The sequence below is a fragment of the Eubacterium album genome, assembly GCF_025336545.1.
GTDB lineage: Bacteria > Bacillota > Clostridia > Lachnospirales > Lachnospiraceae > Eubacterium_U > Eubacterium_U album.
This window is the reverse complement of record NZ_JAODBU010000004.1, coordinates 115,343-173,013: the sequence shown is the minus strand read 5'-3', so window position 1 is coordinate 173,013 and position 57,671 is coordinate 115,343. Positions and strand designations below refer to the sequence as shown.

Sequence of the window (57,671 nt, the reverse complement as noted above, 5' to 3'; positions counted from 1 at the left end):
ATAATGTTTAACAAACTCTGATAACTATCAACATCGTGGTAAACCACTTTGCTATTCGACATTTCATTAAACAACTTTTTAGCACAAGATATCTTCGCTTGCTCTATTGGTCTAAGATTAAGTGTTTCCATTGTTCCTTTAGTTTCAGCGACAAAGAAAATGTGCTTAACAGTTCCCTCATAAAAAGCGATTGCCCAGTCAGGGGAGTAATTGCCTACCGGAGTAGGAATTTGGAAGGTTCTTGGAAGTTTTGCATATACACATACTTCTTCTGCTGCATCCAAATCTTCAGCAAATCTTCTCTCAATACTCTGTTCTGCCGAACCATCCATAAATACATAATCCTGAATGGCTTTCTTTGCAAGGAATGCCTTATCAAAACTTTGCGTGTTCTTTTCGGCTGTGAAGATTGTGCTATCGTATTCTCCCTCAATCGTATCATAAGAAATATGTTCCACAATCATTGTAGCTTTCTGCTCGTTGATAAGCCTGATAACCTTTGTAATAAATTCTTCCGGATTGTTCTTGAACATATATAGCTTATCAGCTCTGATTCCTTGCAGGATTGCTGACACGGTTTTTCGGGTAAGCGTCGTTCCCTCTGCTATTTTGCCGATAAGGTCATACTTAATCTGACTTGTTTCTGCGTGTTTAAGAGTTTGTGTCCTTGTCTTTTCTCCAGTAAAGGAAGCTCCACGCTCGACCTCATACTCATTCATTTCTGCTTTTTGGCGACCAATGGTTGTTGTATACTGAAGTTCGGAAACAAAAAGTTTTTCGTCAATATTAGCGATTGCTTTCTTAATCAGCTCGTCGCTATCGAACTCAACTGTATAAGCATACTTGTGGTTAATTTCTCGCCATAACGCCTGAAATTCTTTCTTGGCAAAATTATCATTAAGCGGATTATCCTTAACTTTTGTTTCATGACCATCTGTAAACATATCCTGAAGAATACTATCATCATATACAGATTGAATAAGCATATGGATACCCTCTGCCATTGGTTTAAGCTCATCCGGCAGTTCTGCGACAGTTCCACTCTTAATTTCCTGACGGTATTTATCCGTTACTTTACGCTTCATATCTACATAGCCATTCTGAATAAGATAAAATTCAATAGCATTTGCAGTTTCGTCATCTATAAGTGTAGGAACATCATCCACTTTAATATACTTGCCCTTAAAGAATTCACTTGTTGCAACAGTCGGTCTGTCATAAAGTACAGTCTTAATATCAGACTGTAAATCTGTAACAAATGTCTTGTAACTTTCACTTGCAACAACTGTCAACACGTTAATATCGTGTACTGTTTCTCCACAGCTTTCAACATCCATTCGATTACCATTCTGGTTCACACACAAACGGAGTCCACGACCTACCTCTTGACGTTTTGCAGTATTACTGTCGGAATGTTTAAGCGTACAAATCTGAAATACATTCGGATTATCCCAGCCTTCACGCAATGCCGAGTGAGAGAATATAAATCTTGTAGGCTCATCAAAAGAAAGCAATCTTTCCTTGTTCTTTAATATCAGGTCATACGCCGAAATATCATCGGAAAACTCACTGCCACGCTTTACTTTACTGTCGATAGCGTGTCCTTTTTTATCAATACTGAAATAGCCTTTATGTACTTCTTCTACAGCACTGCAAGTTGATTTCAAATATCTCTGGTACGGAGTATCAAGCAATGTTACATATTCATTAAGCACGTTAATGTACTCCTGCTCAAACATCTTGCCGTATTCGCCAAGAACTTCATCCCCGTTTTCATCGTACTGGCGATACTTTGCAACTTCATCAATGAAGAACAATGACAGACATTTAATTCCTTTATCAAAGAGTTTTTCTTCCTTCTCAAAATGAGAAAGAATTGTTTTCCTTATCTGAATGCGACGCATATCTTTTTCGGATATGTCGCCAACAATATCTCCCGTACTTATAACTTCTCCGTTTGTAAAAGTTACTGTTCCACGAAGTGGGTCAATTTCAGAGATGGTATATCCTTTGTACTGTTCCATCTCTTGTGAAACATAATATAAATCATCGCCCACACCAAGGATACGGGATTCACGGTTAATGGATTTATTATATCCAATTTCAAGTTCAATTTTTGCCATAGGCGGTTTCTTACTTGAAAGCACAATCTGTTCAAGGTACAAATAACTGTCTGTACCTCTGAAATTCTTAACCTCAAATCCTTTAACTTCAATCTTCTTGACCAATTTCTTATTAAATGCGTCTAAAGCATCAAGAACATAAATAAGATTATGGTGCTTTGCATGTGTAGCAGAATAATTAAGGCTAAAAAGCGGATTAAAGTTTTTCAATGCTTTTTGTGTTACTTCTCCACCCATCTTCTGCGGTTCATCAAGAATAATAATCGGTCTATTTGCTTTAATTACATCAATCGGACGACGAGAACCAAACTCATCACGCTTTGAATAAATAATACGAGCTTCCTTACTGCGTCCATCCTCTTTAAGAGAAGAAGCGAAAGCCTGCGTATTGATAATCATTACATTGATGCCGGAACTACTTGAAAAGTTATCAAGCTGATTCAGGTTTGAACTGTTATAACTGAAGAAACGAGCCTTTTTGCCATAATGTTCCATAAAATGGTCGGCTGTAATCTCAAAGGACTTTTTTACACCCTCACGGATAGCAATACTCGGAACAACCACGATAAACTTGCTCCATCCGTACTTTTTATTCAGTTCAAACATCGTCTTGATATATACATATGTCTTACCGGTACCCGTTTCCATTTCAATATCAAGGCTGCATCTTCCCAAATCTTTTACAAGAGAATTTGAAAGCTTAATATTGTTCTGTCTCTGTAAGCTCTGAATATTATTCAGAAGCCGTTCATCTGAAAGCTCCACCAGTTCATTCTTGTATCCTGTATCAGATAATTCATCTATATCATCATACTCAAGCTGCGTACCGACAGTCTGAAAAGATATCTGATTACCTAGAGAGATAACTTCTCCGTCAATGCCATATTCTTTTTTTACTTTTCCTTTATCACGAATATAGCTGATTTTATCGTGAAAGCCTTGTCCATTAAAAACTTTAACAACAGCGTCAACGGCGTCCGTTTGGTATTGTTGTATCTTAAAATTAAATTTCATCTAACTTTTCCTCCTGTGCAATTTTATTCACAGCCTGGTCATGAAGTTTGTCAAATTTCTTTGGAAACAGTTTGACCAATAAATCATCCAATACAAAGAAATCAAAAAATACAATTGCAAGAGAGAATATATTTACCCATACAAAATTTGAATTTATGTCAAATAATCCTACGAGTGAAAGTAAACACCACGCAAAACTTAACATTGCGAATGTATTAAAAATCTTTGTAAAAAGGTCAATAGTAAAAAAGTATTTGCACAAGAATTTAAATTCTTCCGCTGAAATTAAAGATTCTTTATATAACTCGTTAATTTCCTCATTACTATCTATTTTCTTTATCCGTTCGCTTTTTGGGCTTATTTTCTGTGATTGTTCATTCATTATTTTTTCTTGACTCTGTATTCTTTTCAATACCGTCTCACGTGCATATTTATTTGTCTTAACAAATATTATACTCAAAGAAAATGAAAAAATAGGAATAGATAAGCTGTTAATCGCATTTACATAATTTTCATCTTGGTAAAATACGGATACAACTCCTGCCACAACAAGGAAAAGCAAAAAACCATACTTTAATATGTTGATTTGCTCTCTCATTACAGCACCTTCCTTACTGTGTCAGGGCTGTATGCAGCAAAAATCTGTTCAAAGTTAGTTGCGACACTATCATTTGCCATAGAGCTGTCACGCATGACAAAATAATATGGTTTCTGCTTTGCAATCTCTGTAATCACTTCTTCAGTTACATTGTCATCAAAGCAAGCTATCAAATAATTATCCTCAACATTGAATACTTTCTTTCCGGCTATAGTAGTTTCCTTGATTTTGCTTGAAAGAAGTACACCTAAGTCAAGCATAACTTGGAACAGTAAATCTTCTGATGTTCTATCCTCTTTGATATTATCCTCAAGGCTTGTAAACAATGATGGCTCATACTCTGCTGGATTATAATATACATTTTTCATATTAGAGGTATCGCATTTCAGCACTCGAAAACCACCGTCGAATTTTGCTTCTGGATTTTCCTCTGCAATTTTCTTTGCAGCTCTGCGGATACGTTCTTTACCGATTTCACAAATATTCTTATATCCTGCTTTATACGCTTCACTCTTTTCGTCTGTTTCTTCTGGTAACTGAACCAGAATGAACTTACGCTGTCCGCTGTCCTCAGCATTAAGTTCCATAACTGCATGAGCAACTGTAGCTGAACCTGAGAAGAAATCAAGAATAATATCACTGGTATCTACATTCGCAATTCTAAATAAGTATTTCAAAAGACGAACCGGCTTTGGACCATCAAAAATACCCAGACCATTGAAAAGTGCCTTTGTTTCTTGTTTTGCCTCCTGATTATTTCCAACCTCATCCTGAAATAAAATTGTATTAGGGCGTAATCCTTGTTGTACCTCTGACAAAAAAGTTTTCTTTCGAGGTGCCCCATCGCCATTTGTACCAAACCAAATTCTATTATCAGCCTTCCATTTTTCAAACGTGTCTTTACTACAACTCCAAAATCGTCCACTTGGTGGAACAACTTTTCGTCCACTTGGTGTTTCAATCTCATACAGAAGACTTTCTGAACCAGATTTAGCGGAAAGAATAACTGATGTCCACACTCCTCGTGGGTCGTTATCCGGATTAGAATATCCTTTCGGGATTTCATCTCCTCGCGGAATAAGACCAATTTTCCAACCATTATTATCCAATACAATATTTGACTTGCAATAGCATAATATGTGGTCATGCATTGTTGAAAAATAGGTTGCATCATTCGCTCTTGAAAATTTTTTCTGCCATATCAAATCCGCCACAAAATTAACTTCTCCCATTATATCATTGCAAAGTTTCATCAAATTTGCCGCCTCTCCATCATCTATACTAATGAAAAGGACTCCGTTATCTGCCAAGAGATCTTTCGCTAATTTAATTCTTGAGTAAATCATATTCAACCAATCCGTATGAAAACGTCCATTACTATCAAGGTTTTTTACAAGTCGATTTCCCGCATCATCAAACTGCCCACTATTTTCAAGATATTCATCTGTACTTTGTACAAAGTCATCCTCGTACACAAAATCATTTCCCGTATTATACGGTGGGTCAATATAAATCATCTTGATTTTTCCAAGATAAGTTTCTTGCAACAGCTTCAACACTTCAAGGTTGTCGCCCTCGATATAAAGATTTTCAGTATTATCAAAATCTACACTTCCACTACTGCAATATGGTTTTCCCTCGCTGTCTGCTCCAGTCGGAATCGTTTCATCATCTCGAACAGGGCGCAATGTCTTATTTATAGGGGCATTGGCAAGAAGAATAGACTTCTTCTTGTCAGGCCAAGTAAACTGATAGCGTTCCTCCTTACCGTCAACAACTTTACAAGAAATCTCCTGCATAAGTATATCTTTATCAATAGCACGAACTACTTCGCCAGTTTTATCAATTGTTTCAGTAACAGCATTAGGAAACATTGCCGCTAACTTTTTAAAATTTTCATCAGCTTTATTAACTGTCTGCATTTTGAGTTTATCCATTTTCTTTTTCCTCCAGTTTATGGTTTATGATATAGTTTTTTCTGTAACTTCAGGCGTAAGCAATTCCTTCAATTGAGCTGCTATTTCTTCTGCTGTCATTGAAGCAGTCGTCATTGCCTTACGGTCTGCAATAATCGGGCTGTATTCGACAACCTGCTTCTTAGTCAAATTGTGCCATATCGGAAGAATTACTTTCCCATTGATACTCTCGACCTGAAATAAACCATTCAATTCAGCCTTCGTCCAGTATTTGTGTTCTGCAATATAATTAGGAGATAAAACAACAACACCATATCTAGATTTAGCCAATCCTTTGTCAATTTTTTCTCTCATGGAGTCGCCCCATTTAAGCTTATTTGTATCATACCAGACTTTAAGTCCCTGCTTTTTCAACTCATCGACAAATTCATCGACAAAATCTTCTTTATCTTCCCATGCATGAGAAACAAATACATCATATTCTTCTTCACTTTCACTATTATTCTGTTGAGGAAGTACAACAGATTTTGCTAATTGCTGTTGAAGTTCATCTATACGATTTTCATAAGATGCCTGCAAACGCTGACTTGCCCTGTCCTGTTTCTTCTGTTCATTCTGCTGTTCTTTTTGAAGTTTCAAGTATGCATCTGAGCGTTTCTTTCTTTTCTCAGCTATCTTCTTGCCAAGATCTGCACTATCCTTACTCTTTTTTGCTATATCTGATTCACAAGAAGCAATCTGTCTTCTCTTACTATTAAGAGAGCCTTGTGAAGTATTCTTATTAATAGATTTTTGTGTCGAAACAATTTTACTCTGTAAAGATGCTATGTCTTTATCTTTTTCAGCTTTCTTTTTTTCAAGGTCTGCAATTTCTTTATCTAACCCATTTACAGTCCTCTGGTACTGGTCAACTGACATCCTTATCCCTCCAATAATTTAAGCTTCTCTTTAAGTCTCTTTTCTGCTTGCACTAATTCAAACTTCTTTTTAGGCTGCTTCTCTGCCCTTGCCTGCTTTTCTAGTTTTGCAATCTCTTTTTCAAGCTTCTGCTTTTTTTCATTTATCTCTATTTGTTCATCAAGCGAATTTCCTTTTTCTATATTCACTCCGCCGACAGCAATAACGATATTCTCCCAGACAGTATTAAGATTTAACCCTTTAAGTTCAACCTTTTGTTCTTCTGTCGGCATCCACGCAGTCTGCATTACCTTTGTATGGTAAATAGCAAGTCTGCTTTCATTCTCATATTCAAGAACAAATAAAATATTTTGCGGTATCAACTTAGAAAGTGTTGCTATCGTTTTTTCGTCATATTCTTTCTTTTTTAGAGAAACAAGCAAAACAAAAAAGCTTTTTACGTCCTCTCCGGAAGGAATATTGACCTTATTGGGAGCAATCTCATTTACTATCGTGATTCTTGAAATATCAGCATCAATTTTTTCTTTTGCTGCTGTATTCATTTGAAATTTCGTATAAATTGCTTTTTTCGGAAGCTGCTTACTCATTTCCGTTGTTTTTGGCAATCCGAGCATTTCGTCCTCCTCTTATTTCACAACTAAAAAACATATTAGTTCAAAATCATTCAATCCTTTTATCTCACTACTCAGGAAACTAATCTGACCGCCACCTAAGAAGCTGTCTATATCACTCTCATCTTTCACTTCGATAATGGAAGCAATAGCATCTCCAAGCAAATTAGAATACTGCGACATATTTCTTCCATCACGAGTTTCTTTATTGAATTGTTTACAAAGTTCTGTGTCCGCTTCTGTTTTTCCTTTACAAAGATAACGCATTTTATCAAGCATTTCCTTTGGAGACAAATGGTCACAAATAACTTCTCCATCATTACTGATATACACCATATAGAATGGGTGAAGTCTGTTCTGATTATCAATATTCACGCTATTAGAGCGATTTTTCAATACATAGATTACCCCTGCCGGTGTATCATCAGTTGACTTAACTACTGCATGAAGTCCAAACGGAGATTTATCTATATCCGGATGATGCTTAATGTAGTCAAGCAAATCAAGTCGGAACTCATTAAGTCCTAAATCCATTATTGATATTCCAGTTGTCATATCCTCAATATCTACAACCTCATCCTGCAATCGTCTAAGCTGTGCTTTTCTATATTCAAGGTCTGTCTTTTCTTCATCACTCAAAAGATTGTCGTCGCCCGTTGCCGTCATATCTACAATCTTCATACGTGTTTCAACTTTTGCTTTTAGATTGATGTACTCATCAAGAGTTACATCAGGCCAAAAGTTCACAAGCTGAATAACCTTATTTTTACTTCCGATACGGTCAATACGTCCGAAACGCTGGATAATACGAACCGGATTCCAATGTATATCATAATTTATCAGATAGTCGCAATCCTGCAAGTTCTGACCTTCTGAAATACAGTCGGTAGCAATAAGGAAATCAATTTCTGTATTATCATCTGGCATTAACAGTTTTTTGTCCTTTGAGATTGGCGAAAAGCAAGTCAATACCGTATTCAGGTCATTTTTTAATTTTGGACAAGTTGTGCGTCCCTCAACTGAACCGGATACCATAGCTGTATTCAATCCATATTTTTCTTTCACATAAGTACTTACATTGTCGTAAAGGTATCTTGCTGTATCAGCAAAAGCTGTAAATACAATGACCTTTTTGTTTCCCTCGTTTATTGGATGACTTAACTTATTGTCAATTATCTTCATCAATTCTTGCAGTTTCAAATCATGTTCCGGCGTTATATCCCCAACCATAAGAGTAAGAAGCTCTAGTGTATCTTGATCTTTTTTCAGGCTATCTCGCCATGATACATAATCCATATCCGCAAGACTGATTTTTACCTTTTTCCCAAAAGAGAATAAGTCATCTGTATTCTGGTCTTCATCGTCAAACTCATTTATATCTGAAATATCAGTAAGCTCAAGACTTGTATCAGAATATTTATCAAATTCCTCGATTGTCTTAATGGTGCTTTCAATCAACTCCTTAATTCGAGTAAGCGTTAAATTAAAAGAATAAACAGAGCTTTCCATACGCTTCATTAAATTGATTGCAGTAAGTCTACGAATACCCTGTTCACGATTTGCCTGCGTAAATCCGACATTTACTTTATTGTCCTCATATATTTGAGCATACTTTTCCATCTTACTCGGAAGAATAAAATGTGTCGGTGTATATATAGTTAACGTCAGCAGCATAAGTTGTTCAAATATCTGATTATATGTAATTGCTGATTTAAGGTCGGTCAAATGCGGTCTTAGTGATATAGGTTTTAACCTTGTCGGAAATGTACCTATATCAGACGTATCATAATACTTCTGAATATGCTTTCTTGAACGGGCAATCGTAACGCTGTCCAACACTTCAAAGAAATCAAAATCAAGCATTTTAAGCAAATTTTCTGTCGTTCTATCGCAAGGCTCCCATTTACTCCAAGTATTAAATGCTCTTTGTGCATTTTTAAATATATCGTCAATGGAACGTGTTGTATTTAATTTATCATCTATGTACTCCGTATGACCTTCATATGCAAGTGCCAGCTGATTTTTCAAATCATTAAAACGGTTATTTACTGGTGTAGCCGAAAGCATAAGCACTTTTGTCTTTACGCCTGCACGAATAACTTTTTTTAGAAGTTTTACATATCTATTTTCCTTATCATTTTCATCTGGATTTTCGACTATTTTTCCTCCGTTACGGAAGTTATGTGATTCATCAATAACGACAAGGTCGTAGTTACCCCAATTTAATCTGTCGAGGTCAAGACCATTGGATTTTCCGTGTGTTCTGTTAAGGTCGGTATGATAAAGCACATCGTATCTCAAACGGTCAGAAGCAATCGGATTATTGACATAATTATCTTTATATGTATTCCAGTTATTCGTCAGCTTTTTAGGGCAAAGTACAAGCACAGATTTATTTCTGTTTTCATAATACTTAATAACAGCAAGTGCCGTAAATGTTTTACCAAGACCTACACTGTCTGCAAGAATACATCCGTTGTATTTTTCAAGTTTATTGATGATAGCAAGAGCTGCGTCCTTTTGGAAGTTGTACAACATACTCCAAATTTTGCTATCTTTAAATCCCGTTGCTTCATTAGGCAACACATCTTCTGAAACATCTTCCAGAAATTCATTAAAAATATTGTACAATGTCACAAAATAGATAAAGTCCGGAGAATTCTCATTATATGCTGCTGTAATGCTGTCAATTACCTCATCGGTAACTTCTTGCAATACCTTATTATCGTTCCAAATCTCATTAAAATCTGCAAGTAAGGTCTTTGCCAAGGAATTGTCCTTAACAATGGTTGTACTGATTACATTACCCTTTTCGCAGCCAAGTTCAATTGTTGTAAAATTGTTAATCGGGGTATAGCCAACATCATCTACGACAATGTCACCCTGAATTGTCTTATCACTTATATTAGATTTGAAGCTAACCTTCTTTTTGATCCACTCTGCACATTCCTTTGCTATTGCTTTCTGAGTAAGTTCGTTTCTAAGTTTTATTTCAAATTCTGTACCATACAAACTACGCTCTCGATTCAGTCGTGGAATATAAAATTCTCGCTTTTCCTTTTTTGCTTTTTCTGTTATAAAAGTCGGAGATGTAAATATAAATCGTAATTCATCTATGTCTGATAGTTGTTTTTTTAATTCCTGAAAAGCATAAATAGAGAAGCATGCCGCCGCAATTGACAGCTTGCTTCCCTCCTTGATTTCAACTGATAAATCATCTCTTAATGTTTTTGTTGTATTATTTATCAATTCCATTGTAAGTTCTCCCGCATCTTGTACTTATGACCCTATCGTGCTTCTACTCATCTAAAATAACTTCGCATATATCTCCGATGTCACAGTGAAATACCTGGCATATCCTCATCAGTACTTCAAGAGATACTGGCTCATTCTTATTTATCTTCGTTGCAGCGTATGATGTAATTTCGGCTGCACGCATTAAATCCTGTCTTTTCATTTGATTGTCAATCATAAGTTTTTGAAGTTTGTTATAGCATATCTTCATCAGTAACACCTCTTCATCTTATAATTCTTCTTCGTTACAGTTAACCAATTAACATTATATATTAAATTTTCAGGCATTTCAAGATTTCGGACAGAAATGTAACCTTTCAGGCACTAAGGTGTCACTTTTTACAAACACCTAATACGACTCTTTTAAAGAATAATAAAAAAGAGAGGCCAAAGCACCTCAATTATACATTCTATTATTAACATTCAATGCAATCATTGCTATGACCTTTTCTATCGGCGGCTCTTTTCCGTCTGGTGCAACTGCTTTCCAAAAAGCTATTGCTTCTGGTTCAGCACTTTTCATTGCTTCCCGAATGGCAAACTGCATTTCCTCTTTTACTGCTTTTTCGGTTGTTCCATTTTCTTTTGCTATTTGTCTGAAAATGTCGTTTACTTCTACTTCATCCTATGTCTATTAGTATGTGTCTATCACTGAAAAAAAGAAAGCTCGTCGATTAGGACGAACTTCTGTGTTTTATGGGAGTATTTGCTTTGACTGCTTCACAAGTGTATCTATGACTTCATAAATTCTGTTTCTATCTTCAGGAGCAAGTTTTTCAAGCTTCTCATTCAGCATTGAGTTCTTGACTGTATATCCCGTTTCCAGAACATCTGTAAGAACCATATCCGATGATACACCTAAAGCATTTACTATCTTTATGAAAGTTTCGAGTGACGGAATTTTCTCTCCACGCTCAACCATACCAATATAATTTGTTGTCAAATCTGTTTTCTCAGCCAAATCTTCTTGGCGTAATTTCCTCGCAAGTCGGAACTTCCTTATATTCTTGCCGATTGTATCGAGCTTCATCACATCACCTCCTCAGAATGTGCCAATTCTTACGAATCAAAGAATTATCCTGACAAGTCCTAAGACCAGCTTCAAAGCTATTTGCTTTTTTTCTTAATAATTCTACAGAAGGGTTCTTGTTTCTTTCAAAAGCCATAAATGGGAATCACATGTCATATATTACTTTTTTAGAATATTACAAAGAATACTTAGCTTCTATCGGTATATATAATCACACTCCACATGATGGACGTCATACATGTTCAACCCTTCTTGCAGAAGCCAAAATTTCCTTACTTGAAAGACAAAAAATTCTTGGCCATGCAAGCAATAATATAACAAATGATGTCCATGTACATCTGGATATTAAACTGTTAATTGAGGATATTAATATGATTTGATTTTGTATATTACGCGTATGATTTTAGGTTTTTTTATAGCCTTTAAAAAATATAGCCCCTATAAATAAAGCATTTAAGGGGTTTCTATTTTTTCTAAAATCATCCTGCGGACACCTCTGCGAAGCAGAAGCAACGACCGAGCCGGCAGGCGAGACATCGAACCCGCGCGGGTTCGATACACGTCGTGGGAACAAAACAACAAAAGAGGTATCCATTGGATACCTCTAAAAAATAAAAGCGCGAGACGGGGATCGAACCCGCGACCCCCTCCTTGGCAAGGAGGTGCTCCACCACTGAGCCACTCGCGCGCATTAAATGCAAGAATTACTATACTATAAGACTCAGCTGTTGTCAACTATTTTTTAATTTTCTCAACTTTTTCGACTTTTTTATTCTTATCTCGTCATTTCACTTATCTGTGCAAACAAATCCAAATCTTCCTGTTTTATCTTTACATTTGTAGTTAAATCCTGTCCGTCAGGGTAAGTAATTTTAACTTCAATTATAGTGTCAGGTGTTATTCCTTTTGCATTTGCTGCATTCAAAAACGGTACTAATCTTGGGTGATTATTTGAAAACTTCTGCCAAGCTCCTTTTATTTTAAACAATGCTGCCGGATTCATATTCTACCTCCTATTTTACTATTCCTATTTTTACTATTGCTATTGTTCTTAATCATTATTTTAACTATTTAAATTAGTTTCATATTCTATTTTACAAAAAATTTATAAAACTATCTATGTAATAATCACATTCTTTTAATATTTCTTTTTCATCTTCCTTTGAGCGTTCCTCATATACTGCTGCTGTCTTAAAGCCGCCTTTTTTTGCTCCAAGAATTCCTGCAAGTATATCTTCATACACAACCGTATCGCATGGATTTGTGCCAAGCCTTCTGGCCGCCTCCAAATACACATCAGGATGGGATTTGCCTTTGTTCACTTCCTTTACCATTACAACTGCATCTATGAATTTATTTAAGCCTGTACGTTCTAATGTCTTTTCAAATAAAACTTTATCTGATGAAGTGGCAATGGCTATCTTTACGCCCTGATTGTGCAATTTTTCAACGTATTCATACGCTCCCTGTTTGCAAATTACATCATAAGCATATTTATCTTTTGCCATTTCAAACCATTCATTTACAATGTCGTCTATATCTTCACTTAACCCAAATCGGTCTATTGTGTATCTTGCCGTGCGATGTGCATCCATATGTGCTATTGCTTTTGTATAATCGTCAGGCACTTCAAATCCCCTTTTACCTAAGAAATCTAAATCTACCTGATTCCATACCCACATTGAGTCAAATAAAGTTCCATCCAGGTCAAATATAGCGCCCTGCATGTCTAATCTGAATTTTTCTTTGTTCATAAATCTCCTAATCTGTCATTTTCTGAAGTTCATCTAATAAATTACCAAACAACTCTAGAGCAGTTTCAATTGGTTTAGCACTTGTCATATCAACGCCCGCTATCTTTAACAACTCAATTGGGTCCTGTGAGCTTCCACCTTTAAGGAATTTCATATAATCCTCAACAGCCGGCTTGCCTTCCTCTATTATACGCTTTGATAGAGCAATTGCTGCAGATAATCCTGTTGCATACTGATATACGTAAAATGGATTGTAAAAATGCGGAATTCTGGCCCATTCAAGTTCTATTTCTTTGTCTATTACAATGTCATCTCCAAAATATTTTTTATTAAGATTGTAATATATTTCACAAAGTCTGTCTGCTGTTACACCCTCACCATTTTGTACCATGCTATGGGCAATTTTTTCAAATTCAGCAAACATTGTCTGTCTATATAATGTTCCCTTAAACTGTTCAAGAAAATGGTTTATCAAATAAGCTTTTTCTTCTTCATCTTCAGTAATTTTAAGCAAATGCTGTATAAGAAGTGATTCGTTACATGTTGATGCAACTTCTGCCACGAAAATCTTATAGCCGGCATTTACATACGGCTGATTTGCGTCTGAATAATAAGAATGTATAGCATGTCCCATTTCATGTGCCAAAGTAAATACATGATCTAATGTTCCATGATAATTCATAAGAACATATGGATGTATTCCGTAAGCACCCCATGAATAAGCTCCACTTCTTTTGCCTTCATTTTCATACACGTCAATCCATCTGTTGTCAAATCCTTCTTCTAATACTTTAATATATTCCTCTCCCATAGGAGCCAGGCCTTCTAACACGATATCCTTTGCTGCCTCAAATGAATATTTAGTATCCGGTGCCTTAGCAATCGGAGTATACAAATCATACATATGAAGTTCAGAAACATCCAAAATCTTTTTTCTAAGAGATACATACTTATGCATCTTATCCATATTTTTGTGAACTGTTTCTATTAAATTATCATACACACTTTCAGGAATATTGCTTCCATACAGATACATTTCTCTTGCTGATGAAAAGTTTCTAACCTGTGCATAAAAATTTGCCTGATCCAAATTTGCTGCAAATGTAGCAGCCAATGTATTTCTCATCTTACCATAAGTTTCATATACACCTTCAAATGCTGCTTTTCTCACTTCTCTGTCCGTGCTTTCCAACAATGGCACAAAATTTCCGTGGGTAATTTCTATCTCTTCCCCTTCCTCCGTTGTAATTGAAGGGAATTTAATATCAGCTCCATTGTACATTGAAAAAATATTTTCCGCTGCATTTGCCATCTGTCTGCTTTTTGCAAGGATTGTCTCTGTCTTTTTATCAAGAGTATGATTTTTACCTCTTAAAATTTCACTAATGTATCTCTTATAAGTTTCAAGTTCAGGATTTTCATTAAAAAATATATTTATTTTTTCTGTTGTTATTTCTAATATTTCAGGTTCAGCAAATGCACTTGCACCACTTATCTCCACCATTAATTTCTGTGCTCTGGCAGCAAATTCCTGATACATGCTGTTTGCCATATCCTGATGATATCTCATATTTGCATAAACATATAAACGCTCCATTAGCAAATTTGTTTCATCATTGAATTTAAGATATTCAAGAAGACTGTCTGCACTTTCTCCTAGTGTGCCTTCAAAATCTTCATACTGAAAAATCATTCTCTGGAGTCTTCCAAATTCCTCCTCCCAGAAATCATCACTTTCAAACATATCTTCAAGACACCATGTATCTTCTACTTTTTGCTCTATTCTCTTCATATTCTGTTCCTCCTAAAATATGTATTGCCTCTTCTTTAAGTCGGCAGCTAATCATCAGAAACCTTTATAAAAATAAACTTTGTTCATTGTGTTTTCTTCTACAAATATCCTAATGTACGCAATACAAAAACAATTAATGTTATTGTAAATGCTGACATCATAGTAGTTATTACTACCATACTGCTTGTAAGAGTTCCATCACACTTCATATTTTTTGCCATTATGTAACAACTTGGCGTTGTTGGTGAACCTAACATTATTACTAACGCCATTAACTTAGCATCTCTGTAACCAAGCCACACTGCAACAGGTAAAAATACAGCAGCCATAATTACAAGTTTTATGGCTGAACCTGTAACTGCCGGTCCCATTTTCTTTAATGCATTTGAAAATTCAAATGAGCCGCCAATCGCAAGCAAAGCTAAAGGTGTTGCCATTTTTGCTATATTCCCAATAGTATTATCTATCATAAGTGGGAAATCTACTCTGAAAATTGAAAGTAGCAATCCTACTACAATACCTATAATAATTGGATTTGTAGCAATACCTTTTATTGTATTTTTGACAGGTGAGCCTTCAATTTCTTCTCTTCTTGGGCTTTCTATTGTAAGCACTATTACAGAATATATGTTATAAAGCGGAACTGCCCCAATAATCATAAGCGGAACCATTCCTGTGTCACCATACATATTTAATACAAATGCCGTTCCAAGCACTGCCGCACTTCCCCTAAATGAACCCTGCACGAATTCCGGAACAAGACTTTTATCTTTTAGGAATGCTTTTGCAAGCGTCCATGTTGCGAAAAAACATAGTGATGTCACTATCATGCAATACAAAATATATTTGCCATCAAATTCCTGTCTAAAATCTGTATTCATTAAATCCTGTATCAAAAGGCATGGCAATGTAACTTTAAAATTTATTTTATTTGCGACCTTTATAAATTCAGGTGTTATCCAGCCAATTTTTTTCAAAACATATCCTACTACAATTACCAAAAATACAGGAACTGTAGCGTTGAGGCTGTATATCAAATTACTCATTATTTTGTCTCCTTAGTAATCATTTAAGCATTTATGATGAATGGCTGTTATCGTAAGATGTATAGTTGCCTTTGATTTACCTATCATCATATTATCAATCTTATTTATGATAAAAATATGAAATCACTTGCGAAGCATCGCTATTTCTTCCTTGTATGGAGGATATGAGTTCTTACTGTCATTTTCATCTTTAATATATGGAGTTTCCAAAATTTTAGGAACCCTCTCAAATTCAGGCAAATGAACTATTTTGTGCAATGTTTCAAAGCCAATACAACCTTTGCCGATATTTTCATGTCTGTCTTTACCTGCTCCAAGTTCATTTTTGCTGTCATTTATATGAAATACCGCAATCTGGTCTGTTCCGATTATCTTGTCAAATTTTTCTAAAGTCGCACTTAAATCATTTACCAAATCATATCCACTGTCATTTACATGGCATGTATCAAAGCACACTCTTAATTTATCATTGTATTTTACACCATCATAAATTCTTGCAAGTTCTTCGAAATTTCTTCCGATTTCGCTGCCCTTTCCTGCCATTGTTTCAAGTGCAATATTTATCTTAGTATCACTCGTAAGTACTTCATTTAAACCTTCGATAATTTTGTTAATTCCTGCGTCTACTCCTGCTCCAACGTGAGAACCCGGATGAAGCACCATGCTTTTTGCCCTCATCGCCTGTGCTCTTTCAATCTCTTTTGCGAGAAACTCTACAGCTAATTCATAAGTTTCAGGTTTAACTGTATTTGCCAGATTAATAATATACGGTGCGTGAATTACCACTTCATCTATTCCATGTTCATCCATATATTCCCAGGCTTTATCAATATTTAATTCACTTATTTCTTTTCTTCTTGTATTTTGCGGAGCACCTGTGTAAGCCATAAACACATTTGCACCATATGAAGCTGCTTCCTTTGCAGAACCAAGCATCATTTCTTTACCATTCATTCCAACATAGGATCCAATACGTATCATTTTACTTTCCTCTCATTTTTAATCAGTCCATTTGATATTTTACTACAAACATTCATACTTGACCACATCTGTAATATATTTAATCTCCATTACTTCCAATATTTTATCTCTAAAATTCTCCAAAATGTGATACAATAGTTTTATTGGAAACAGTTGTTGGGAGGATTTTTATGGGTTTAACAATTGAAAAAACTGTCCGTTCTGACCATATGGATGTACTAAAAAATATTGTATCCATTTGTTGTCAGAATGATTCTAAAAAATATTCCTTTTTTTACGAGGAGGATGACTCTTATTTATTTGGGCATCCGGGATTTTTTTATTTTACAGATGATAGCAATAATATACTTGGATTTATTTGTCTTTCCGGAATAGATCGACAAAACTTTGACGTATGTGGTTTTGTTCTGCCTGCCTATCGTAACAACGGAATTTTTTCTCAATTATTAACTGCTGTTAAAGAAGAATATAAAAATATCAATCTTTCATTTCCGCTTCCTGCTCATTGCAAAAATGCAGCTGAAGTTTTGAGAAAAAATAATTTCAGATACTCAGATACAGAATGTAAAATGTCTTTAAATTTGAAAAATTTAATCATTTATCCTTCTGAATTTGACATAGATATAACAGAATCAGGTAAAGGTGCGCAACAATGTGCATTTTTTAAAGACGACTTTTTTGTCGGTTCATGCTCAATAACTTTAATAAATGATTCCTATTGTATTTTAAGTGAAGTTGAAATTATAAAAAAATATCGCGGACTTGGACTTGGTGCACACTTAATTAACTGTCTGTTAGGTTATTTAGACGAAATAAATATTGACAAAATAATTCTTCACGTTACTAAAAGTAATATACCTGCATTTCGCCTTTATCAGTCGATGGGATTTGTTGTCGATTCAAGTCTTGATTACTATTGTCTTAATTTATAATAAAATAAGAAAGCAAGCTTAGTTTTCCCCATTTTTTGAGGAATAAAAAGAGCTTCGTATTTGTATCACTTTCAATTTTCAGATTTTACATCTGTTTTAAACTGATACATACGAAACTCTTTTTATTATTTTTCTGTATTTTTCTAATTATATTCCGCTGATTCTAAAGCATGCATATGATTAAATGGGAAATAAACGCACATTGCTTTTGCAATTATTTTCTCTTTCTTTACATAAGTGTTATTCCAGTATCTTGCATCATTTGAAATATTTCTATTATCTCCCATTAAGAAATAACTTCCCTCCGGCACATTGTATTCGTTCTTTCCATCAGGAAGATTACTTGTATCATTTCCTACTGTCCATTCCTCAGGCAAATAATCTTCTTCTAATGGTTCTTCTGAATCATTTATGTAAATTTTTCCTTCTTTAATTACAACCTTATCACCAGGCAAACCAATTACTCTCTTTACAAATAACTGACTTTCATCATCCGGGAATTTAAAAATTACAATATCTCCTCTCTTTATGTCACCTGTTTTGTATGCCAATCTGTTACCAAGCATTCTATCTTTAGTCATAATTGTTGTTTCCATTGAGCCACTTGGTACATTCGCATTAATTATTACGAAATTATTTACTAAAAATGCAATTACAACTGCTGCAATAAATATTCTAATCCAACTGAAAATTTCTTTTTTCAAATCAAAAGGTTCTAATTCTTCTAATTTTCTTTTTATCTTTTTCTTTTCTTTCTTAGTTAAATTAGGATCATTCAATTGCTCCTGATACTTTTCCCTCTCTAACTCTTTCTTCTTCAGTTCTTCTGCCTTCTTAGCCTCTTTCTCAGTCATATTTTCATTTATATTTTCACTCATGTCATTTCCTTTCCGAAGAAAAAAGTTATTTTCTCTTCCCCTAAATTCTTATTCATTATATCCACAAAAACAATGATGTGCAAGACTTCCTCCTTTAACTCTTTGTAAACTTGTATTAAGTTTTTGTGAATATCCCTATCTCTTCTTAATATTTATGAATTTTTTGCATAAATATAGGGCTGCAAATTCAGCCCCATGTTTTTTCTTTTATTCCATTTCTTTATTGTTAGATATAAATTCTCTTTTTTCCACAATGTACGCTCCGGCAATTATTATAACCATACTTAAAATAAAATAATAAATAATTGAAAAATTCAAATCAAAATCTATTCCCTTTTCATTTATAAATTTATTAACGTTTTGTATATGACTGCTATGTATCGGGAAAATTAAATTTGCTATAACATTGCTTTTTAACATAAACAAATTTATTCCTTCTATAATATCATCCTTAATTTGTTTTCCAAGCATTAGATACATTGCCATTTGTAGTAGTGCAATTCCCTCAACTACAATAAATCCAATTTCACTACTTGAAATAATCGCAACTACATTTATCGCTAACGTGGAAAAAAACAAATATAACGAATGTATTAAAATATAATAAATTATTAACAATAACACTCCTTCGTCTATCGTAACTTTAATAAACAAACTTGTAACACTTATTCCAACCAAATTAAATACAATTAAATATAGCACTGTATTAATATACAGTTTCCCACTTTCCTCTAAAAACCACTTTATTCTATTAATATTTCTTGAGAAAAAATAAACACTCGCACTGCAAAAATGTTTATATATATATGTTGCAAATATAACCTGAAATATAAGTAGTGGCATATATTGATAAGACAAAAAAACTACATACTGTGGATAATATTCAACTCCTGCAAATGCAGAATGCAATATTATCTGTGCTACTGATGTATTGTTATATGAAAAAATACCTGTACCCAAACTAAATATTCCTATAATTATTGCTAATAATATTGTACTCCTAATTTTCATTCTATATCTTCCTTTAATTGTATTGATATCTTGCCAATAGCCGTTCCTTATATTGTTTCATTTTATCAATACCTTTTTGCTTCATTATAAAAAATTCATTTTGCGAAACATCACTATAAAATGCTACATTTGCTTCTGAACTGGTAGACTGACACGGTTTATTCTCTATTTGTTCATAACAAAATGTTGGTTTTATTATTCCTTCTTCTTTCGGTATATAAATGGAAGAATTTTTTAATTTTTTATCTAAGAAAACCAAATATCTATTTCCTTTCTTCATTTCATTTATGAAATTCATATTAGCCTCTGGTTTATCTCCTTTGCCTTCTATGTCATCCATAAATGTTGAAGAAACACTCTGTATCTCAATTTCATCACCTTTTTGTATATTTTCACCTTTAAACACTTTTTCAACTTTAACTTTTTGTACAGCTCCCTTATACACAAATCTTGATTTTTCTTCACATTTTACTGCAAGAATTATATTATTCTGCTCTAAATTTTCATCAAATGCTTCTATACCTATATCTACTAATTTATTTGATAAAATGCCCACTGTAAAATTATTTAACGGCTCTTTTTCTGCATTTAAATCTATGTATTTATGTTTCGAACATAATCCAATATTAAGTAGTACACATGTAACTATCATATAGATTCCAAAAATATATCTTTTTTTCATTCTATTTTTCTTCACTTTCCTTTACTCTTCCATCACGAATTAAAAAAACTTTATCTGCCAATAATTTAATATCTTCTTTATTATGGCTTGCAATTAATACCATAGCTCCCCTTTGCTTCTCCTCAGAAATTATTTTTCTAATTCTCTCAATGCCTTCCTCGTCCAATGCATTTGTCGGTTCGTCCAACATTAGAATATCCGGCTCTTCCATAATTGCCTGTGCAATTACTATTCTTTGTTTCATTCCTAATGAATATTTTCTAAAAGGTCTTTTATCATCCGGGTCTAGTCCTACTCTGACTATAGTTTCTCTTATTTTGTTATCATCTATTTTTCTTTTTAATCCTGATAATAACTTCAAATTATCAAATCCGGCTAATTCCGGATATAATCCTGCATTTTCTATCGTAATACCTATATTTTCCAACACTCTCATATCTTTATGTAATTCCCTATCATCAAGAAATATTTTACCCGAAGAAACCCCCATCAATCCTGATAATGCTCTAAATAGCATTGTTTTCCCAGAACCATTTCTCCCTACAAAACCATATATTTTACCATTTTCCAATTCAAGATTTACGCTATCTAATATTTTTCTATTTCCTATATTCTTTGATATATTATCAACTCTTAATTTCATATTTTTCCTTTCCCAAATCACAATCTTTATATACTATTCTTTCTTATTTTTATCTCAGTAATCATAATTGATATTGCCAACAACACTAACAAAAAAATAATATACACAAGGTAATTCTTTTTTGTTGAAACTTCAAACATTCTTAATATGAATGCATAATACGTAGCGAACTTAAGATGAACTACTTTTTCAAATATTGAGATGATATAAAACAACAAATAAATAGGGAAATAAGTCATTATTTTAAATTTAAATATTGGCAGCATAGTAATTGTAAAATTGAATGTTGCCAATATGGCAGATACCATTCCAAATAGCAGACTCATTATAACAGCATAAATTATACGATTATTTAAATAAATATTTGCCAAAAAATACTTTCCATCCTGCTCTATTGTCTGAAAATATTCAAATCCTGAAGGATCCCCTAGTGATTGCGTACTAAAGCATACTGCGCTTAGCATAATTTCAATAAGAAAAGGAATTGTAAACAGAATTAATGTAACAAGGAATACTGAAATAACTTTTCCATACAAATAATTTCTTATTCCTATTCTTGAACGCATATACAAATCTATTCCATTATTTAAATCACATATATAAGCACCCGCAGTAGGTATAACGATCAACAAAGGATAATATTGCATAAAGAAATATCCAACCGGACTCCAATCTGATAAAGTTAATGTTTTAGTAATATCAAACATTTCTGTTACATAAACCGCATCAATATTTCTATTCATATTCTGTAAAAAGTTCACGGAAATTACAAACAATAATGCTAATGCTACAAAAACACTACTTTTACTTCTAAATATATGAGACATCTGAATTTTAATTGAACTAATCAACATAATTTTTCCTTTCAAAAAGAGTTAGCACATTTATTATTTCTAAAAACCCTTTTTCATCATCACAAACTAATACATTAATTTTCATTTTTTATCCTTTTAAGCAAATTCTTAAAACTATAATATCATATTTAATTTCGGATAACTTTTTTTTGCGTAACTTGTATGTTTTTTTGCGTAACTTGTATGTTTCCAGACATTTTGACTCGATTTTCTAGTTTTATGACAATTAAAAAGTCTGAAATAAAGCACCAATTTAATGCTAAATTTCAGACTTTTTTTATTATAAATTCGTATATCCCATAAGACTTTCATCAACAGCCTTTGCTGCTTCACGACCTTCATGAATTGCCCATACAACTAATGACTGGCCTCTATGCATATCTCCTGCAGTAAATACTTTTTCAACATTTGTCTGATAACTTTCAGGTGCTGTCTTAACATTTGTTCTTTCATTTACAGCAACACCAAATGCCTTTGTTACGTAATCCTGACTACCGAGAAATCCTGCTGCTATTAACACGAGCTGAGCCTTTACTTCATATTCACTTCTCGGTATTTCTACCATGTTAAATCTTCCCGTCTTTTCATCTTTCTTTGACTCTAATTTAACTAAAACAACTTTTTCAAGATTTCCATTTTTGTCTTTCTTGAATTCTTTAACTGTTGTCTGGTAAACTCTTGGGTCATGTCCAAATACAGCAATTGCTTCTTCCTGACCATAGTCTGTCTTGCAGACTTTTGGCCATTCAGGCCATGGGTTATTTGCTGCTCTTTCATCCGGTGCTTTTGGCATCATCTCTAACTGTAATACGCTTTTTGCTCCGTGACGGATACATGTTCCTACACAATCATTTCCTGTATCGCCGCCACCAATAACAATTACATCTTTACCTTTTGCTGAAACGAAAGTTCCTTCTTTAAGTCCGTTATCAAGCAAACTCTTTGTTGTTGATTTTAAGAAATCTACTGCAAAATAAATTCCATTTGCATCTCTTCCCGTAGCCTTAATATCTCTTGGATTTGTAGCTCCGCACGCAAGAATTACTCTGTCATATTCTTTCAATATCTTGTCTGCCTTTATATCTTTTCCAATATCTTTGCCTGTTACAAATTCAACGCCCTCTTCTTTCATAATATTGATTTTTCTATCAATAATATGCTTTTCAAGTTTCATATTTGGAATTCCATACATAAGTAATCCACCAACTCTGTCTGCACGTTCAAATACTGTAACATTATGTCCGCGTTTATTAAGCTGGTCAGCTGCTGCAAGTCCTGAAGGACCTGAGCCGATAACTGCAACCTTTTTTCCTGTTCTCATTGATGGAGCCTTTGCTGCCGCAAATCCTTTTGCATATGCATTTTCAATAATTGTATTTTCATTTGCTCTACATGAAACCGGATTTCCATTTAATCCACATGTACATGCCTTTTCACATAAAGCAGGGCATACTCTCGATGTAAATTCAGGGAAATTGTTTGTCTTGTGTAAACGATTATAAGCCTGTTCCATATTTCCATGATATAAAAGGTCATTCCACTCAGGTATAAGGTTATTTAGAGGACAACCTGATGCCATGCCTGCTAACATTTTACCTGACTGACAAAATGGAACTCCGCAATCCATACATCTTGCAGCCTGGCATCTTTGTTTTTCAAATGATAATGGTTCATGAAATTCATTAAAGTTTTTTATTCTTTCTTTTGGTGAATAAGCCGGTGCATCTTCACGTTCATATTCTAAAAATCCTGTTGGTTTTCCCATTTTTCTTTCTCCTCTTCATTTAAATTTCTTCCATACATGCAGTTCGATTCCGCAGCCTTTGCTGCTTCATCTCACTCGCTTTGCTATCCTACCTCTAACCGATAGGACAAGCAGTTCGATTCCGCAGCCTTTGCTGCTTCATCTCACTCGCTTTGCTATCCTACCTCTAACCGATAGGACAAGCAGTTCGATTCCGCAGCCTCCGCTGCTTCATCTCACTCGCTTTGCTATCCTACCTCTAACCGATAGGACAAGCAGTTCGATTCCGCAGCCTCCGCTGCTTCATCTCACTCGCTTTGCTACGCAAATAATAAATAATTACTTCCTTCGGCAGTACGTAAACGTCCTGCCGGCGTAGTAATTATTTATTGCTTGTCCTATCTTGTTGCCGCATAAAATGCTTCGATTTGTGCCTGTTCCGGATTTAATCCTTTTTCTTCCATTTTTGCAATGGCATTTAATATCTTCTTATAATCGTAAGGAATGATTTTCTTGAATTTTGGAAGATATTCTTCAAAGTTTTCAAGTATTTCTTTTCCTCGTACTGAGTTTGTATATTTAACATGTTCTTCAAGCGTTTTCTTTAATTCCTGAACATCATATTTATTTGACAACTCTTCTGTAGATACTAACTCTTTATTTGTTTTCATATATAAATCGTTGTTTTCATCAAGTACATAAGCAACACCGCCACTCATACCTGCTGCGAAGTTCTTACCTACTTTACCGATAATTACTACACGTCCGCCTGTCATGTATTCACATCCGTGTTCTCCAACACCTTCTACAACTGCTGTAGCGCCTGAGTTTCTTACACAGAAACGTTCTCCGGCAACGCCGTTTATATATGCACTTCCACTTGTCGCACCATATAAAGCAACATTTCCGATAATGATGTTTTCATCCTGCTTAAACTTAGATTCTTTAGGTGGTTTAACAACAATCTTTCCACCCGATAAACCTTTACCAAGATAATCGTTACTATCACCTGTAAGCTCTATAGTTAATCCCTTAGGAATAAATGCACCAAAGCTCTGTCCACCGGCACCGTTACATTTTACAACATACATATCGTCATCTAATGTATCGTTATATTTCTTTGTAATTTCTGAGCCAAATATTGTACCAAATGATCTGTCTAAGTTATTTACATCAACTTCAACACTTGCTGCCTTTTTACCATCTAAAGCCTTGCCCAATTTTTTCAATAATACAGTTACGTCTTTTGTCTGGTCTAACTTAAAGTCATATACATTTTTCTTGTTGTACTGAACTCTTTCATTTGCAAAATCAGCATTGATTATCTTATCAAGATTTACTTCAGGTGCATGACCTGCTGTAACATTTTCTTTTACCTTTAATAAATCAGCTCTGCCAACTAATTCATCTACTGTTCTAACGCCAAGTTTTGCCATGTATTCTCTTAATTCCTGAGCTATAAACTTCATAAAGTTTACAACATATTCAGGTTTTCCTTTGAATCTCTTTCTAAGTTCAGGATTCTGTGTTGCCACACCAACAGGACATGTATCAAGGTTGCATACTCTCATCATTACGCATCCCATTGTTACTAATGGGGCTGTCGCAAATCCGTATTCTTCTGCACCAAGCATTGCAGCAATTGCTACATCACGTCCACTCATTAACTTACCATCTGTTTCAACAATAACTTTATTTCTTAGACCATTTGCAATCAATGTCTGATGTGCTTCTGCTAATCCAAGTTCCCAAGGAAGACCTGCATTGTAAATTGAATTTCCCGGAGCTGCACCTGTACCACCATCAAATCCTGAAATAAGAATTACCTGCGCTCCTGCTTTTGCAACACCTGCTGCTACAGTGCCAACACCTGCTTCCGAAACTAATTTAACTGAAATTCTTGAATCTCTGTTTGCATTTTTCAAATCATAAATCAACTGTGCCAAATCCTCAATTGAATAAATATCATGATGAGGTGGTGGTGAAATTAAGCTTACACCCGGTGTTGAATATCTTGTTTTTGCAATCCAAGGATAAACTTTCTTTCCAGGCAAGTGTCCACCTTCACCAGGTTTAGCACCCTGTGCCATTTTAATCTGAATTTCTTCTGCACTTACAAGATATCTTGATGTAACACCAAAACGTCCTGAAGCGACCTGCTTAATCTTTGAACATTTGTTAAGTCCGTCTTTTCCAACAACTAAACGTTCAGGAGCTTCTCCACCTTCACCTGAATTTGATTTTCCACCAATCATATTCATTGCAATTGCCATTGTTTCATGTGCTTCCTGAGAAATTGAACCATATGACATTGCTCCTGTCTTAAATCTCTTAACAATTGAATCAACACTTTCTACTTCATCAATTGGGATTCCACCATTTTCAGGATATTTAAAGTCAATTAATCCTCTTAAATGTACCGGACTCATTTCCTCGTCAATCATATGTGTATATTGTTTAAATAAGTCATAATTTCCGGTCCATGTTGCCATTTGAAGAGTATGAATTGTCTGTGGATTATATTTATGCTCTTCTTTTCCACTTCTTAACTTATGGGAACCTGAGCTTTCAAGCGTAAGGTCAACATCAAGTCCTAATGGGTCAAATGCGTTTGAGTGAAGTTCTTCAACATTTTCCTCAATGTCATGCATTGTGATACCTTCTACCCTGCTTACAGTTCCTGTAAAATATTTATCAATTACTTCACTACTAATTCCGATTGCTTCAAAAATCTGTGATCCCTGATATGACTGAATTGTTGAAATACCCATCTTAGATGCTATCTTAACTATTCCATGAAGTATCGCATCGTTATAATCATCAATTGCTGCGTATGGGTCTTTATCAATCATATTTTCATCAACCATCTGTTTGATTGTATCATGTGCTAAATAAGGATTAATTGCACTTGCGCCATATCCAAGTAATGTTGCAAAATGATGTACGTCTCTTGGTTCACCACTTTCAAGAATAAGTGAAAGAGTTGTTCTTTTCTTTGTCTTTACAAGATGCTGATGTACTGCTGATACAGCTAAAAGTGCCGGTATCTGTACATGATATTCATCTACACCTCTGTCTGAAAGTATTATGATATTTGCTCCATCTTTGTGTGCTTTATCTACATCTACGAATACCTGTTCAATAGCTTTCTCTAATGCAATTCCTTTGTAATATATGATTGGCACCTTTGCAGCCTTAAATCCATCTACATTCATATTTTCAATCTTAAGTAAATCTGTACTTGTAAGAATTGGATTATGAATTTTTAATACCTTACAGTTTTCAGGTTTTTCTTCTAAGATATTTCCGTCTTTACCTATATAAACAGAAGTTGATGTAACTATTTCTTCTCTAATTGCATCAATAGGTGGATTTGTTACCTGAGCAAATAGCTGTTTAAAGTAATTGTATAATGGATTCTTTGCTTCACTAAGTACTGCTATTGGTGTATCTTTACCCATTGCACTAATTCCTTCTGCTCCGTTATTTGCCATTGGAATTATCTTCTTTAAATCTTCATAAGTGTATCCAAAGTTTTTCTGTAATCTCTGTCTTTCTTCCTTTGTATATGATTCAACTTTTTTATTTGGAATCTTTATATCTTTCAAATATACAAGATTGTTATTTAACCATTCACCATATGGTTTTCTTGTTGCATATTCTTCTTTTAATTCATCATCATCAATTAATTTTCCATTTACAGTATCTACAAGAAGCATACGTCCCGGACGAAGTCTATCTTTTACTACTATTTTTGCAGGGTCAATTTCAAGGACACCTACTTCTGATGAAAGAATCAACTGGTCATCATCTGTAATATAATATCTTGATGGTCTTAGTCCGTTTCTATCAAGGATTGCTCCCATGTAATCTCCATCTGAGAAAAGAATAGATGCCGGTCCATCCCATGGTTCCATCATTGTTGCATAATACTGATAGAAGTCTTTTTTGCTCTGTGAAATTGTGTTGTTATTTTCCCATGGTTCAGGAATACACATCATTACTGCAAGAGGCAAATCTACTCCATTCATTACTAAGAATTCTAATGTATTATCAAGCATTGCTGAGTCAGAACCATTTGTATCTACTACAGGCATAACTTTCTGAATAGAATTTTTCATATATTCACTATCCATTGATTCTTCTCTTGCAAGCATGTTATCTGCATTTCCACGAATTGTATTTATTTCTCCATTATGAACAATAAATCTATTTGGATGAGCTCTCTTCCAACTTGGATTTGTGTTAGTTGAGAATCTTGAATGAACCATTGCTATAGCTGATTCAAAATCTTTACTCTGTAAATCATCAAAAAACATTCTAAGTTCTCCAACTAAGAACATACCTTTGTATACTATTGTTCTACTTGACATTGAAACTGTATATGTTCCAACACTGCTGTGTGAAAATACTCTTCTTACAATGTATAATTTTCTATCAAAAGGTAATCCTTTTTCTACATCTTCAGGTTTCTTTATGAAGCACTGCATAATGTATGGCATGCATTCAACTGCCTTAGTTCCTAAAATTTCAGGATGTGTTGGTACTTCTCTCCATCCTAAGAATTCAAGTTCTTCTTTCTCAACTATTATTTCAAGCATTTTCATTTCACGCTTACGGACAAGTTCGTCCTGAGACATAAAGAACATTCCAACTCCGTATTCTCTTTCATTTCCAATGTCAAATCCTAAATTCTTTGTAGCTTTCTTAAAGAACTTATGTGAAATCTGTAACAAAATACCAACTCCGTCACCAGTCTTTCCTTCTGCGTCCTTACCTGCTCTATGCTCAAGATTTTCTACTATCTTTAAAGCATTTTCTACTGTTTCATGAGATTTGATACCTTTAATGTTTACAACTGCACCAATACCACAGTTATCATGTTCAAATCTTTCATCGTATAAGCCATCTTTTTTTGCTTTCTCAAATAATTCGTTTTGATTCATCGTATCCCTCCTGATAGTTAGAATATAAAAAAGGTACAAAGGACTGCCTCAGTTGCATAGCAACACTGAAGTACGCCTTTGTACCTTTATGCTTACTTTTTTATTTACTTAATTTTATAAACTATTTTTATGACAAAATCAAGTAAAATTAAGTAAAAAATACATATTTTTTTATTTTTTTTACTTTCTCTATTTTAAGTATGTGTCTTAACTTAGTTTGTCTTAACTAATTTAACCATTTGGTTTACTTTAGAAAGCCTTTTATAAAAAAATTCTTCCATGCAAAAATGCTTTTCTTTATGCACGGAAGAATTTTTATTTATTAACTATTAAGGAAATCCTTAATCTTCTTACTTCTAACAGGATTTCTTAACTTTCTTAATGCCTTAGCTTCAATCTGTCTGATACGCTCTCTTGTAACATTGAATTCCTTTCCAACTTCTTCAAGAGTTCTTGGATGTCCGTCTCTTAAGCCAAATCTTAAGATAATAACTTCCTTTTCACGTTCTTTCAAATCTTCAAGTAATACATCAATGTGTTCTCTAAGCATAACTGATTCAATGTTAGCTTCCGGAGTAACTGTATTGTTGTCTGCAACAAAATCTCCTAAGTTAGAATCATCTTCTTCACCGATAGGTGTTTCTAATGATGCAGGCTCTCTTGCTATCTGCATTATCTCTAAAACTTTTTCTTCTGTTATATCTAATGCATTGGCTAATTCCTGAGTTGATGGCTCGTAACCTAACTCTAAAGTTAATTTACGCTGCATCTTTGACATTCTGTTAATTGTCTCAACCATATGAACAGGTACACGGATTGTTCTTGCGTGGTCTGCAAGTGCTCTTGTTACAGACTGTCTAATCCACCATGTAGCATATGTACTCAGCTTATATCCTTTTTCGTAATCAAATTTTTCAACACCTTTTATGAGTCCTAAATTGCCCTCCTGTACTAAATCAAGGAAACTCATACCTCTTCCTGTGTATCTCTTAGCAATACTAACAACAAGACGTAAATTAGCTTCTATTAATTTGTCTTTAGCAACAGGATCGCCTTCTGATTTACGTTTGGCAAGTTCAAGTTCTTCTTCTGCAGTTAACAATGGAACTGTACCTATTTCTTTTAAGTACATTCTAACAGGGTCTTCTGTTCCGACACCTTCAAGTAAACCAACATTATCTAATTCAACAATTTCTTCTTCATCTTCAAAATCGTCATCTGTAGGTTCTAAATCAATAGGGCCTTCTGCTGCAAGTGTCAAATCTGCTTCTGTTGGTTCTGCATCAGATGCAGTTTCTTCTGCATTATCCACCTCTTCATTATCAGTATCATCTACCGCTTCCACATCAGTTTTCACACTTGTCTTCTTTGTTAATTTCTTTGTTTCTGACTTTCCGTCTGAATCACCTGTTTTAATTGTCAATCCATTTTCAATTATATACTCGGCAATAGCATCTTTACGTTCGCCTGTAAGTGGCATCCCCTGAAACATGTTATCAACATCAGCAGTTGTAACCACTCCACCATTCTTCTTGCCAAGTTCTACTAATTCTGTCAGTTTTTCTGTAAAGTCTTTCTTCTTCACTACAGCAATCCCTTTCTTTGAATTTGAATAACTCCGACTAATCATGAACTCATAAATATATAAAAACTCTCTTCGTCGAGATAGACCTATCCACATTAAGTGTTGGTTATTCAACTTACAATTATACGCATATGTTTAAAATCCGTCAACATTATTTTTAAATATTTTGTAAAAAAATACGCAAATTTGTATCAATGAGTAGATATTGCATAATTACTGTCTACTTATTATGAATATTTGGTAGGATTATTGGAATGCGTAGCACGAAACAATCCGTAAACATCAAAGTTGGTGTTTTTGATTCCAACATATTTTATTCTGAAATAATTTCTCCTCCGCAAAGCACATATCCATCCTGATATACAACTAAAGATTGTCCCGGGGTCACTGCTCTTTGAGGTTTGTCAAATTCACAATACAATTTTTCATCTTCCATCCACACAGTACAGTCTGCCCCTTCATGGTTATATCTTATTTTCGCAAACGCTCTTTGTTTTCCACTAATACTTTCCTTTGCCATCATATTAACATTGTGCGCAACTACTATCTTTTTAAACAGGGATTCATTGTCGCATACCAAAATCTGATTCTTATTGGCATTGATTTCACAAACATACATATTTTTATTTTGCAATTTCAAACCTTTTCGCTGTCCGACTGTATAAAAAATAATTCCTTTATGTTTTCCAACAACTTCTCCATCCATTGTCACAATATCTCCCGGTATTGCCCTTTTTCCTGTTTCTTTGTATATAAAATTTGCATATTTTCCATCGGGAATAAAGCACATATCCTGACTGTCTTTTTTATGTGCAACAGGAATTCCTACTCTTTCAGCAATCTTTCGCACTTCATCTTTTTCATAGCTGCCAAGAGGCATAATTGTATGTTCTAACTGTTCCTGAGTCAGTAAATGTAATGCATATGTCTGGTCTTTTTTTGCCGTTTTTGAATTTTTAATCGCGTACCTTCCATTTTCTAATTTTTCTATCTTTGCATAATGACCTGTTGCAATATAATCCGCTCCTAAATTTCCTGCCTTTTCCCTTAAAGCCTGCCATTTTACATATCTGTTGCATACCACACAAGGATTAGGTGTCTTTCCGTCATTATAAGTTTTAACAAAATATTCTATAACATTTTTATGAAATTCTTCATTAAAATTAAGCACATAATGAGGAATACCCAAATACGCCGCCACTTTCCTTGCGTCTTCCACTTCTGCTATTCCTGTTTTTCCACTTTCAGGAATATCTTTCTGCCACACCTGCATTGTAACGCCAATTACATTGTAACCCTGTTTCTTTAATAAATATGCCGTAACCGATGAGTCAACTCCCCCTGATAACCCTACTACAACTGTTTTATTTTTCATTTTTGACCTCTTAAATATTTCTTATTTTTATAGACATCATGTTGTCTTTTTTCTTATCCTCTATTATAATATTTTTGTAAATAACTTCAAGTAAAGGAAATGCCATTATACCATATGTAATGACTAATATTATACATGAATATTAAAATAGATAAACGTAGTCAGCGCACAAGGGAAGCTTTGAAGAAAACGCTTGCGCAAATGATGATAAAACAGAATATTAATGATATTACAATTAAAAATCTTGTTGTTCTTGCAAATATAAACCGTTCAACTTTTTATCTGCATTATACGGATATATTTGACCTATTACAAGAAATGGAAAACGACATTATTTCCCAGATTCAGAAGGTACTTGATTCCTATCCTTCATTATCGAGAGCTCAAAGTTACAGTTTTGTAACTGACCTGATTTCTGTTTTTGAAGCAAACAGAGATTCATTAAAAGCTTTAATGGGATATCACGGCGATGCATTTTTTATACAACGTATGGAAGACGTAATCGAAAGTAAGGTAAGAAAACAGATTAATCTTATATATTGTTTTAACAAATCAATTGCCCCTGAATATGTTTATTCGTTTTTAAGAAGCGGTTGTATTGGAATGCTTAAAACATGGATTTTTTCTGATTGCGTTACACCACCTGAAGAAATGGCTGTATTTGTATACAACACAGTCCATGATATTATCACAAGACTCATAGAAGATTCTTCTAAGTAATATATGAAAAATTTTTGATAAACATAAAAAATGAACACAAATTCGTTATCACTAAACGTAACTTATTTGTGTTCATCTTTTTTATCTTTTTATCGCAATCAGTTCTTCATCATCTTCTCTGTTGGTATCAGAAAATTCACTTATAAAACCATAAATATAATTTTCTGAAATACACTGAGGCCTAATTAATTTTCCCTTCAAATCATAATTTATTTTTCACCCCGTATATCCCCACAATCAACTAAAATAATTTAATTTACATCATCAGCCGGTACAATTGGTGACCATCCATCATCCTGTCCCGGATATTCTTCTGAGTCGCCACTTACCTGTTCATCTGCTGTATTTTCGTTATTACCTTCGTTATCAGCTGCATTGCCATCTTCTATCATGTCTACTGAATCCCAATAATTCGTTTCGCCTTCAGCTGATTCGTTATCCATTGAATTGTTGTCATCTGCCTCATCTGTCTGATAATTAGCTGTTGTCACTTCCATCTTATTCTCAGCATCTTTTCCGGTGCCTGAAGGATGTAACACAACAATCAAAACTACTGCTAAAATAACTGCCACAATTCCTACTATAATTATACTTTTTTTCTTTGACATAAATACCACCCCTTAGTACAGATAGTTTAATTTAAACATCATCCATACCATATGTCAATATTATTATTCATTTTCAATTTTATCTACATACTGAGACTTGTAATATAAGTAAAGTCCCTTATATTCCTCACTATGTTTGTCCATCATATGTCCATGCATATCATCTAAATGCAATTCTTTATTTACCCTCTTAGTAATATGCAAAGCTATATTTTCACAGTGGCTGGCAATTCTCTCAAAATTAGTAAGTAAATCTAATAAAGTAATACCTGCTTCTATGCTACATTGTCCGTTTTCCAATCTTGAAATATGATTGTCTTTTATCATATTTTTTAATCTTGAAATTATCTTAACCATTGGCTCTACTCTGATAACTGATATTTCATCATCTTCTTTAAATGCCTGGAATGTTGTATTAATAATAGATTCTATTGCATCTACTAAGACCTCAACTTCTTTTAACCCCTTATCAGAAAAATGAGCTTTTCTTTCATTCATTTCTTCCATAAGGAATGAAATATTTATACAGTGATCACCTATTCTTTCCAAATCTCCAACTGAATTTAATAATTCAGATACGACTCTTTTTCCATCTCCAGGAAGCTGTTTTGCATCTATCTTTAAAATGTATGAACTTAAAACGCTTTCACATTTATCAATAAAGTCTTCATTTTTTCTTGCTTCATCTAATAACTTAATATCAAAATGTTTAATGAGCTCGCATGCAATCTTATAGTTATTTGATATTGCATCCGTCATTGCCCACATAACTTCTTTACTCTGCTTTAAAGCTACTGTAGGTGTTTTTAATAACATTGGATCAAGTGTTCCAAGTTCTTTATCCATAAGAGACTCTTCTTCATTTCCAACAATCTTTCCTGTCAAATCACCTACTTTATCTGCAAATGGAAGTAAAACTAAACTTGTAACAAGGTTAAATCCTACATGGATAATAGCAATCTTACTTCTGTTTACAGTTTCTCCAAATATTGCTAAACCAAATGCTTCTTTACATACACAGAATATAACCATAAATGAAAATGCACCTATAATATTAAACAATAAATAGCTAAGAGAAACTCTTTTTGCTTTTTTATTTGCACCGATTCCACCTAAAATAATAGCAACACATTTACCAATGTTCTGACCGATAATAATAGGAATTGCAGTTCCATATGTTACTACTCCTGTAGCGGAAAGTGCCTGTAAAATACCTACTGAAGCAGATGAGCTCTGAATAATTGCCGTAAGTACCATACCTATTAAAAATGCAAGTAATGGATTACTTATTGTTCCAAACATATGCTCAATAGCTGCCGTAATCTGTGCATTACCGCTAAACACAGATTCCATTGTTGTCATACCTGTAAAAAGTATGCCAAGACCAACTAAAATTCCCGCTGTATCTTTTAATTTCTTTTTCTTAGAGAAAAGAATAATAAAAGCACCTACAACCAATAACACGCATGCTAAATATTTAGGCTTAACTAATTTTAAAATTAAAAGATTATCACCAACATCTCCTAAACTTAAAATAATAGCTGTCGCTGTACTACCAACATTGGCACCAAATACTACCGGAATAGCCTGTCCTAATTTCATAATTCCGGCATTTACAAATCCGATAAGCATAAGTGTAGTTGCCGCTGAACTTTGAATAATGGCAGTTACCCCTGTTCCAAGGCCCCAACCTTTAAGCTGTCCTGTTCTTTTGCTCTTTCCTGTTGTCAGCTTTTCCAAAATCTTTTCAAGACTTCCACCTGCTAACTTTTCAAGAGATGAACCCATAAGACTCATTCCATACAAAAACAGTCCTACGCCACCAAGTAACTCTAATACTAAAAGTACATAGTCCATAATTACTTTCTCCTTGCACACTATGTATTGCCCCCTCCCTTTGGTCGGTGGCTAATCGTCGGAAACACTTATATATAATGAACTTTGTCCATTTTGTTTCCTATGGAAAATAGATATTTTACTTCATTTTTTCTTATTTTTTCCTTGATTTTTACATATAATTTACATATCCATAGTCCATAATAACGAATACACATACTTTTTTCAATAAAAATTTTAATGTTATTTAAAGTTGTGAAATTATCTTTGCTATAGCATCCTCAGTGTTTGCAACTGTAATTCTGTCAGCCTTTTCTTTCAATTCTTTTACTGCATTACCTACTGCATATCCAATATCAGAACATTCAATCATATTTATATCATTTTCATTATCTCCAATTCCGATTGTAGTATGAATAGTATTTCCATTTTCTTTTCCTAAATGTTCTTTCAAATATTTTATTGCAATTCCTTTTCCACTGTCTATCAACTGCATTTCTATTCCTTCGGGCCAGCTTAAATCAAATCTGAATTTATCCCCAAATCTTATTTTTAACTGCTCCTGCAATTTTTTTGTTACATCAGCAGGTTGAATAAACAGATTTTTATATAAATAATCCGGAAGCTTTGTTATATATTCTTCCAAACTATTTTCATCATACTTATGTTCTGCCGGCTTATAACCTACACTTTCATATATGTTTCCACTTGTCCATATTTCCCATATTTGTGACCATTCTTCATTTACATATCTTAAAACTTTAGCAAAACGCTCTTTCTCCATTTTCCATGAATTTAACATTTTCTCTGCGTTAATATCATAGAGTACCGCACCATTTAAGGATACTATTGGTGCATTAACCTTAAATTTATCTTTAAAATTATTTGCAAAATGAGGAAATCTGCCTGTAGCTAATGTAAATAATCCACCCTCTTCTTCAAAATATTTAATAGCCTCTGCATTTGCATCTGATACTTTTCCTTCATTGTCTGTCAATGTTCCATCGCAATCCGTGCAAATAAGATATCCCTTAAATTTATTCATATGTTTCTCTCCATAATTAAATTTTATTAACATTTTTGTAAGTTTTGTTTACACTATGATGTTAACATATAACTATATTTATTTACACTATTTTGTTGTATACTCTATTATGAATTTAAATATTTAGGAGAATTAATTGATATGAATATTACAAATACAGATATTATTTTGGCATCTAAATCGCCAAGACGTATGGAACTAATGAAGCAGGCAGGGTATGACTTTAAAATTGTTACTTCTGACACTCCTGAAATCACAACTAAAACTGCTCCTTTTGACGTTTCCATGGAACTTTCATCTATCAAAGCTTTTGGCGTTGCAAATTCCCTTTCTTTATTGGAGAACGACACTTTAATTATTGGAGCTGATACTGTCGTCTTTTGCGATGATGAAATCATGGGAAAACCATCTGATTATGATGATGCATTTCGTATGTTAAAGAAATTACAGAATAAAACGCATCAGGTTTATACAGGCGTAACCTTACTTCATTACACATCCGGAAATTCATCTCCGAAAGTTAAATCTTTTTATGAAAAAACAGATGTACATGTATGCCCTATGACTGACGATGAAATAAACAGTTATATTAATACAAAAGATTCTTTTGATAAAGCCGGAGCATATGGAATTCAGGGACCATTTGCAATTCATATTGAGAAAATAAATGGCGATTACAACAACGTAGTAGGTCTTCCTATTTCGCGCTTATATCATGAAATCAATAATTTTTCAGACTTGTGTTAACTTGTTCAACTGATATGTACCCAGAATTCCGGACATTTTTGTCCGGTAAAGAAGGTACATACAGTTTGTGAAGAGTTCTTATTATACTTATTATAAAACCTGATTTATTGAAAAGTCTTCATTAACCAATACAAATCCCGGTTTTTTGCCTATTTCTATAGTTCCAAATTCATCAAGAACTCCTATTGCCTTTGCCGGATTATAAGTTGCTGCTTTAATCGCATCTGCTATAGGGATTCCAAATTCTATGGCCTTAACCATACAGTCGTAAACATTTGTTACGCTTCCTGCCAGTTCTCCTGTAACAAGTCTTGCCTCATTTTCTTTCTTTATAACAACCTGACCACCTAACTCTGATTCACCATCAGGCATTCCACAAGCTCTCATGCTATCACTTATAAGTATTACTCTGTCGCTTCCAAACATTGAAAATGTTGCTCTTACAACTGAAGGATGAATATGTACTCCATCGCAAATCAATTCTGCTGTAACATTTTTGGCATCCCTTGCTGCACCTACAACGCCCGGTTTTCTATGATTTAATCCTGTCATTGCATTATATAAATGTGTTGCATGTTTTGCTCCGCTTTCATATGCCAATGTTGCTTCATCATAATTTGCCATTGTATGTCCTACTGAGAATCTGACTTTATCGTGTAATTTTGAAATACACTCTATAGCGCCTTCTCTTTCAGGTGCTATTGTTACAAGCTTTACCATATTACCTGATTCGTCAATAAGTTCTTGTAACATCTCTGCGTCCGGTTTCTGAACATATTCAGGATTCTGAGCTCCTACCCTGTCCGGAGATATAAATGGGCCTTCAAGATTTATCCCTACGAGCTTTGCCTTTAATTTTTCTGAAGTATTTACCTGTTCATTATTTTTTTCCAAAGACTTAGTATTCATTTGAATATCCTTATATTCTTTTGCATTTTTGCAAATTTCCATAAGACGTTGTTTTGGCAATGTCATTGTTGCCGGACAAATGGCAGCTATTCCATGCTCTTTTTCATATTCTGCCATTTTTTCTACAGCTTCAAGTGTTGCATCACAAAAATCACTGCCAACACATCCGTGAAAATGGATGTCTACAAGCCCCGGAATTACCATTAAGCCATTAGCATCGATAATTCTAGTGTAATTATTATCTGATTTATTGTTATTTGCATCTGTACTACCGCTAATATCACTTGTATTATTTGTACTGTCACCATTATTTCCAAAATATATAATATCCTTAATTTCACCTTTATCTAATATTATATCTGCCTTTTCAAATGTAAAATTCTTTGTAAAAACCTTACCATTCTTTATAATTTCCATAAAACCCTCACTTTTGCTTTTCTATAAAATTAATCCTTTATTAACACAAAGCAATTACCAAAATACGAAATTTAACCGAAAGTTTAAATAAAGTTATTTTAGTAATTGCTTTTACTTGTTTTAGTATTCTACTTATTTACACATAATTACTGTTACATCGTTATGTAACTGTAATACTGATGCCGGTACTTTTGGAGTTACCGGTCCAAAGAAGGCTTTTTTAGCTATCTCTGCCTTACCTTCACCGCTTACTACAACAACAATCTTTTTAGCCTGCATTATGGCTTTAATTCCCATTGTATAAGCCTCCTTAGGTACTTCATCGATAGTATCAAAGAATCTTGAATTTGCCTTAACAGTACTTTCTGTCAATTTAACGCAATGAGTTTCTTTTTCAAACGCTTCACCTGGTTCGTTAAATCCGATATGTCCATTATTTCCAAGACCTAAAAGTTGTAAATCAACCCCTCCTGATTCTCTTATTATTCTATTATAATCTGAGCATGCTTTATCAGAATCCATTTCCAAACCATCAGGCACATATGTATTCTTTTTATCAATATTGATACGATCAAACAAATGCTTGTTCATAAAATATCTATAACTCTGTTCGTTATCAGGAGCAATTCCTTTATATTCATCTAAATTAATTGTAGTAACATTAGAAAAGTCTAAATCACCTTTCTCGTACCAGCGAATCAACTGTTCGTAAGTTCCTATTGGTGTAGAACCCGTTGCCAACCCAATGACACTATTTGGCTTAATTATTATCTGAGCTGAAATAATATTTGCTGCAGTTCTGCTCATATGATAATAATCCTGTGTTTCTATAACACGCATTTATTTTCCTTTCCCTCCATAATTTCTGTAATCCGATGGAGATTTTCCTACATAACTTTTGAATATACGGCAAAAGTGTGTTACATCCTGAAAACCTACGCGTTCAGATACATCCTGAATCTTATAATTTTTATTCTCTAACAAATCTTTCGCCTTATCTATTCTTATTGTGTTAACTATTTCAAAAAATCCTCTTCCTGTGTACTGATTAAGTAACTTACTTAAATGCCAGCTACTTATAAAACATTGTTCAGCCACATCTAAAAGACTTAATTTCAATTTGTAATGTTCATATATAAATTTCAATGCGTTTTTGAGTATAAAATTGTTAGCATCAGTACATTTTAATCTATCCTTTTCAGGAGTATCACATTCAGGATGATTTTTTATAAATGTTTCATATATATAATTCTCTTCTTCATCTGAACGGCTCCATATAGAATCAATTTCTGCATTGCTGCTATCATTTCCCTTCTGCTTAAGATTGTTAGTCATTGCACTTATTGCTTCTTCTAACTCATCTATCTTTGACGGTTTTAATAAAAATCTTGTCACTCCAAGCTTTATAGCCTGCTGTGCATATTCAAAATTTCTAAATCCTGTCAATAAACACACTTCAATATCGGGATACTCAGACTTAATTGCTGCAACCATTGCAAGTCCGTCCATATTATTCATTGATATATCTGAAATTAAAATGTCAGGTTTTATTTTTCTCATAAGTTCTAAACCTGCTAATCCATTGCTGGCTGTACCAGCAATTTCACAATTCCAATTTGCCCATTCAATTCCTAATTTAAGCCCCTCTACTATAATCGGCTCGTCATCCACGATAATTACTTTATACATAAAACTCTCTCCTTATTATCCCTTAACAGCACCTACTGTCATACCTTTAATAATGTATTTCTGTAATGCCATATATACTACTAAAATAGGTATTACAATCAAAGTTACTGATGTGAACAGCATACCATAATTTACACCTTCTTTTGAAGCAATATTATTAAGAAGAATTGTAATTGCCCAGTTATCTTTTGTTCTAAGGAAGAACATCTGAGTAAACAAATCATTGTAGCTCCAAAGGAAACTAAAAATTCCAACTGTTACAAATGATGGCTTTGATAGCGGCATGATTATTCTAAAATAAATCTGGAATATATTACAGCCTTCCATATACGCTGCCTCTTCCAGTTCCACCGGAAGCCCTCTCATGTAACTTCTGAGTACTATTATAGCAAATGACATATTTCCTGCAATCTGCGGAAGTATAACTGATAACAAATTTAATGAAACATGTGGTGTGTTTACAATTCCCCAACCTGTCATCATTCTTAATACAGGAATGATGGTGGAGTAGATAGGGAACATCATTCCTGCATAAAGTAAGGCATCCAAAATTCCCTTGCCCGGGAACTTATACCTCGTTAATATATAAGCTGCCATTCCGGAGAATAGAATAACAACTACTGCAACAGTACCAGATATAATAAAACTGTTCCTGTATGCATTCAAAATGTCATAGTTGGCAAATACTGCTTTATAATTATCTAATGAGAACAGTTTACCAACAGGCAATGCAAATGAATTATTGTATATTGCCTTTTTATTTTTAAACGAATTCATGATGGACCATAGCAGAGGGAAAATTGTCGTAAGAGCCCAAACAATAAGAATTGTATATACAAATACCAAAGATATTTTAAAATTTTTCTTCTTCATGTCTTTTCTCCCTTCTATACATCATAATCGTCATTTGTCTTAAATATTTGATTTACTACAACTGACAATACTACACCTATTATTACAATAACAACTGCTATTGCCGAACTGTAGTCAACATCTACATATACTTTTGAGTACATGTATGTTCCTGTTAACCATGTATTTGACATACCATTTACAAACATTGTCCATGGTAAATCGAATACTTTTAAAGCTCCTGTTACTGCTAATACTACGCATGTACAAATACTATTTCTTAATAATGGAAGCGTTACATATCTAACCTGCTGAAGCTTTGAAGCTCCATCAATTTCTGCTGCTTCATATAAATCTTCCGGTATTCCGCTTAATCCCGTAAGTAAAATTATGAAATAAAATCCAACATATTGCCATATAACCGGAACAAGCATTGTAAACATCGGATGTGTTGCCTTCCAGTCAATCAATTCATTTTTACCTGCATCCAAAACACCAATAAGCTGTAGAAGCTGATTTATCATTCCTTTATCATAAAGGAAAACTAAGTTAAACAATAAGCCAAGGGCTGTTGCTGAAATAACAATTGGGAAAAAATATACTACTCTGAAAAATCCTGCACCTTTCTTTATATTGCTTACTAACAATGAAAGGACAATAGCCAGTCCTACTTCTCCAACAATTGTTGCTATAATCATAATTCCTGTATTTTTCAAGGCTATTAACATTTTCGGATCCTTGAAAATTTCAAGATAATTTTTGTAAAACGGAGCATTCCATTTGTCAGCTGCCGTCCCCATATACTTTATATGTTGAAAACTGTTAATTATGTTTTGTATGAATGGGTAGTAAAGAAATATCAACATAAAAACAAATGCCGGTATTAAGAAAAATGCAATATATTTTTTGTTTTGGTATATTTTTGCACCCATATTATATCTCCTTATTTTTTTAAAGCCGGAAGGTTTTTGTTCCTTCCGGCTCTAATTTCTACTTGATTATTTTAATAATTTATTCACCAGAATTAATTGTTAATGCTTCATCTACAGCTGCTGCAACTTTTTTGTTACCCTGAACAATATCTGCCATACCTGCAAAAATAGGATCTTTTGCTGCTGTTGATAAACTATCCTGTACAGCTGGAGAAATTCCAGTTGCTCCTGCACATAATTCTACACCTGCATTTGCAAGACTTGACATTGAATCAGCGTCAACTGTTGCACCATTCTTTAATGCTGTTGCTGAGCTTCCTGCAAATTTTGATACCATTTCATCACTTGTCATGTATTCAATGAAATCTACAGCTGCTGCACGTTTTTCAGGATCATCCCAGCATTTCTTTGTAATATAGTAACCACTTGAAAGACCACCGATAAGGTCTGTTGACTTACGATTTCCTTTTCCGGGAACGTATGTAACTGTGTAGTTATCAATATCATCTACTGCTTCTTCAATACCACCAACTTTCCATGAACCATCAATTAAGAAAGCTGCTTTATCAGATGTAAATAACTCAAATGTTTCACTATCTGATGCTGTTAATGTATTGTCTGGGAAATATCCTTTTTCATAAAGGTCTTTGATATCATTGATACCATTTACCCAAGCTTTACCATATTCATCATCTGCTGATTTAGGTAATGTACTATGTGTAGCTACATCCTGGAAGTTGAAAATTGTGTATTCAAACCAATAATGTGGAATTTCCTGTAATGAAGCTGCTATTGGTGTGTAACCTGCTTTCTTTATTGTTTCACACATTGTCATAAATTCATCCCAAGTTGTATCTGCTGTTGGAGCTTCAACTCCTGCTTCTTTAAGTACATCCTTGTTTACAAATAATCCTTCCCAGTATCCATTAACCGGTACTGAATAATTCTTTCCATCTACAGGTGATGCTCCAAGCATGTCATCTTTCATATTTGATGCATAATCAGGATATTCCTGTCTGATTTCATCAATTGAAACTACCTTGCCCTGTTCAACGAACTGGTTTGAATCAACTCCGTTGAAGAAGAATAATACATCCGGTTCTGAACCTGTTTCAAAGTCTGTAATAACTCTTGATTTAAATGTTTCATCAGATGTTGCTGAACTATCTTCAATCTTGTTTCCTGTTTCTTTAGTCCATGCAGCACAGGCATCTTTATAATTTCCTGCATTTGTGTCTTCACCTGCATATGTTGTTGTAACCTTTAATGTTACCTTTCCTGAATCTGCTTTGTCTTTGTTGTCGCTGCTGCTTGCGGCATCTCCATTGCTTCCGCATCCAACCATGGATACTGCCATAAGTCCTGCGAGCATAAGTGCTAATGGTTTTCTCATATAACTCCTCCAATCCATTCACTGATACCTTTTCTTTTTTCCTTATAACCATATGCTTTTTTTATTTGGTTATAAGTTTTTTCCGTATCTATTATTTATTACATGTATTATTCTATTCGAATTGCACAAAAAAGTTAATGATTTTGCTTGTTTATTTGTTGAATATAGTTGTTCATTTTTGTATAAAATATTTAATCTTTTTGCAAAAATTTGTATTTTATTGTTTTCAATTTAAAAATTTTGCTATTATTGTCAATTTTCCATTTTGAACCTATCTATTTTCAGTTTACTTTCAGTAAGATTGTCATCAATGTTTTCTATAGATAAACCACTGTTTTCACCATATAAAAGCTTAAGTCTCATGTTTACATTTCTAATTCCGATATTATGTACATTCTCTTCCAGTTTCTGATCCGAAAGTAATATTTCTATCTTCGCTTTATCAGCCTCAGTCATATTTCCATTATTATGAACAACTATATACAAGTTATTGCAATCTGCATATATTTTCAGGCTTCCTATAATGTTCCCCTCTTTATCTCCTCCATGCTCTACAGCATTTTCTACAATTGGCTGTACTATAAGTCTTGGAATCTTTAAATTAAGTAAATTTTCATCCACATCTTTATCAAAATGGAATCGGCTTCCAAATCTCTGATGAATGATATACAAATAAGCATCTACGTACTTAAGTTCCTCTTCAATAGTGATGAATTTTTCTTTTTTTCTATTCATTGTCGCTTCCATCATTACTCCAAGAGATTCAATCATTCCACTTACATCATGATTTCCACTCATTCTGGCCTTCCAGTTAATAATCTCCAATGTATTATTTAGAAAATGTGGATTAATCTGTGACTGCAACGCTTGCATATTTGCATCTCTTAATGCTACTTCTTCTGCATATATTCGATTAAAAGATTCTTCAAGTCCTAATGACATATGGTTAAATGTATCTATTAGTTTTCCAAATTCTTTATTTCCTTCAAATGCAGGTAAAGTTATTCCATATTCTCCTTCTTCAATCTTTTCAGACATTTCCATCAAATCTGAAATTGGTTTATTGATATTTCTGTAAAAATAATAAAATGTTAACGCTGCCAATAAAATTGTAATCAAAATGATTAATACATATATATATACATACGTAAACGATTCATTAAGTACTTCCATTCGATTTAATTTAACAATATATGTAAACTGCTGATTATTGCATCTTGTGTACAGATTTACAGTATAATTGTTACTATCATAATTGCTTTCTGTTTCTGTAACTTCTCCATAATTTCTTTTATTATTATCAGCATAAATTTTGAATTTTTCATTATTTATATCATTTTCATAATCAGGTTCACATACCATATCTCCATCTAGAAATATAGCCCCATTTTCTCTCCACACTACATTATCCATGCTTTTAAACATATTTGATTTATTTATTTCCATAACAATAATTGCATAAGGATTGTAATCACTTGTAACCAGATTTCTAACTAAATACAGATGTTCTCCTATCTCTATAAATTTAGTATTAGTTCCCATTCTTTGAGCTACTGACTTTATCTGTGTCATAGCATTATTTTTAAAATCTGAAATACTTGCATAAGTCGCTCCCGCAACATTGCTATACGTATAATATTCCATTGTTGTTTTTTCTTTAAATACAACAATTGTGCTTGAAATCATTGAATTATATTTGTACTTTTCACTAAGATAACTAGATATTTCTCTGTACATTACCGCTTCATTTTTATCTTTTAGGAATTGTAAATAACTTGTTCTTATGACATTGTCATATGAAGCCTGCTTTGATTCCTGTATTACTTTTTCTATATTACTGTTGCAGTTTTCTGCAGCATTTTCCATAGATGTAACTACTGTATTTCTTACCTGATTAGAAGTTTTTGAAGCTGACGAGAAAAAAAGAACAACCGACAATGCTCCAAACGGTACTACAAGGCATATTACCAGCAGTCGAATCATCCCAAAGGTCAGATTTGCCTTTTTCCTTTCTTTATTTAGTGCATTATATCTGTTGTTCTTTTTCATTATTAGTCTCCCTTCAACTTTTACTATTATTTCTGTCGGGAAACTTATTTATTATTCTGTTACTAATATTATATAAATAATTATTATGTAAATGACTTATTAAACTTATGTTACTCCAAAATTACTACTTTAATCCTAAGAATTTCTCATATATTTCACAAACTTCAATAGCCTGTTCTTTTGTTGGCATTTCACAGAAAATACGAATCAACGGTTCTGTTCCTGAGAATCTGCCAATTACCCATCCTCCGTTTTCAAAATAAACTTTGCTTCCATCCATATACGAAACATGCTGAATCTTATATGGTAATTCCGGAATCTGTTTATCTTCCATTAATATTTTGTGAATTTCTTCTTTCTTTTCTTTTGTAAATTTGTAGTCACGCTCTTCCATATAAATAGCTCCGCATTCAGCTTCAATGTCTTTATATATTTCAGATAACTTTCTTCCTGTAACTGCTATCATTTCTATAAGTAACATTGCTGCGTAAATACCATCTTTACCATTAATATGTCCACGTACTGTAAGTCCTCCGGAAGATTCCCCGCCAATAACTGCATTTTCTTCAGTCATTTTTGCTGATATATACTTAAAACCTACCGGAACTTCGTAACAAGTTTCCCCAAACTTATTTGCTACCTTATCAAGCATATGTGTTGTAGCTACGTTTCTAACTACTGCACCATGCCATCCTTTATATTTTACAAGATAATAATATAATAACACAAGAATGTCATTTGGATGAAGAAATCTTCCTGTATCATCAATAACTCCAATTCTGTCCGCATCTCCATCTGTAGCAATTCCTATGTCAAATCCATAATCAATTACTCTTGTCATAAGACCTCTAAGAGTTGATGCACTTGGTGATGGAAGTTTTCCACCAAATAAGGTATCATGTCTGTCATGTATTGTTTCTACATCACATCTTGCCGTAAGCAGTAATGTTTTTAAAGGTATTTCAGAAACTCCATACATCGGGTCTAAAGCAACTCTAAGACCTGCATTTCTGATTTTCTGCATATCTACAGCATTAATTATATTATCTAAGTATTCATTTAAAGGATAAATTTCTTTAATCAGCTCTTTGCTTACTGCCTCATCATAATCCATTTCTTCTATAGAATCCACATCTATTTTTGAAGCGTAGTCTTCTATTTCTTTTGTCTGATTTTCATCAGCATCTCTGCCACCATAAGTAAATACTTTTACACCATTGTAAATAGCCGGATTATGGCTTGCTGTTACCATCATTCCATATGGCATTTCATGTTTTTCTACATAGAACATAATAAGAGGAGTAGGCGCTGATTTGTTAACGAGCAATGTTGTAATTTCCTGTGCTGCAAATACCTGTCCCATCCATCTCATAGCTTCTTTTGACAAAAATCTCTTGTCATAACCAATTATCATTCCTTTATCAGTCTTGCCTTCTGCTTTCATTTTGTTGCACATAGCCTGAGCTAATAATTGAATGTTTTTCTTAGTAAATTCATCTCCTATGACTGCTCTCCAGCCGCCTGTTCCAAATTTAATCATGTAAGCCTCCTCATTATACCTTATGCTACCCCATGGTGATTTCAACCAGATTATGGCTTCCTTTTTCCATAACCGGAATAAAATCTACTATTTCCCCATTTAATTTTATTTCTTTAACTCCTTTATTAACCTTATTAGGGTTAACTACATTTATATCGTACTCCGCGCCTCTCCATACACGGTGAACTTTAAATTTATCCCATTCCTTTGGAATGCATGGATCAATATTTAATTTATCAAAATCAGGTCTGATTCCAAGCATATATCTTGTTGCTGAGAAATATGACCATCCTCCACTTCCTGTCATAAACGGATGTCTTGCTCTTCCGTATGCAGTATGGTCTTTTCCCATGATAAACTGGCAATAAGAATATGGTTCTGCTTCTCTGATTTCAATCATGTCATTCTGATTGTATGGGCATAATGAATTATAATATTCCATTGCCCTGTCGCCTCTTCCGAGTACACATTCCGCTGCCCATGCCCATGGATTTGGATGTGAGAATATAGCACCATTTTCCTTGACACCCGGATATACTCTTGTGATAAATCCTATATCATCATCAGGAACTGTATACGATGGAGCATTTAACATTATTCCATATGGTGTTGCCAAATATTCTTTTACACTGTCCATAGCCTTAATGCCTTTTTCTTCCGATGCCGCCCCCGACAATACTGCCCAGGCATTTGACTCTAAATGAACTTTACCTTCTTTATCTGTACTTGTTCCAATTTTCTTTCCGTTTTTGGTTATTCCTCTTATAAACCAATCTTTATCCCACAATTCATTATTACATACATCTTTTACATGCATGGCCATTTCCTTATATTTCTTAACATCATCATCTCTTCCAAGATACTGTGCTAATTCTATAAAATTGTTTATTGCCCAATAATGTAAAAATGATACTAAAGCACTTTCTCCTCCGCCAAGATTTAAGCAGTCATTCCAATCTGCCCTAAGTCCTAAGCAAATTCCTGTTGCTCCTACTTCTTTTGCTGAAAAATCTAATATTCTCATCATATGTTCATATACAGTACCTTCTCCCTTATCTGCATATGGAACAATCTGATCAGCAAATTCGATTTCTCCTGTTTCTTTTATATATTCCACAATAGATGGTATAAGCCATAAAGCATCATCTGAGCATGCATCTTCAATACCATGTATTATGTCTGACTTATTAATTCCCGGAATTACTGTAGGTGATTTAAAAGGTTTCTTATCATCCTTTTTCTTTTCAAACCATTCCGGTTGGAATAAATGTAATCCATATCCTTTTGAAACTAATCCATTAAGAAGCTGTACTATTCTCTGTTTACACTTTTCCGGATTAGAATGCGGTATAGTCATTGAATCCTGCGCCGTATCTCTATATCCTAATCCCGTTCTTCCACCTACTTCGATGAAAGATGCAAATCTTGAAAACATTACATTAACTTCTGACTGATATAAATTCCATATATTAATCATTGTGTTCATTGCTTCACTTGGAGTTTCAATTGTTAATTTATTAATTTTATCATTCCAATACTTTTCCAAATTTTTGTATGCTTTGTCCACATTTGTAAAATCGCTATACTTTTCTCTTATTCTTCTGCCTTCTGTGTCATCGCCTTCACCTAACATAAAGATAAGTCTGACTTTTTCGCCCGGTTGTATTACAATATTTTTCTGTAAAGAACCGCAGTGATTATTTCCTTTTTCAAATGAACCTGTACATTTTCCATTTATTACTGCCTGTGGATTATCTTCCGTATGATATAAACCCAGGAACTTGTCTCTGAGGCAATCGAAGCCATCTGGAGAAAAATTTGAAGTAAAATACTGATAACCAAATTCTTCATAGAATAAGTCATACAATATAATTCCATCCTTATATGAGGAACCCGCACAATACAAACTCATCTGAAAATTCTGATTATCTATCATAATATGATGGAAGGAAAATTCACAATAAGAAAAAATACTTAAGTTCCTAGGTTTATTGTCTGTATTTTCAATAACTACATCCCAAAGTTCAACATCATCTTCTATTGGAACGCAAAGTTTCTGACTTGCTTTTAATTTATCATATTCGCATTCATAAACAGAATATGATAATCCATGTCTGCACTTATACTTAGCTTTATCAAGTGTCTTTCCTACCGGCTGCCATGAAATGCTAAAGTAATCACCATTATCATTGTCTCTTACATACACATAATGTCCCGGTCTGTCCATTGGCACTGAATTGCCTCTAAACCTTGTTACTCTATGATACTCAGGTGTTTTATAAAACATATAACCACCTGCCGTATGATTAACTACCACACATGTATCTTTCACACCTAAATAATTCGTCCATGATGTAGGAAGATCCACTCTGTCTATTACATACTCTCTTTTTTCATTATCAAAATGTCCGTATCTCATAATCCTCTCCCTGCCTATTTTCTTAGTTAAAATAATGATAGCAAATATAATCTCTTTTTTGAATGAACGTACTTGTTATTACTTTTCTCTTTTTGTCAGATTTGTTTTTATTTTTTGTTATTTGGAACAAATAAATACAAATCAGCAATAATTTACATGTTAATCTATCTAGTCTGGATGGCATAAATATTAGCTAAATAAATTTATTTGATATCGGTGGAGCTAACGCGACTTTAATGCATGCAACTTGTTTCCGTAAATTGTAGATTCATTATGAAAATAAAGAAAATCAATTTAATTTTAGACTTTATTTATGTTTGTTTAGGTGTAAAATATACATATAAATAAACATCAAAGTTGGGAGGTTTATATGAGAGAACGATTACAGGAATTTTTGGACCATATGGAAATGGTCACATCAAAAGAATTGTCAGACAATGAACGTGAAGCAGTTTTTAACGATTTTATGAAACAGATTCAGTTTTTCCAAAATGAAAGACTTATTCATTTAATCGTAACAGTTACATTTGCAATTATTGCAATTTTTACAACTTTGGCAAATTATGTTCTCCAAAGTATATGTGTGTTTGTATTTTTGCTTGCAATATACATTCTTCTTTTATTTTACATAAGGCATTATTTCTTTCTCGAAAGAGGAGTACAAAAACTTTACCTCTACTATGATAAACTTGTCAAAAACACTTATTATAGTGATGATGTGAAGAAAAAATGCAGTTTAGTTTAAAAATAGCGTACTATTTTCAAATAAAATAATTATCGACTTTTTTCGACTATAATTAATTTGTAATGTTAAAATCAAAAAGCCACTTTTAGAAAAACAATGTTTTTCTAATCATGTAAAAATACCAAATTGGGATGTTTTACAAAAAAAGGCTACCACTTTACGTAATTTGTAAAGTGGTAGCTTTTTTAATTAATAGCTTTTAACTTAATAATAAAATTTTATCTATCCCATTTATCACAAAGTGCCTGTACCTGGTCGGCAAATTTTGCAAGGTCTTTATTTGCACCGCCTTCATTACGTTTAATAACTGCAAGAAGTCTCTGCCCTGCAGCAAGTAATCTTTCGTATACAGTAGATGGTTTTCTCTGTTTTGAAGAGTTGCTTTGTATTCTGATTGGAACTCCTTCTTTTATTAATTCACCTGTTGCCAGGTCAAACTGTGTTCCACTGTAAGGAGCATATGCATCATATCCATGTTCATCTCTTAAAAGTTTTGCAAAAATATCACATACCTCATCTTCACCATGAACTACAAAGACTTTCTGTGGTCTTTTCTTCATAGCTTCGAGCCATTTTACTAACTCTTTCTGATCTCCATGACCGCTTATACCTTTTAAGGATTCTATTCTTGCCTTAACAGCTATTTCTTCACCAAAAAGTTTTACTGTTGTTGCTCCTTCAAGTATTGCTCTTCCTAACGTACCGACTGCCTGATAACCTACAAATAATATTGTAGAGTTCTCTCTCCACAGATTATGCTTCAAGTGGTGTCGTATTCTTCCGGCTTCACACATACCTGATGCAGACAATATAACTTTTGGCATATTATTCTGGTTAATAGCAACAGATTCATTACTTGTAACTGAAACCTTTAATCCATCGAACTTCAACGGGTTAACTCCCATGTTAATTAATTCCATTGTTTCTTCATCAAAGCAATCAATTACGTTATTATTAAATACATTTGTTGCCTCTATGGCAAGCGGACTATCTACATACACTTCAAAATTAGGATAGTTCTTAACCATATTATCTCTTTTAATAATACGGAGGAAATATAGCATTTCCTGAGTTCTGCCTACGGCAAATGACGGGATAACTACATTTCCACCTCTTGCAAATGTTTCGTTTAATATTCTCGCCAGAGCTTTTACATAATCAGGTCTTTCTTCATGGAATCTGTCACCATATGTAGATTCTATTAAGACATAGTCAGCTCCATCCATTGTCTTAGGATCTTTAATTATTGGTTTATTAATATTACCAATATCTCCTGAGAAAATTATCGTCTTAGACACATCACCTTCAGTAACTTTTACCTCGATGCTTGATGAACCAAGCAAATGTCCTGCATCTACAAACTTAATCTGGAATTCATCACATACACTCACAGTTTCATCATAGTTTACCGGAACCATTAATTCACAGGCAGCTACTGCATCTGCCATCGTATAGATTGGTTCATATTCTTCCTTACCGGCTCTCTTTGCCTTTCTGCTTTTCCATTCAGCTTCAAATTCCTGGATATGTGCACTATCACGAAGCATTATGTTACATAATTCGCAAGTTGCTTTCGTTGCAAATACCTGTCCCTTAAAGCCTCTCTTTACCATAAGCGGAATTAATCCTGAATGGTCAATGTGGGCATGAGTTAAAAATATGTAATCTATATCTCCTGCTGCCACCGGCAACTCCTGATTTACATAAATATCCTTTCCCTGTTCCATACCACAATCTACAATAGCTTTTTTATCCCCAACCTGTAAATAGTGGCAACTTCCTGTAACCTCATGGTCTGCTCCAAGAAATGTTATAATCATAAAATCATCCCCTTTATATTAAATTTTAATCCGAACTAATTAATATTTTTATTATATCATTTTATGATTACAGGGTCAAAAATATAAAACGATTTTATTGCTTTATTTTTTTATTTTTTGTTTTTAATCTTCTTTACTTTGCTCCAATTGCCATATACTTTTTTACCATTAACAACTTCATATGCTCTTGCTTTAACATAATAAGTTTTATTTGGTTTAAGTTTTCTTACAACTACATTAACCTTCTTAGAAGTTATCTTAATAACTTTCTTTCCGGCAAATTTGTTATTTCTAGCAACTAAAACTTCATAGCCTTTTGCTTTCTTAACTTTTCTTAACTTAATTGCTACTTTCTTAGCTGATTTTTTCTTTACTGTCTTTTTAATTTTTACTGTCTTAACTGCCTTTGTTGTAGCTTTAGTTGTTGTAGTTACATTTTCTGTTGTTGTCTGATTTGCAGTAGTAGAAACATTTGTTGTGTCTTTTGCAGTTGTGCTTTCTGTTGTTAAATCTTTTGTTATGCTTTCTTTAACTGCTTCTGTTGTTATTTCAGTTGTTGTTTCCTCTTCAATTTCAACTTCAACTGTATAACCATCGGTTTCAAATCCATTAAGTTCTGAAGTAATCTTAATTGTATGCTTTCCTGTTTTGTCAAATGTATATGTTACAGTTGTTGCTGCAGGATATTTGTTGTATAACTCTCCATCAACATATACATTGTAAATCTGTCCTAATCTTATCTGTTCTAAGCTCTGCTGCCACATAACTGATACTTCATTTTTATTCTGTTTTGCAATTGCAACACCTTTTACTTCTAATGGTTTTGCCCACTCTACATTAATTGTTGCCTGCTGCATTAATATTGGAGTGTTGTCTTTATCATCAACATATGCTGTAACAATATATTTTCCTGCCTTATCAATGTTTACTGTTGCATTACCATTTTCGTCAGTAACTGCTCCATCGATTGGTGTAATTTCACCTGTTTTAACATCAACAATTCCAATCTTTGCACCTTTAACAGCATGTGTATTTGCATCAATAACTGACTGTTCACATGCACCATACCATGCATAATTATATCCACTTACTGATACATTAAATGTTTTATCTGTTGTTGTGCTGTCTGTATCAAGCTTAATTGTTGATAAATCATCTGAATATCCTGCATCCTGAAGGAAATAGAAATCAACTACATCATTGTCTGCTGTTTTAGCCTGGTCTACTGTATATCCTGTGTAATATCCATTTACTAATTCATCATTATGTGGATATTTTCCATTAATTGAATACATAAATGTTGAAGCATCTTTTCCAAATGCCTTTGAAACAAATGTACCATACTGGCTTGTACTAAAATCAATGTAATCTTTTGCTGTTGAAGTTGTGAATTTATCTCCGTATACATATTCATGTGCTGCAACGAGAACATCGAGAGCTGATACTCCATCTTTTACTGCATCTGTATAGCCATATCTTTCAGCTAAATATCCATTAACTTCTACTGTCTTTGAAGCTACGATAAATTTGTTATTATCCTGAGCATTTACCGTAACATTTACATTTTCATTTTCTAATATGCACTTGTCAAAGTTTTCGTTAGAAATATCTGAGATAGCATTTATTTTTTCTTCTGTGCTCTTACTGCTATCCATAAGTAACTGCTCATATTTAGAAGTTATTCCAACGATTTCATTTTTTGCATTTTCATTGCAATCATTTAAATCTTTTCCTGTTGCATATTTGTAAAGTACTTCATTGCAATCATCTGATGCATAGCTATCTGTTACTGTTGCATATGTAGCATTTACTTTACCGCATACAACTTTATCTTTTGAAACACCGTAACAGTTTATTACTTTTCCTCTTGTTATTGAACCTATTATTGAGCCTAATGTATCACCTGTTGCAGCACTTGAAACTGTTCCAAGAGAGATACAGTTATTTACTGATGCATCTGCAGAACCATTTGCATAGCCAACAATTCCACCAATCATTAAACCTGTTTTGCTTTCAATATTTGCTGTATTAATACAGTTTGTAATCGTTGCACTTGTTGTAATTTCACTTGCGATTCCGCCTGCATAACCTGCTGTTGAAACAACATTTCCTTCGTTTACACAGTTTTCAACAGTGCCATTTGTAGTGCCTACAATACCACCTGTGTATCTGTTTCCTGAAATAGTTCCTTTGTTCTTTGAGTTTTTAATTACTGTTCCTTTTGTATATCCACAAATACCACCAATGTAACTCCAGTTTCCTTTTACGTAGTCTTTAATTTCAACATTTACATCTGCTGTTACATTATTAATTTCTGTATTTGAAGCGTATCCTACAATACCACCTGTATTTGCTTTTGTTACACTCATTGTAGATGGAGCTGTAATTACAACATCACCTTCTACTGTAAGATTGTTTAATTTTGCACCATTTGTATATGCAAATAATCCACCATAAACTGTTGATGCATTTATAGCTGTTTTATCAATTCTTAAATTATATATTTTATGATTGTCACCATCAAATGTTCCACCATAATATACATATGCTGAACTTGAATTATAATAACTAATCTGTGGGAAATTGTATCCGGCAAGATCAATATCCTTTGTTAATTTTGCATTTAATGCTGATGTTGTCTTTGCTGTTGATGAATTTACTTCGTTAGCAAACCATGCAAGTTCTGAACCTGTTCCAATTAAATATGTACCTTCTTCATCCATCTGTGGTTCTGTGAATGTTTTTCCATCCCATGCATTTTCATCAGCTTTCTTTAACACAATAGTTATTGTTGTTTTTCCATCACTTACCTCTGTCTTTGAACCTAAAGTAAATGTTCCATATTTTGCTACATATCCATTTGCCTTAACACTATAGCTGTATCTTGCATATCCAAGTGCACTGAAATCTTCAACTGTTTCGTTTGTATTTTTATTTACTACAGATAAGTCATAGCCTTTAATTTCATTTCCCTGTTCATCTGTTACATTAACATTAACTCCATAAGTTACTTTTCTATTTACAGGAATAGAGAAATCTGAAATTGTTGAATGCTGTCCGGTAACAATTACTGCATTAAAGTTTGTTCCAATACCTGCATCTGTTAGTGTATACATATATTTCCATGCATCTGCATAACTATACATTGACTGTAAATTTATGTATCCATTTGAAATTGTATAATCTGTCTGTTCCTGTCCATCTTCAAATGTCAAATAAGAAGGTATTGTAACTTCCAATGATCCACTGTCAGCAACCTGATACTGTGAAATCTGACCTGTTAACTTAGTACCATCCGATGTATTTCCTATTATCTGTAATACTACAGGATTGAAAATACCTGAAACCTTTGGAATTGATCTGTACAGCCCATCAAATGTTATTTTAACCTTATCTCCAGGCATAATTTCTTCTCCCGGATTTGATATGTTTTCATAATTCATCTGAACTTTAGCAGCTCTTACAACCTGATATCCTACAGAACCATTCTTTGATGTAACTTTTATAATGTTATTTCCTTCTTTAAGGTTTACATCATATGTTCCATTTTCATTTGATTCAACTGCTATTCCATCTTCAAAACTACTATGTAAGTCATCTGTTGTTTTTACCGGAATAACTTCAACTTTATCTATTCCACTTGAAGCATATGGTGCAATGTTCATATTTCCTTCGTTTCCGTCAAAGAAGAATGTGTCATAATTCCAGCACCAGTCATTTCCATTTACATTTTTTACTCCCATATCAGAAATATCTGATTTTTCATTTCCGACATGGATTATTGCTATACCTGTTCTCTTTGGAGATATTGCCGGGTAAAATCCTCCGTTTGATGTACCATCTACATCTATAGCGTTATAGGTAACTGCAATTACAGCTGTTCCTGCTTTAACCCCTTTAATATCTAACCAGTTTCCTTTTCCGTTAGTTCTATTATCTTCTACTTCTTCTATATCAATATTATCTGCACCTGATAAAATTTCATAATTAAAATCAGGTTCAATCATTATATTTCCTGCATCGCTATTAATAATTTCCCATACTCTGTAAGCTCTGAGTCTAAATGTTTCATCAACGTCAATGTTCTTAACATTCTTATCGCTTACATTCATAATTAAGTTTGCTTCATCTCTTGTTAATACTCTGCTGTCTAAGCCACTGAAATCATGACTTGTAACATCTTTTCTATCCAAATCAACTGAAAATGTTGCTGATTGTTCGCTTCCAAGGCTCATATATCCTGCCTTAGTTACATATCCATCTTTAGATACACGATATGAATAATTTCCATTTGACTTTGGAACATAGAAATACCATGTTACTGTTCCATCTGAATTAGTTTTTTGCTTATAACTTTCAATTTCTTTATCCCTAAAGTTGTTCATCTGGAAATATACCTGTGCTTTCGCTTCATCAGGTACTGTAATAGCTGATGTAATTCTTGAAACAACTGAAGGTGACCATGAAAATGTTGAATAACCTTTTTGTACTGTACCGTTAATTCCATATCCATAAGTAAGATCATATTCTTCTGCTATGTCTTTATTTGGATATGCAAAATAATTGTAAAGGCATGCATTTCCCTGAGCTGCAAGCATATATGGATAGTATGTAATGCCTGCATTTACATATGGTGTACCAGGTGTAGCTGTACAACTATAATAAGGGCAAACAACTTCTGTAGTATACTGGTCCGCTGTTAAATAATTATTTCCGTCATACTTTGTTCTTGAACTTACATTTGTACATCTGATATATACTGATTTTGAATCATATCCTGACTGAGTTACATTAGATGACATTGGAACGTTAACGCACATACCGCCTAATGGATTTGTATACTCTTGTGTACTTTCATCATATCCAAATGCTCTGTATGAATATGTTCCACCATTTAATGAAGCTGTGTATACTCTGTACTGTCCACTTGAATCAAGATTTCCACCTTCAAGTTTAATTTCTTCTGATTCATCAAATTCATCGTAACCTGTTTCTTCATTCTGTCCTAATGTCTTATACAATTTTATTTCAGGATTCTTATTTGCCCCTTCATTATCTCTTCCAACATAAAATGTCATGTCATATGTTGTTTCTTCAGGGTCCTGTACAGTTAAATAAACTGTATAAGTTGCTTCTGAAAGTAAGCCTGTTGTTTTACAATATGCTTTCCAGCTATACTTATATTTTCCCGGAGTGCTTTCTGTTACTGCATATTCCGGAAGACTGCTTGCAAAGCCGATAGTGATTTCTTCATATTTTGAAGGTTCTGACCATGTTTCACTTTCTTCATCGTAAACACTTCTGCTTACATAATAAAGCATTCCATGTTTTTCGCTGTCAGTGAATTTGTCCCCTAAATATGGCTTATATCCATTATAGATATAAGTTGTCTCATTCACTTCTTCCTTTACACCATCGCTTAATGTAATGCATGGTGCTTTTTCTTCTGCTCTTGCAATTGTGACATCATTAAGTGTCATACCGGCAATCATTGTTATTGCCAATAAAAATGCAAGCATTTTCTTTCCCACTTGTTTCATCTCTTCTCTCCTTTGTTTTTTTAGTCCCATATTTTTGCTGTGAGACTTGCCATAATTAGTGAAAGTAAAACTTACCTGATAGCTCAAACATTACTTTTTTATTTACACTATGCTCGCAAAATTGCGAAAAACTTCCTATCGTTTGCTACATATAATTATGTTCCATCAAAAAGTCACAAATATTAGCAACGATAAATAAATAACTTTGTATCAGTAATGGTAATTTTTATTTCATTAACTATGGCAAATTTCACAATTTAAACCAAAAGTTATACTTTTATACATCTTCGCCATAGCTGCAAATTCCATGCACGTGTAATCTGCAGTTATGGCTACTTATGTATAATTTAACGTTTTATAGATTTTACGGCTGAATATTTTCCGTATATCTTCTTTTTGTCTACTGTTCTGAAACCTCTGATTTTGTAATAATACTTTTTGTTTCTTTTTACTTTTCTGTCTATATATGTTGTCTTCTTATTCGAAGTTATTGTTTTTATTATTTTGAATTTTTTACTCTTTCCTTCTTTTCTGTATACAACATATCCACTAAAGTTTTTATTTCTGTTCCATTTTATTTTTAAGTATTTTTTGCCCTGTTTTTTTACCTTAAGTCCGTTTGCTTTTTCAAGTTCTGATTTTGTCTGTACAATGGATTCATTTCCTAAAATTACCCCATCTGT

42 protein-coding genes, 1 tRNA gene and 1 pseudogene (2 of these 44 running past the window's edge) are annotated in these 57,671 nt (G+C 33.6%); 5 read left to right on the top strand and 39 right to left on the bottom strand.

What is annotated here, in order from left to right; translation table 11 throughout:
• The 9 genes from N5B56_RS05330 to N5B56_RS05290 all read right to left on the bottom strand — a co-directional run.
• Nucleotides 1-3,137, bottom strand: the 5' portion of a protein-coding gene (locus tag N5B56_RS05330; RefSeq protein ID WP_260978519.1) for a type III restriction-modification system endonuclease. Its footprint begins 13 nt before the window's first position; the window shows 3,137 of its 3,150 coding nt (coding positions 1-3,137); it begins with the start codon at nucleotides 3,135-3,137; the stop codon falls past the left edge of the window.
• The gene (locus N5B56_RS05325; RefSeq protein ID WP_260978518.1) at nucleotides 3,127-3,735 is read right to left on the bottom strand and encodes a hypothetical protein; all 609 of its coding nucleotides are present in this window, start codon (nucleotides 3,733-3,735) and stop codon (nucleotides 3,127-3,129) included. The genes N5B56_RS05330 and N5B56_RS05325 overlap by 11 nt, the downstream gene beginning before the upstream one ends.
• Complete coding sequence (locus N5B56_RS05320) at nucleotides 3,735-5,672, bottom strand: site-specific DNA-methyltransferase (protein ID WP_260978517.1); 1,938 nt, start codon at nucleotides 5,670-5,672, stop codon at nucleotides 3,735-3,737. The genes N5B56_RS05325 and N5B56_RS05320 overlap by 1 nt, the downstream gene beginning before the upstream one ends.
• Nucleotides 5,673-5,696: 24 nt before the next feature.
• Nucleotides 5,697-6,569, bottom strand: coding sequence for a toll/interleukin-1 receptor domain-containing protein (locus N5B56_RS05315; protein WP_260978516.1), 873 nt, complete (start codon nucleotides 6,567-6,569; stop codon nucleotides 5,697-5,699).
• A gap of 2 nt (nucleotides 6,570-6,571) precedes the next feature.
• On the bottom strand, nucleotides 6,572-7,183 hold the full coding sequence (locus tag N5B56_RS05310) for a DUF4391 domain-containing protein (RefSeq protein ID WP_260978515.1): 612 nt from the start codon (nucleotides 7,181-7,183) through the stop codon (nucleotides 6,572-6,574).
• 12 nt (nucleotides 7,184-7,195) lie between these two features.
• Complete coding sequence (locus tag N5B56_RS05305) at nucleotides 7,196-10,435, bottom strand: helicase-related protein (RefSeq protein ID WP_260978514.1); 3,240 nt, start codon at nucleotides 10,433-10,435, stop codon at nucleotides 7,196-7,198.
• Between the two features lie 43 nt (nucleotides 10,436-10,478).
• Nucleotides 10,479-10,685, bottom strand: coding sequence for a helix-turn-helix domain-containing protein (locus N5B56_RS05300; RefSeq protein WP_118374201.1), 207 nt, complete (start codon nucleotides 10,683-10,685; stop codon nucleotides 10,479-10,481).
• Nucleotides 10,686-10,871: 186 nt separating this feature from the next.
• Complete coding sequence (locus tag N5B56_RS05295) at nucleotides 10,872-11,021, bottom strand: hypothetical protein (protein WP_260978513.1); 150 nt, start codon at nucleotides 11,019-11,021, stop codon at nucleotides 10,872-10,874.
• Between the two features lie 147 nt (nucleotides 11,022-11,168).
• Nucleotides 11,169-11,504, bottom strand: a complete 336-nt coding sequence (locus N5B56_RS05290; RefSeq protein WP_002594686.1) for a helix-turn-helix domain-containing protein — start codon at nucleotides 11,502-11,504, stop codon at nucleotides 11,169-11,171.
• 107 nt (nucleotides 11,505-11,611) lie between these two features.
• Here N5B56_RS05290 and N5B56_RS13510 point away from each other — a divergent pair.
• Nucleotides 11,612-11,884, top strand: a pseudogene (locus N5B56_RS13510) (tyrosine-type recombinase/integrase); the annotation flags it as partial.
• Between the two features lie 236 nt (nucleotides 11,885-12,120).
• On the opposite strand, the gene N5B56_RS05285 reads toward N5B56_RS13510, so the two are convergent.
• The 6 genes from N5B56_RS05285 to N5B56_RS05260 all read right to left on the bottom strand — a co-directional run bounded on the left by N5B56_RS05285 (nucleotide 12,121) and on the right by N5B56_RS05260 (nucleotide 17,077).
• Nucleotides 12,121-12,192 (bottom strand) — tRNA-Gly (locus N5B56_RS05285).
• Between the two features lie 87 nt (nucleotides 12,193-12,279).
• Nucleotides 12,280-12,507: a hypothetical protein gene (locus N5B56_RS05280; RefSeq protein ID WP_022087998.1), complete on the bottom strand. Its 228-nt coding sequence runs from the start codon at nucleotides 12,505-12,507 to the stop codon at nucleotides 12,280-12,282.
• Between the two features lie 91 nt (nucleotides 12,508-12,598).
• Nucleotides 12,599-13,258, bottom strand: coding sequence for an HAD family hydrolase (locus tag N5B56_RS05275; RefSeq protein WP_243003043.1), 660 nt, complete (start codon nucleotides 13,256-13,258; stop codon nucleotides 12,599-12,601).
• Between the two features lie 7 nt (nucleotides 13,259-13,265).
• Nucleotides 13,266-15,050, bottom strand: a complete 1,785-nt coding sequence (gene pepF / locus N5B56_RS05270) for an oligoendopeptidase F (protein ID WP_147586229.1) — start codon at nucleotides 15,048-15,050, stop codon at nucleotides 13,266-13,268.
• A gap of 98 nt (nucleotides 15,051-15,148) precedes the next feature.
• Nucleotides 15,149-16,096: an AEC family transporter gene (locus N5B56_RS05265; protein ID WP_117909997.1), complete on the bottom strand. Its 948-nt coding sequence runs from the start codon at nucleotides 16,094-16,096 to the stop codon at nucleotides 15,149-15,151.
• A gap of 123 nt (nucleotides 16,097-16,219) precedes the next feature.
• Nucleotides 16,220-17,077 (bottom strand): deoxyribonuclease IV, encoded by an 858-nt coding sequence (locus N5B56_RS05260; RefSeq protein ID WP_260978512.1) that lies wholly within the window; start codon nucleotides 17,075-17,077, stop codon nucleotides 16,220-16,222.
• 170 nt (nucleotides 17,078-17,247) lie between these two features.
• On the opposite strand from N5B56_RS05260, the gene N5B56_RS05255 reads away from it, so the two are divergent.
• Nucleotides 17,248-18,009: a GNAT family N-acetyltransferase gene (locus N5B56_RS05255; RefSeq protein WP_260978511.1), complete on the top strand. Its 762-nt coding sequence runs from the start codon at nucleotides 17,248-17,250 to the stop codon at nucleotides 18,007-18,009.
• Nucleotides 18,010-18,152: 143 nt separating this feature from the next.
• Here N5B56_RS05255 and lepB read toward each other — a convergent pair whose 3' ends face one another.
• From lepB to mnmA, 9 genes are all read right to left on the bottom strand, one after another.
• Complete coding sequence (gene lepB, locus N5B56_RS05250; protein WP_313958657.1) at nucleotides 18,153-18,887, bottom strand: signal peptidase I; 735 nt, start codon at nucleotides 18,885-18,887, stop codon at nucleotides 18,153-18,155.
• Nucleotides 18,888-19,094: 207 nt separating this feature from the next.
• Nucleotides 19,095-19,898 carry a hypothetical protein gene (locus N5B56_RS05245; protein ID WP_260978510.1) on the bottom strand — a complete coding sequence of 268 codons (804 nt, stop codon included), beginning with the start codon at nucleotides 19,896-19,898 and terminating at the stop codon, nucleotides 19,095-19,097.
• A gap of 13 nt (nucleotides 19,899-19,911) precedes the next feature.
• Nucleotides 19,912-20,580 (bottom strand): hypothetical protein, encoded by a 669-nt coding sequence (locus N5B56_RS05240; protein ID WP_260978509.1) that lies wholly within the window; start codon nucleotides 20,578-20,580, stop codon nucleotides 19,912-19,914.
• Nucleotide 20,581: 1 nt separating this feature from the next.
• Nucleotides 20,582-21,223 (bottom strand): ABC transporter ATP-binding protein, encoded by a 642-nt coding sequence (locus N5B56_RS05235; protein ID WP_260978508.1) that lies wholly within the window; start codon nucleotides 21,221-21,223, stop codon nucleotides 20,582-20,584.
• 26 nt (nucleotides 21,224-21,249) lie between these two features.
• Nucleotides 21,250-22,077, bottom strand: coding sequence for a hypothetical protein (locus N5B56_RS05230; protein WP_260978507.1), 828 nt, complete (start codon nucleotides 22,075-22,077; stop codon nucleotides 21,250-21,252).
• A 280-nt stretch (nucleotides 22,078-22,357) separates the two neighbouring features.
• The gene (locus tag N5B56_RS05225) at nucleotides 22,358-23,842 is read right to left on the bottom strand and encodes a glutamate synthase subunit beta (RefSeq protein ID WP_260978506.1); all 1,485 of its coding nucleotides are present in this window, start codon (nucleotides 23,840-23,842) and stop codon (nucleotides 22,358-22,360) included.
• A gap of 377 nt (nucleotides 23,843-24,219) precedes the next feature.
• On the bottom strand, nucleotides 24,220-28,767 hold the full coding sequence (gene gltB, locus N5B56_RS05220; RefSeq protein ID WP_260978505.1) for a glutamate synthase large subunit: 4,548 nt from the start codon (nucleotides 28,765-28,767) through the stop codon (nucleotides 24,220-24,222).
• Nucleotides 28,768-29,089: 322 nt separating this feature from the next.
• Nucleotides 29,090-30,352 carry an RNA polymerase sigma factor RpoD gene (rpoD, locus tag N5B56_RS05215; protein WP_243003041.1) on the bottom strand — a complete coding sequence of 421 codons (1,263 nt, stop codon included), beginning with the start codon at nucleotides 30,350-30,352 and terminating at the stop codon, nucleotides 29,090-29,092.
• 313 nt (nucleotides 30,353-30,665) lie between these two features.
• Entirely contained in the window at nucleotides 30,666-31,727 is a 1,062-nt protein-coding gene (gene mnmA, locus N5B56_RS05210; protein WP_260978504.1) for a tRNA 2-thiouridine(34) synthase MnmA, read from the bottom strand.
• A gap of 180 nt (nucleotides 31,728-31,907) precedes the next feature.
• Between mnmA and N5B56_RS05205 the strand changes: the two genes are divergently transcribed.
• The gene (locus N5B56_RS05205; protein ID WP_260978503.1) at nucleotides 31,908-32,447 is read left to right on the top strand and encodes a TetR/AcrR family transcriptional regulator; all 540 of its coding nucleotides are present in this window, start codon (nucleotides 31,908-31,910) and stop codon (nucleotides 32,445-32,447) included.
• Between the two features lie 251 nt (nucleotides 32,448-32,698).
• On the opposite strand, the gene N5B56_RS05200 is transcribed toward N5B56_RS05205, so the two are convergent.
• From N5B56_RS05200 to N5B56_RS05190, 3 genes are all read right to left on the bottom strand, one after another.
• Nucleotides 32,699-33,055, bottom strand: coding sequence for a hypothetical protein (locus N5B56_RS05200; protein ID WP_147586238.1), 357 nt, complete (start codon nucleotides 33,053-33,055; stop codon nucleotides 32,699-32,701).
• A 63-nt stretch (nucleotides 33,056-33,118) separates the two neighbouring features.
• Entirely contained in the window at nucleotides 33,119-34,912 is a 1,794-nt protein-coding gene (locus N5B56_RS05195; protein ID WP_118565214.1) for a Na/Pi cotransporter family protein, read from the bottom strand.
• A 226-nt stretch (nucleotides 34,913-35,138) separates the two neighbouring features.
• A complete protein-coding gene (locus tag N5B56_RS05190) occupies nucleotides 35,139-35,936 on the bottom strand; it encodes a Cof-type HAD-IIB family hydrolase (protein WP_260978502.1) in 798 nt (265 codons plus the stop codon).
• A gap of 141 nt (nucleotides 35,937-36,077) precedes the next feature.
• Here N5B56_RS05190 and N5B56_RS05185 point away from each other — a divergent pair, with 141 nt between their 5' ends.
• The gene (locus tag N5B56_RS05185; protein WP_117909989.1) at nucleotides 36,078-36,683 is read left to right on the top strand and encodes a Maf family protein; all 606 of its coding nucleotides are present in this window, start codon (nucleotides 36,078-36,080) and stop codon (nucleotides 36,681-36,683) included.
• 90 nt (nucleotides 36,684-36,773) lie between these two features.
• Here the strand turns inward: N5B56_RS05185 and nagA are convergent, their stop codons facing one another.
• From nagA to N5B56_RS05140, 9 genes are all read right to left on the bottom strand, one after another.
• Nucleotides 36,774-38,009: an N-acetylglucosamine-6-phosphate deacetylase gene (gene nagA / locus N5B56_RS05180; RefSeq protein WP_260978501.1), complete on the bottom strand. Its 1,236-nt coding sequence runs from the start codon at nucleotides 38,007-38,009 to the stop codon at nucleotides 36,774-36,776.
• A gap of 132 nt (nucleotides 38,010-38,141) precedes the next feature.
• The gene (gene nagB / locus N5B56_RS05175) at nucleotides 38,142-38,849 is read right to left on the bottom strand and encodes a glucosamine-6-phosphate deaminase (RefSeq protein ID WP_022087979.1); all 708 of its coding nucleotides are present in this window, start codon (nucleotides 38,847-38,849) and stop codon (nucleotides 38,142-38,144) included.
• Nucleotides 38,850-39,698, bottom strand: coding sequence for a response regulator transcription factor (locus N5B56_RS05170; protein ID WP_022087978.1), 849 nt, complete (start codon nucleotides 39,696-39,698; stop codon nucleotides 38,850-38,852). It abuts the gene before it with no gap.
• 15 nt (nucleotides 39,699-39,713) lie between these two features.
• Entirely contained in the window at nucleotides 39,714-40,571 is an 858-nt protein-coding gene (locus N5B56_RS05165) for a carbohydrate ABC transporter permease (protein ID WP_022087977.1), read from the bottom strand.
• Nucleotides 40,572-40,585: 14 nt separating this feature from the next.
• Entirely contained in the window at nucleotides 40,586-41,482 is an 897-nt protein-coding gene (locus N5B56_RS05160) for a carbohydrate ABC transporter permease (protein WP_022087976.1), read from the bottom strand.
• A gap of 79 nt (nucleotides 41,483-41,561) precedes the next feature.
• Nucleotides 41,562-42,875, bottom strand: a complete 1,314-nt coding sequence (locus N5B56_RS05155; RefSeq protein WP_147586250.1) for an ABC transporter substrate-binding protein — start codon at nucleotides 42,873-42,875, stop codon at nucleotides 41,562-41,564.
• A 252-nt stretch (nucleotides 42,876-43,127) separates the two neighbouring features.
• Entirely contained in the window at nucleotides 43,128-44,924 is a 1,797-nt protein-coding gene (locus tag N5B56_RS05150) for a sensor histidine kinase (RefSeq protein WP_260978500.1), read from the bottom strand.
• Nucleotides 44,925-45,048: 124 nt separating this feature from the next.
• On the bottom strand, nucleotides 45,049-46,464 hold the full coding sequence (locus N5B56_RS05145) for a phosphoglucomutase/phosphomannomutase family protein (protein ID WP_022087973.1): 1,416 nt from the start codon (nucleotides 46,462-46,464) through the stop codon (nucleotides 45,049-45,051).
• A gap of 25 nt (nucleotides 46,465-46,489) precedes the next feature.
• The gene (locus N5B56_RS05140) at nucleotides 46,490-48,883 is read right to left on the bottom strand and encodes a glycoside hydrolase family 94 protein (protein ID WP_260978499.1); all 2,394 of its coding nucleotides are present in this window, start codon (nucleotides 48,881-48,883) and stop codon (nucleotides 46,490-46,492) included.
• A 370-nt stretch (nucleotides 48,884-49,253) separates the two neighbouring features.
• Here N5B56_RS05140 and N5B56_RS05135 point away from each other — a divergent pair, with 370 nt between their 5' ends.
• Nucleotides 49,254-49,628, top strand: coding sequence for a hypothetical protein (locus tag N5B56_RS05135; protein ID WP_022087971.1), 375 nt, complete (start codon nucleotides 49,254-49,256; stop codon nucleotides 49,626-49,628).
• 218 nt (nucleotides 49,629-49,846) lie between these two features.
• Here N5B56_RS05135 and N5B56_RS05130 read toward each other — a convergent pair whose 3' ends face one another.
• The 3 genes from N5B56_RS05130 to N5B56_RS05120 form a co-directional block, all read right to left on the bottom strand.
• Nucleotides 49,847-51,448: an MBL fold metallo-hydrolase RNA specificity domain-containing protein gene (locus tag N5B56_RS05130; RefSeq protein WP_117909984.1), complete on the bottom strand. Its 1,602-nt coding sequence runs from the start codon at nucleotides 51,446-51,448 to the stop codon at nucleotides 49,847-49,849.
• 110 nt (nucleotides 51,449-51,558) lie between these two features.
• The gene (locus tag N5B56_RS05125; protein WP_260978498.1) at nucleotides 51,559-56,988 is read right to left on the bottom strand and encodes a hypothetical protein; all 5,430 of its coding nucleotides are present in this window, start codon (nucleotides 56,986-56,988) and stop codon (nucleotides 51,559-51,561) included.
• 347 nt (nucleotides 56,989-57,335) lie between these two features.
• On the bottom strand, nucleotides 57,336-57,671 hold the 3' portion of the coding sequence (locus N5B56_RS05120; protein WP_260978497.1) for a cadherin-like beta sandwich domain-containing protein. 3,915 nt of this gene lie beyond the right edge of the window; only the last 336 of its 4,251 coding nucleotides appear in the window; the start codon falls outside the window, past its right edge; the stop codon is at nucleotides 57,336-57,338.

Bases quoted from the DNA above. Each gene is read 5' to 3' on its own strand.
- N5B56_RS05325 (WP_260978518.1), bottom strand. From the start codon at position 3,735: ATGAGAGAGCAAATCAACATATTAAAGTATGGTTTTTTGCTTTTCCTT.
- N5B56_RS05320 (WP_260978517.1), bottom strand. From the start codon at position 5,672: ATGGATAAACTCAAAATGCAGACAGTTAATAAAGCTGATGAAAATTTT.
- N5B56_RS05315 (WP_260978516.1), bottom strand. From the start codon at position 6,569: ATGTCAGTTGACCAGTACCAGAGGACTGTAAATGGGTTAGATAAAGAA.
- N5B56_RS05310 (WP_260978515.1), bottom strand. From the start codon at position 7,183: ATGCTCGGATTGCCAAAAACAACGGAAATGAGTAAGCAGCTTCCGAAA.
- N5B56_RS05305 (WP_260978514.1), bottom strand. From the start codon at position 10,435: ATGGAATTGATAAATAATACAACAAAAACATTAAGAGATGATTTATCA.
- N5B56_RS05300 (WP_118374201.1), bottom strand. From the start codon at position 10,685: ATGAAGATATGCTATAACAAACTTCAAAAACTTATGATTGACAATCAA.
- N5B56_RS05295 (WP_260978513.1), bottom strand. From the start codon at position 11,021: ATGCAGTTTGCCATTCGGGAAGCAATGAAAAGTGCTGAACCAGAAGCA.
- N5B56_RS05290 (WP_002594686.1), bottom strand. From the start codon at position 11,504: ATGAAGCTCGATACAATCGGCAAGAATATAAGGAAGTTCCGACTTGCG.
- N5B56_RS05280 (WP_022087998.1), bottom strand. From the start codon at position 12,507: ATGAATCCGGCAGCATTGTTTAAAATAAAAGGAGCTTGGCAGAAGTTT.
- N5B56_RS05275 (WP_243003043.1), bottom strand. From the start codon at position 13,258: ATGAACAAAGAAAAATTCAGATTAGACATGCAGGGCGCTATATTTGAC.
- pepF (WP_147586229.1), bottom strand. From the start codon at position 15,050: ATGAAGAGAATAGAGCAAAAAGTAGAAGATACATGGTGTCTTGAAGAT.
- N5B56_RS05265 (WP_117909997.1), bottom strand. From the start codon at position 16,096: ATGAGTAATTTGATATACAGCCTCAACGCTACAGTTCCTGTATTTTTG.
- N5B56_RS05260 (WP_260978512.1), bottom strand. From the start codon at position 17,077: ATGATACGTATTGGATCCTATGTTGGAATGAATGGTAAAGAAATGATG.
- N5B56_RS05255 (WP_260978511.1), top strand. From the start codon at position 17,248: ATGGGTTTAACAATTGAAAAAACTGTCCGTTCTGACCATATGGATGTA.
- lepB (WP_313958657.1), bottom strand. From the start codon at position 18,887: ATGAGTGAAAATATAAATGAAAATATGACTGAGAAAGAGGCTAAGAAG.
- N5B56_RS05245 (WP_260978510.1), bottom strand. From the start codon at position 19,898: ATGAAAATTAGGAGTACAATATTATTAGCAATAATTATAGGAATATTT.
- N5B56_RS05240 (WP_260978509.1), bottom strand. From the start codon at position 20,580: ATGAAAAAAAGATATATTTTTGGAATCTATATGATAGTTACATGTGTA.
- N5B56_RS05235 (WP_260978508.1), bottom strand. From the start codon at position 21,223: ATGAAATTAAGAGTTGATAATATATCAAAGAATATAGGAAATAGAAAA.
- N5B56_RS05230 (WP_260978507.1), bottom strand. From the start codon at position 22,077: ATGTTGATTAGTTCAATTAAAATTCAGATGTCTCATATATTTAGAAGT.
- N5B56_RS05225 (WP_260978506.1), bottom strand. From the start codon at position 23,842: ATGGGAAAACCAACAGGATTTTTAGAATATGAACGTGAAGATGCACCG.
- gltB (WP_260978505.1), bottom strand. From the start codon at position 28,767: ATGAATCAAAACGAATTATTTGAGAAAGCAAAAAAAGATGGCTTATAC.
- mnmA (WP_260978504.1), bottom strand. From the start codon at position 31,727: ATGAAAAATAAAACAGTTGTAGTAGGGTTATCAGGGGGAGTTGACTCA.
- N5B56_RS05200 (WP_147586238.1), bottom strand. From the start codon at position 33,055: ATGTCAAAGAAAAAAAGTATAATTATAGTAGGAATTGTGGCAGTTATT.
- N5B56_RS05195 (WP_118565214.1), bottom strand. From the start codon at position 34,912: ATGGACTATGTACTTTTAGTATTAGAGTTACTTGGTGGCGTAGGACTG.
- N5B56_RS05190 (WP_260978502.1), bottom strand. From the start codon at position 35,936: ATGAATAAATTTAAGGGATATCTTATTTGCACGGATTGCGATGGAACA.
- N5B56_RS05185 (WP_117909989.1), top strand. From the start codon at position 36,078: ATGAATATTACAAATACAGATATTATTTTGGCATCTAAATCGCCAAGA.
- nagA (WP_260978501.1), bottom strand. From the start codon at position 38,009: ATGGAAATTATAAAGAATGGTAAGGTTTTTACAAAGAATTTTACATTT.
- nagB (WP_022087979.1), bottom strand. From the start codon at position 38,849: ATGCGTGTTATAGAAACACAGGATTATTATCATATGAGCAGAACTGCA.
- N5B56_RS05170 (WP_022087978.1), bottom strand. From the start codon at position 39,698: ATGTATAAAGTAATTATCGTGGATGACGAGCCGATTATAGTAGAGGGG.
- N5B56_RS05165 (WP_022087977.1), bottom strand. From the start codon at position 40,571: ATGAAGAAGAAAAATTTTAAAATATCTTTGGTATTTGTATATACAATT.
- N5B56_RS05160 (WP_022087976.1), bottom strand. From the start codon at position 41,482: ATGGGTGCAAAAATATACCAAAACAAAAAATATATTGCATTTTTCTTA.
- N5B56_RS05155 (WP_147586250.1), bottom strand. From the start codon at position 42,875: ATGAGAAAACCATTAGCACTTATGCTCGCAGGACTTATGGCAGTATCC.
- N5B56_RS05150 (WP_260978500.1), bottom strand. From the start codon at position 44,924: ATGAAAAAGAACAACAGATATAATGCACTAAATAAAGAAAGGAAAAAG.
- N5B56_RS05145 (WP_022087973.1), bottom strand. From the start codon at position 46,464: ATGATTAAATTTGGAACAGGCGGCTGGAGAGCAGTCATAGGAGATGAA.
- N5B56_RS05140 (WP_260978499.1), bottom strand. From the start codon at position 48,883: ATGAGATACGGACATTTTGATAATGAAAAAAGAGAGTATGTAATAGAC.
- N5B56_RS05135 (WP_022087971.1), top strand. From the start codon at position 49,254: ATGAGAGAACGATTACAGGAATTTTTGGACCATATGGAAATGGTCACA.
- N5B56_RS05130 (WP_117909984.1), bottom strand. From the start codon at position 51,448: ATGATTATAACATTTCTTGGAGCAGACCATGAGGTTACAGGAAGTTGC.
- N5B56_RS05125 (WP_260978498.1), bottom strand. From the start codon at position 56,988: ATGAAACAAGTGGGAAAGAAAATGCTTGCATTTTTATTGGCAATAACA.